24 protein-coding genes and 2 pseudogenes are annotated in these 47,401 nt (G+C 72.5%); 20 read left to right on the forward strand and 6 right to left on the reverse strand.

Annotation, left to right across the window (positions count from 1 at the left end; all coding sequences use genetic code 11):
• Window positions 1-195 (reverse strand): annotated as a pseudogene (locus AOK22_RS17350) (hypothetical protein); the annotation flags it as partial.
• Window positions 196-510: 315 nt separating this feature from the next.
• Here AOK22_RS17350 and AOK22_RS17355 point away from each other — a divergent pair.
• From AOK22_RS17355 to AOK22_RS17370, 4 genes are all read left to right on the forward strand, one after another.
• A complete protein-coding gene (locus tag AOK22_RS17355; RefSeq protein ID WP_055699574.1) occupies window positions 511-1,491 on the forward strand; it encodes an SCO0930 family lipoprotein in 981 nt (326 codons plus the stop codon).
• A gap of 213 nt (window positions 1,492-1,704) precedes the next feature.
• On the forward strand, window positions 1,705-2,517 hold the full coding sequence (locus AOK22_RS17360; RefSeq protein ID WP_055699575.1) for an SAM-dependent methyltransferase: 813 nt from the start codon (window positions 1,705-1,707) through the stop codon (window positions 2,515-2,517).
• Window positions 2,514-4,649 carry a putative bifunctional diguanylate cyclase/phosphodiesterase gene (locus AOK22_RS17365; RefSeq protein WP_055699576.1) on the forward strand — a complete coding sequence of 712 codons (2,136 nt, stop codon included), beginning with the start codon at window positions 2,514-2,516 and terminating at the stop codon, window positions 4,647-4,649. The genes AOK22_RS17360 and AOK22_RS17365 overlap by 4 nt, the downstream gene beginning before the upstream one ends.
• Before the next feature lie 6 nt (window positions 4,650-4,655).
• Window positions 4,656-5,417 (forward strand): VOC family protein, encoded by a 762-nt coding sequence (locus AOK22_RS17370; RefSeq protein WP_055699577.1) that lies wholly within the window; start codon window positions 4,656-4,658, stop codon window positions 5,415-5,417.
• Here AOK22_RS17370 and AOK22_RS17375 read toward each other — a convergent pair.
• On the reverse strand, window positions 5,397-8,222 hold the full coding sequence (locus tag AOK22_RS17375; protein ID WP_055699578.1) for a hypothetical protein: 2,826 nt from the start codon (window positions 8,220-8,222) through the stop codon (window positions 5,397-5,399). The genes AOK22_RS17370 and AOK22_RS17375 overlap by 21 nt on opposite strands.
• A 63-nt stretch (window positions 8,223-8,285) precedes the next feature.
• A complete protein-coding gene (locus AOK22_RS17380) occupies window positions 8,286-9,161 on the reverse strand; it encodes a LysR family transcriptional regulator (protein WP_055699579.1) in 876 nt (291 codons plus the stop codon).
• Between the two features lie 95 nt (window positions 9,162-9,256).
• Between AOK22_RS17380 and AOK22_RS17385 the strand changes: the two genes are divergently transcribed.
• The 4 genes from AOK22_RS17385 (at window position 9,257) to AOK22_RS17400 (ending at window position 14,253) form a co-directional block, all read left to right on the forward strand.
• On the forward strand, window positions 9,257-9,964 hold the full coding sequence (locus AOK22_RS17385; RefSeq protein ID WP_079036634.1) for a succinate dehydrogenase: 708 nt from the start codon (window positions 9,257-9,259) through the stop codon (window positions 9,962-9,964).
• A gap of 3 nt (window positions 9,965-9,967) precedes the next feature.
• Window positions 9,968-11,917, forward strand: coding sequence for a fumarate reductase/succinate dehydrogenase flavoprotein subunit (locus tag AOK22_RS17390; protein WP_055699581.1), 1,950 nt, complete (start codon window positions 9,968-9,970; stop codon window positions 11,915-11,917).
• On the forward strand, window positions 11,914-12,660 hold the full coding sequence (locus AOK22_RS17395) for a succinate dehydrogenase/fumarate reductase iron-sulfur subunit (protein WP_055699582.1): 747 nt from the start codon (window positions 11,914-11,916) through the stop codon (window positions 12,658-12,660). Before AOK22_RS17390 ends, AOK22_RS17395 begins: the two co-directional genes overlap by 4 nt.
• A 78-nt stretch (window positions 12,661-12,738) precedes the next feature.
• Window positions 12,739-14,253, forward strand: coding sequence for an acyl-CoA synthetase (locus tag AOK22_RS17400; protein WP_055699583.1), 1,515 nt, complete (start codon window positions 12,739-12,741; stop codon window positions 14,251-14,253).
• Here AOK22_RS17400 and AOK22_RS17405 read toward each other — a convergent pair whose 3' ends face one another.
• The 3 genes from AOK22_RS17405 to hppD all read right to left on the reverse strand — a co-directional run bounded on the left by AOK22_RS17405 (window position 14,254) and on the right by hppD (window position 19,045).
• A complete protein-coding gene (locus tag AOK22_RS17405) occupies window positions 14,254-16,629 on the reverse strand; it encodes an ATP-binding cassette domain-containing protein (RefSeq protein WP_055699584.1) in 2,376 nt (791 codons plus the stop codon).
• 123 nt (window positions 16,630-16,752) lie between these two features.
• Complete coding sequence (locus tag AOK22_RS17410; protein WP_055699589.1) at window positions 16,753-17,850, reverse strand: alpha-hydroxy acid oxidase; 1,098 nt, start codon at window positions 17,848-17,850, stop codon at window positions 16,753-16,755.
• 94 nt (window positions 17,851-17,944) lie between these two features.
• Window positions 17,945-19,045 (reverse strand): 4-hydroxyphenylpyruvate dioxygenase, encoded by a 1,101-nt coding sequence (gene hppD / locus AOK22_RS17415; RefSeq protein WP_055699585.1) that lies wholly within the window; start codon window positions 19,043-19,045, stop codon window positions 17,945-17,947.
• Between the two features lie 339 nt (window positions 19,046-19,384).
• On the opposite strand from hppD, the gene AOK22_RS17420 reads away from it, so the two are divergent.
• From AOK22_RS17420 to AOK22_RS17470, 12 genes and pseudogenes are all read left to right on the forward strand, one after another.
• Window positions 19,385-20,578, forward strand: a complete 1,194-nt coding sequence (locus tag AOK22_RS17420; RefSeq protein WP_063795284.1) for a prephenate dehydrogenase — start codon at window positions 19,385-19,387, stop codon at window positions 20,576-20,578.
• 199 nt (window positions 20,579-20,777) lie between these two features.
• A pseudogene (locus AOK22_RS43995) lies at window positions 20,778-21,728 on the forward strand (alpha-hydroxy-acid oxidizing protein); the annotation flags it as partial.
• Between the two features lie 6 nt (window positions 21,729-21,734).
• On the forward strand, window positions 21,735-23,132 hold the full coding sequence (locus AOK22_RS44000; RefSeq protein WP_425264040.1) for an aminotransferase-like domain-containing protein: 1,398 nt from the start codon (window positions 21,735-21,737) through the stop codon (window positions 23,130-23,132).
• Between the two features lie 128 nt (window positions 23,133-23,260).
• Window positions 23,261-24,502, forward strand: coding sequence for a 3,5-dihydroxyphenylacetyl-CoA synthase DpgA (dpgA, locus tag AOK22_RS17430; RefSeq protein ID WP_079036636.1), 1,242 nt, complete (start codon window positions 23,261-23,263; stop codon window positions 24,500-24,502).
• Window positions 24,503-24,516: 14 nt separating this feature from the next.
• Complete coding sequence (gene dpgB / locus AOK22_RS17435) at window positions 24,517-25,203, forward strand: enoyl-CoA-hydratase DpgB (protein ID WP_055699586.1); 687 nt, start codon at window positions 24,517-24,519, stop codon at window positions 25,201-25,203.
• Between the two features lie 8 nt (window positions 25,204-25,211).
• Window positions 25,212-26,618: a (3,5-dihydroxyphenyl)acetyl-CoA 1,2-dioxygenase DpgC gene (gene dpgC, locus AOK22_RS17440; RefSeq protein ID WP_079036638.1), complete on the forward strand. Its 1,407-nt coding sequence runs from the start codon at window positions 25,212-25,214 to the stop codon at window positions 26,616-26,618.
• Window positions 26,619-26,630: 12 nt separating this feature from the next.
• Window positions 26,631-27,446: an alpha/beta fold hydrolase gene (locus tag AOK22_RS17445; protein WP_055699587.1), complete on the forward strand. Its 816-nt coding sequence runs from the start codon at window positions 26,631-26,633 to the stop codon at window positions 27,444-27,446.
• A 96-nt stretch (window positions 27,447-27,542) separates the two neighbouring features.
• Complete coding sequence (locus AOK22_RS17450) at window positions 27,543-27,767, forward strand: MbtH family protein (RefSeq protein WP_055699593.1); 225 nt, start codon at window positions 27,543-27,545, stop codon at window positions 27,765-27,767.
• A 75-nt stretch (window positions 27,768-27,842) separates the two neighbouring features.
• Window positions 27,843-30,032: an ABC transporter ATP-binding protein gene (locus tag AOK22_RS17455; RefSeq protein WP_425264041.1), complete on the forward strand. Its 2,190-nt coding sequence runs from the start codon at window positions 27,843-27,845 to the stop codon at window positions 30,030-30,032.
• A 457-nt stretch (window positions 30,033-30,489) separates the two neighbouring features.
• Window positions 30,490-31,812 (forward strand): sensor histidine kinase, encoded by a 1,323-nt coding sequence (locus tag AOK22_RS17460; protein ID WP_079036639.1) that lies wholly within the window; start codon window positions 30,490-30,492, stop codon window positions 31,810-31,812.
• Window positions 31,813-32,073: 261 nt separating this feature from the next.
• Window positions 32,074-46,341 carry a non-ribosomal peptide synthetase gene (locus AOK22_RS17465; protein ID WP_079036637.1) on the forward strand — a complete coding sequence of 4,756 codons (14,268 nt, stop codon included), beginning with the start codon at window positions 32,074-32,076 and terminating at the stop codon, window positions 46,339-46,341.
• The coding region (locus tag AOK22_RS17470; RefSeq protein WP_244164843.1) for a condensation domain-containing protein at window positions 46,338-47,401 on the forward strand (1,064 nt) is incomplete at its 3' end. The genes AOK22_RS17465 and AOK22_RS17470, both read left to right, overlap by 4 nt.

A 47,401-nucleotide genomic window follows, 5' to 3' on the forward strand; every position in this document is an offset into this window, starting at 1 on the left:
CGGCGGAGGCGGTGGCGGCGGCTTCGGGCGCTGCGTGGGCCCGGCGTGGCAGTCGGCGCCGTCCCCCGCGACGGCCACCGTGTCGCCGCCCGCGGAGCCGTCCCCGTTGATCGAGGCGTACGCGCAGCTGTCGGCGAGGGCCGCGCCCGCGCCCGAGGACGAACCGAGCGCCAGAGCCAGTGCCAGGAGTACCAAGACGCGTGTGACAAGGGGCGATATGACCCGTGGAGATCCGTGCACGACCCAGAGCATGGGCGGCCCGCACGCCCCGTACGCCGCGGTCGCCCCCGAATGACCCGAAGGGAGGAGACGGTGGCGCCGGTGGTTTGACGGCGTGCGCCCCCCGGTCGTGGCCGAAACGTGCGGGGCCGGACCGCGCAAAGGATCTTGCGGGGCCACGCAAAGAATCTTGCGGGGCCGTTGAACACGGCGGCTGTCCCCACCCGTACCTAGGGCCATGTGTGACGCAACAAGGCGCCACAACATCACAGCCGACAGCGGGAGTTGGACATGCGGCATGTATCAGGGGGTTCCCCCCGGGCCTGGCGGAGCGCCTCGCTCGTAGCGACGGCTGCGGCCCTTCTCGCCCTGACGGCGGCGTGCGGCCAGGACACGGGCGAGCAGTCCCCGAACGGGCAGAGCGTGGGCAACCAGGCGCCCGCCGCGGCCGACGGGTACGGCGCGGACGACGGCTACGGATCGGATTCCGGCGACGCGGGCAAGGGCGCGGGGGCCAAGGCGAAGTCCGCCGGGCAGCTCGCGGTGTGGGACAGCAAGAAGCTCGGCAAGGTCGTCACCGACAGCGAGGGCTTCACGCTCTACCGCTTCGACAAGGACACCGCACAGCCCCCCAAGTCCACCTGCGACGCCGCCTGTCTGAAGGCCTGGCCCGCCGTGGCCGCCGACGGCGCCAAGGCCGCACCGGGCGTCGACGAGTCCCTGCTCGGCGAGGTCACCAACGCCGACGGCACCAAGCAGCTCACCATCGACGGCTGGCCGATGTACCGGTACGCGCAGGACAGCGAGCCCGGCGACGCCAAGGGGCAGGGCGTGGGCGGCACTTGGTACGCCGCCGCCCCCGACGGCAAGAAGGCCGCGCCCGCGGCCGCCGACACCGCCCCCGTCGACCCGGCGGGCCTGTCCACCCGCAAGGACCCGAAGCTCGGCGAGATCGTCGTCGACAAGAACGGCATGACCGTCTACCGCTTCACGAAGGACTCCGCCTGGCCGATGAAGTCCGCGTGCACCGGTGCCTGCCTCGACAAGTGGCCGGTGGTGGCGCCCGTCGCCAAGAACGACACCCAGGGCATCCTCAAGAAGGGCTTCGTCGTCTTCGACCGCCCCGACGGCAAGAAGCAGCAGACGATCGACTGCTGGCCGCTGTACACCTTCTCCGGCGACAAGAAGCCGGGCGACACCAACGGCCAGGGAGTGGCCGGAACTTGGTATGCCGCGAGTCCGGAAGGAAAGCCGGTGGGCGCCGCCAAGTAGATCGCCCCGTGCGCGGACGGACCGGTCCGTTCCCTCCCATATCACAAGGAGGGGACGGACCGGTCCGGGGTGTGGGCCATGGCACTTGCCCAAGGTGGTGACCGAGAACGGACGACCAATTTCCGTTTTGACTCGCTCCCTTGGCAGACGATCAGTAGCCTCAGCCTCGAACATCGGATCGCCCGTGCCACCCCCCTATGTCTTGGAGTCTTGATGGAGCGTCCCGCCTGGGCACCGCTCGGCATCGACATCGCGATGCCCAGCGTGTCCCGCATCTACGACTACTACCTGGGCGGCTCGCACAACTTCGAGGTGGACCGGGAGGCGGCCCGCAAGGCGATGGAGTTCATGCCGGGACTGCCGAAGGTCATGCAGGCGAACCGGGCCTTCATGCGGCGTGCGGTGCGTCACGCGGTGGACCAGGGCATCACCCAGTTCCTCGACATCGGCTCCGGCATCCCCACGTTCGGCAACGTCCACGAGGTGGCGCAGGAGGCCAGCCCGGAGGCCCGGGTCGTGTACGTCGACCACGACCCGGTGGCCGTCGCGCACGGCCTGGCCGTGCTCGACGGTGACGAGCGGACCGCGGTCGTCTCCGCCGACCTGCGCAAACCTCGGGACATTCTGGGCAGTTCGGAAGTCACCTCGCTCCTCGACCTCGACCGGCCCGTGGCTCTTCTCCTCGTCGCCGTCCTGCATTTCGTCGAGGACGCGTACGATCCTTACGCGGCGGTCGCCGAGCTGCGGGACGCCACCGCGCCCGGCAGTCTGACCGTCATCACCCACGCCTCGTACGAAGGGATCCCGGTTCCCCCCGAGCAGGCCGGCGGGACCGTCGGTGTATACAAGGACATCCGCAGTCCACTGATCATGCGCTCACGCGACGAGATCGCACGGTTCTTCGAGGGATACGACATGGTGGAACCCGGCCTGGTGCCGATGCCGCACTGGCGGCCCGACACCGCGCCCGAGGAGGAGGATCCGTATTCCTTCTCGGGATTCGCGGGCGTGGGACGGAAGCGTTGAGCGGCGAGCAGGACGGACCCGAGGGGAGACTCCGCCGGTTCGCCACCATCTGGAGCCGTGCGATCTTTCCCGTGACGGCCACCTCGCTGACCCGTCCCGAATTCGAGCAGCAACTGGTCCCGCTGGCCCGGCGGTTGAGTGTCGCGCTCCAGGAGCGCGTCTTCGACGCGGCGGAGAGCCAGGCCGTCGGCGCGGCCCTCATCGGCACGCACTGCACCGACCCCGAGGCGCTGAGCCGCACGCTCGACTGCGTCGACGCCTATCTGGTCCTGTACTGCGGCGGCGACGGCCCCCGCGAGGAGCTGCGGGCCCGTTCCGCGCGGATCCAGCACGCGATGGCCGCGGGCTTCGCCCAGGCCCTGCGGGAGCGGACCCTCGCCGAGCAGGAGGCGATCTCCCGGGCCGCCCTGAGCGCCCGCAGCGCCGTCGCCGAGGCCCTGCACGCCAGCGAGGCGCGCTTCCGCGCGGTCTTCCACGGCGCGGCGATCGGCATCGGCATCGCCGACCTCGACGGCACCGTCCTCGAGGTCAACGACGCGCTGATCCGCATGTTCGGCGGCCTCGAACACCAGCTGCGCGGACGCAACGTGGGGGAGTGGACGCACCCCGACGACTCGCCCCACGTCTGGAAGCTCTACGAGGAGCTGGTGCGCGGCGAGCGCGAGCACTACCGCGTGGAGAAGGCCTTCTACCGGCCCGACGGGACGGTCCTGTGGACCAACCTCACGGTCTCGCTGCTGCGTGACGCCGACGGCGCGCCGCAGTACCAGCTGGCGCTGATGGAGGACACCACCGAACGCCGGCTGCTCAACCTGCGCCTGCGGTACGAGGCGACGCACGACGCCCTCACCGGACTGCCCAACCGCACCCTGTTCTTCGAGCGCCTGGAGAAGGTGCTCGCCGCCGGCGAGGACGCCCGGTTCGGGCTCTGCTACCTCGACCTCGACGGCTTCAAGACCGTCAACGACAGCCTGGGCCACGCGGCCGGCGACCGCCTCCTCGTGGAGGTCGCCGACCGGCTGCAGTCCTGCGCGACCGCGCCCGGCGAGATGGTGGCCCGGCTCGGCGGTGACGAGTTCGTGGCGCTCACCACCGGCCCCGACACCCAGCACGAGGTCGACGAGCTGGCCGGGCGCATCATGAACGCGCTCGCCACCCCGATCCGCGTCGACGGCCGCGAACTGACCGTACGCGGCAGCATCGGCATAGTGGAGGGCCCGGCCGGCGAGCGCGGCGCGGCCGAGGTGCTGCGCAGCGCCGATATCACCATGTACCGCGCCAAGTCCGCGGGCGGCAACCGCTACGAGCTCGCCGACCCCGAGGCCGATGCCCGCGCGATCACCCGGCACGGACTGACCACGGCGCTGCCCACGGCCCTGGAGCGCGGCGAGTTCTTCATCGAGTACCAGCCGCTCGTGCACCTCGGCGACGGCAGCGTGCGCGGCGCCGAGGCGCTGGTGCGCTGGCTGCACCCGCAGCACGGCGTCATCGGCCCCGACCGGTTCATCCCGCTCGCCGAGCACACCGGATTGATCGTGCCGCTCGGCCGCTGGGTCCTGGAGGAGTCCGTGCGCCAGGCCCGCCTCTGGGAGTCGCGGCACAGCGACGCGGGGCCGCTGCGCATCAACGTCAACCTGTCGCCCTGCCAGCTGACCCACCCCGGCCTGGTGTCCGACACGGTCGACATCCTGGAGCGCGAGGGCCTCGAACCGGGCGCCCTGTGCCTGGAGGTCACCGAGTCCGCGCTGATAGGAGCCGACGACGACTTGCTCAAGCCGCTCCGCAGACTTGCCGAAATGGGCGTGGACATCGCGCTCGACGACTTCGGCACGGGCTACTCCAACCTCGCCAATCTGCGCCGGCTGCCGGTGAGCGTGCTCAAGCTCGACCGCTCCTTCACCCAGGGCATGCAGCACTTCCCCGCCGACCCGGTCGACCTGAAGATCGTCGAGGGGATCGTCGCGCTCGCGCACAGCCTCGACCTCGCGGTCACCGTCGAGGGCGTCGAGACGGGCGCGCAGGCCGACCAGCTGCGGGAGCTGGGCTGCGACACGGCACAGGGCTGGTACTACGCACGCCCCGGCCCGCCCGACCGGCTCCACGAGCTGGCGCTCGCGGACGCGACGGGCTGACCCGCCGTGATCCGCTGGGCGTACGCCTTCGTCGACCGCCCGCGCGACCGCTTCGCGAGGGCGTGCGCGTTCTGGACGGCGGTCACCGGCACGGAGCTGTCCGAACCGCGCGGCCCGGGCGGCGAGTTCGTCACGCTCGTGCCGCCCGGCCCCGCCGACGCCTGCGTGAAGGCGCAGGCCGTGGACGGGCCCGGCGGGGCGCACCTCGACTTCGCGGTGGACGATTTCGCCGCCGCCGTGGACCTGGCCCGCACCCTCGGTGCCGCGCCGGTCCACGCGGAGGACAACCTCGAAGTGCTGCGTTCACCGGGCGGACAGCTGTTCTGTGTCGTGCCCTGGAACGGCGAGAAGTCCCGCCCGACACCGGTCACCGCACAGGACGGCGCCACGACGCGCCTGGACCAGGCGTGCCTGCACATCCCGCCGGAGTCGTACGAGGCGGACATCGCCTTCTGGACGGCGTTCACCGGCTGGGAGTCCACGGCGACCCGACTCCCGGAGTTCCACCGCCTGAGGCCCCCTTCGCCCCTGCCGGTCCGCATCCTCCTCCAACGCCTGACCACCCCCGGCCAGGCGCCGGGCGCCCACCTCGACCTCGCCTGCTCGGACCTGGACGCGGCACGCGCCTGGCACGAAACACTCGGCGCGCAGCCCGTCGCCCCCGGCGCGACCTGGCACGTGATGCGGGACCCGGCGGGCGGCACGTACTGCCTGACGGCACGCGAACCGGGGACGGGGGATCTGCCGTCACGGGGGAGCGCTGGATGACGCCGAGGACGTCGGGGAGGGGCTCGGCGTGTCGACGGGAGCCGTGACGTCGTTCGCCCAGGCGGTCGCGAGCACGGTGACCGCCGCGGCGATCGCCGCCACGAGGACGGCGCTGACCGGGGCGGCGAGTGAGGACAGCCGCCGGAAGTTGCGAATGTGGCCCCACAACAGGTCGGCTCTGCGCACCAGCCGGATCTCCCAGTACAGGGCGAGGCCGAGGGCCATGACGGTGCTCTGGGCCAGCAGCAGGAACACCGACAGGGTGGTCGCACCGGACGGCACCTGGAGCCGGGGTACGGCGAGCAGAAGCTGCACGGCAGACATGACCGTCCACAGCCAACCCGCCTTCGTCACTGGACTGTTGCCGCGCAGCCACGGATAGAGGTAGCCGTACGTGAAGCCGTGGGCGAGCCACACGCAAGCCGCTCCGCCGCCCACGGTTATCGCCTCCGGGATTCCGCTGTAGCCGTCGGACTGCCAGAGGGTCCAAGCGGTCCAGGGCAGGGTGAGCAGGGCAGTGGCCGCGGCCGCCGCGACGGCGTTGGCCCACGCGGCCCGGCCGGCGGAGCCGCCGAGGGCGGTGGCCCGCAGCCGCTCGGTCTCGCGCGCGGCGTCGGCGGCCGTGGGCCGCTTGAGACCGCGCCACTTCTCGTCCCAGGTCTCGGCGGGCTGCGAGGCGTCGGCGAGGGCCGCGCGTGACGAGGTCAGAAATCGATGGCGGCCCTCTGCGAAGAGAAGGGCACGGGCGAGCGCGGCCATGCGGCGGGAATGGGCGGCGCCGGAGAGCGCGTGCAGAGTCGCCGCTTGGTCGGCGCGCCGCGCGGGCAGGAGCAGGAGGGCACCGGCCCAGGCGGTCAGCAGCGCGGCGCCGGTGGTCCAGTACGGCAGCCAGCTCTCGGGCGATCCGATGACGGTCGCGCTCGCGGCGAGCATCAGCAGGGTCACGCAGTGGCCTCGCGCGGTGGGGCCCCAGGTGCCGGGGTGCGTGCCGGTGTCGTGCAGCCGGAGCAGGAGGAGCGCGGTGCTGATCAGCCAGATCGTCTGGAGGGCCGGTGCCATGACACGAACACCCAGGATCATCTGATCGCCCGGGCTCTGCCCGGTGAGCTGGATCAACAGGTCTGAGGTGGGAGGAAGCCGGGGGGACACCCAGTCATGGAGAGGGTTCCAGTAGGGCAGCAGAGCAGTGATCACCACGGTGCCGAGCAGAAGGCGGCGAGGGCCGGGCAGCCGTGGCCCGGTCAGAACGGCCAGAGCCACAACCCAGGGTGCCAGCAGGACGAGAACGGTGGGCCAACTCGCCAGCAGGGCGAGGCGAGTGTAGGTGAAGGAGGCACCGGCGAACTGCTGAGCCATGTTCCGGGGCAGGGCCTGCAACACGATGGTCGAGGCCACCGCGGCCCAGGTCGCGACGGCGAGTGGCACGGCCCAGGTGCGCACCTCCCGCCTCCCGTGCGGCAGCAGCAGTACGCCGAGGACGGTGCCTGCTGCCAGTGAGGCGCATGCCAGGCAGTAGACCACCGTCCCGGTCCAGTCTCCGCCGCCCATGGCCCAGGCCAGAAGAACGAGCGCAAGGGCCGGTGAGGCGACGGCGAGTACCGGGCCCGCGGCGGCCCCCGACTCCGTGCGCGAGCGGTGGGCGAAGCCGGTGAGGAGTACCGGAAGAGTGAAGAGCGCGAGACCGAGGAACGCGCCCTGGACGTGCGCTTCGACGGGCAGTGGCTCGTTGGCCAGGTCGGCGAACGTGAAGAGGACTCCGCCCCACAACCATCCCAGTACGCTCCAGTTCGGCAGGTACAGGTCCTCCAGGAGCGCCGCGAGAGCCGCGCACAGCAGCACTCCGATGCCCAGGGCGGCGGAGCGGGCGCGCCGCCGCAGCCCGTCCGTGGTCTTCGGTGTGCGCAGTAGCCCGATCAGAGCGCCGCTCATGGCGAGGCACAGGAAGAGGAGTGTGAGCAGTGCCTGATGGCCCGAACCCGTGTAGGGCCGGGCCGCATCGTCCGTCTCCGGTTCGCTCGTGTCGCGGGTGATGAGCATGGGGGTCACGTTCGCGGTACCGCGCTCGTGGGTCAGGCGGAATCGGATCGAGTGCCCCGTCTGCCGGTCGGGTCGGCCCTCGACCTGGAAGCCCCACTCCCTGGGTACGTCCATCGACCAGGTCCAGTGGCCCGGCAGGCGCGGCACCACGCCGTCGTCGCCGTCATCGACCCGCATGGACAGGTCGTAGGTGTTGAGCTGAGCTCCTTGTCCCAGGTCGGCCGTGACGTCGTGCTCGGCCGTGACCGTGACGCGTTCCTTGCCCGTGGGCTGGGTGACGGTGCACCAGTCGGGGAGCCCCGCGAGGTCCCCTCCGTCCTCGTTGGTCCCGGGTTCCAGGTAGGCGACGGGCTGGGCGGACGCATATCCGCCGGGCAGGACGTAGGCGACTTCGGCGAAGTCCTCCGGGGCGGCTCTCAGCGTCGACACCAAGGGGTCCTTCGCGCTCAGACTCAACCGGTAACGGGTAGTGATCCGCCAGCCTTCGCCGGGTCCGGCGCGGCGGATACGGACGGAGATGTCCCCTCGACTGCCGGTGCCGGGCAGGAAGGGGACGAGGTCGTGCGGCCCGGTCGGGAAGTCGGGGGCGTCGGTGACGGGCTCGGGGCTTGCGTGGAGCCGTTCGTACTCCTCGGTGAGTGCCTGCTGCCGCGCGGCCTCCCCCCACCGGTCCGCGCCCCACACCGTGCACCCCACGACCACCGCGCACAGCACCAGCAGGCCGACGGTCCGTGCCACCGCCGTGGCCGCGCCGCGCGCAGTCGGCATGGGCGCCCCCCTCCCACCTGCCGGGAAGGACACTGTAGAGCCGTGTCCGCGCGGCGGGGAGGTTCAGCGCTCAAGCAGCATCCGCTGCAGCTCCCGCGCGGCCCGTGGCGGTGCCACGTCGCTGCGGTGGGCCAGGGCGATCGTGCGGTGCAGGCTCGGTTTCGCCAGGGGGGTCACGCGGAGGTCCGAGCCCGAGCGTTCGGCGACCATGCGGGGGACGACCGCCACGCCGAGGCCGGCGCGGACGAAGCCGAGGACCGCGTCCATCTCGCCGCCCTCCACCGCGAACTCCGGTTCGAAGCCCTCGGCGCGGCAGGCGGCGACGGTGAGTTCGCGCAGGTCGTAGCCGTGCCGGAACATCACGAGGCGTTCGCCCTGGAGGTCGGCGATGCGGACCGCGTCGCCGAGGCGGCGGGAGCGGGGTGCCGACACCACGACCAGGTCCTCGCGCAGCAGCTCCACGGTCGTCAGCGCCGGTGAGGGGGTGGGGAGGGGCAGGACCACGAGCGCCAGGTCGAGGGCGCCGCGGGCCAGCTCGCGTACGAGGTCGTGCGAGCCGCCCTCCTCGATCAGGAGCTGGATGCCGGGGTGGCGGTCGTGGAAGGCGCGCAGGACGTCGGGCAGCAGGCCCGTGCACACGCTCGGGGTCGCGCCCAAGCGGATGCGGCCGCGCCGCAGCTGCGCCAGCTCCTGCACCTCGATGCGCGCGGTGTCCGCGTCGGCGAGGATCCGGCGGGCCAGCGGCAGCAGCGCCTCGCCCGCGTCGGTCAGCGTGATGTTGCCGCGCGCCCGGCTGAAGAGCTCCGCGCCCAGCTCCTTCTCCAGGGCCCGGATCTGCTGCGAGAGCGAGGGCTGCGAGACGTGCACCTCCTCCGCGGCCCGGGTGAAGTGACGGGCCTCGGCGACCGCGACGAAGTAGTGGAGCTGCTGGAACTGCATACCGCGACGATACGTGGGTCGATAGGCGCAGGCTATCGAGATGAGCAAAACCATCTCTTGGACCGATCGGGACTTTCGGCCGTAGCGTCGGTGACATGGCTCTGGCAACGCGGACGGACAAACGGCCGTCCATGACCCGTACGCTCTGGGACTCCACCATCGGCAAGAAGACGGTGATGGCGGTGAGCGGCCTGATCATGCTGCTCTACCTGGTGGCGCACATGATCGGGAACCTGAAGATCTTCTTCGGCCCCGAGGAGATCAACCACTACGCCCACTGGCTGCGCACGCTCGGCGAGCCCTTCATGCACTACGAGTGGTCGCTCTGGCTCGTCCGCGTGGTGCTCGTGCTCGCGGTCGTCGCGCACGCCACCTCCGCGTACCAGCTGAGCCGCCGCGACATCAAGGCGCGCCCCACCAAGTACGTGCACAAGCGGCGCGAGGCGAGCTTCGCGACCCGCACCATGCGCTGGGGCGGCATCATCCTCGCGCTCTTCATCGTCTGGCACATCCTCGACCTGACGACCGGCACCGTGCACCCGGGCGAGTACCAGCACCTCAAGCCGTACCAGAACATCATCGACACCTTCTCGACCTGGTACAGCAACGTCATCTACATCGTCGCCGTGGTCGCCCTCGGCTTCCACGTCCGCCACGGGCTGTGGAGCGCCGCGCAGACCCTGGGCGTGGGCACCGCGACCCGCGACCGCGTCCTCAAGCCCCTGGCCAACGGTCTCGCCCTGGTCCTCGTCGTGGGCTTCGTCTCCGTACCCGTCGCCGTCATGACCGGACTGGTGAGCTGACCGATGAACTCCTTCGCCGAGTACACGACCGGTGAGCCGGTCGTCGACACCAAGGCCCCCACCGGGCCGATCGCCGAGCGCTGGGACACCCGCCGCTTCGAGGCCAAGCTGGTCAACCCGGCCAACCGCCGCAAGCACACCGTGATCGTCGTCGGCACCGGCCTGGCCGGCGGCGCCGCCGGCGCCACGCTCGCCGAACAGGGCTACCACGTCGTGCAGTTCTGCTACCAGGACTCGCCGCGCCGTGCCCACTCCATCGCCGCCCAGGGCGGCATCAACGCCGCGAAGAACTACCGCAACGACGGCGACTCCATCCACCGCCTCTTCTACGACACCGTGAAGGGCGGCGACTTCCGCGCCCGCGAGTCCAACGTGCACCGCCTCGCGCAGATCTCCGTCGAGATCATCGACCAGTGCGTCGCCCAGGGTGTGCCGTTCGCCCGCGAGTACGGCGGACTGCTCGACACCCGGTCCTTCGGCGGCGTGCAGGTGTCCAGGACCTTCTACGCCCGCGGGCAGACGGGGCAGCAGCTGCTCCTCGGTGCCTACCAGGCGCTCAGCCGGCAGATCGCCGCGGGGAACGTGGAGATGCATCCCCGTACGGAGATGCTGGACGTGATCGTCGTCGACGGGCGCGCCCGCGGCATCGTCGCCCGCGACCTCATCACCGGCAGGATCGACACGTACTTCGCCGACGCCGTGGTCCTCGCCTCCGGCGGCTACGGCAACGTCTTCTACCTGTCGACCAACGCCATGAACTCCAACGCCACCGCCGTGTGGCGGGCCCACCGGCGCGGCGCCTACTTCGCCAACCCGTGCTTCACCCAGATCCACCCCACCTGCATCCCGCGCACCGGCGACCACCAGTCCAAGCTCACCCTGATGAGTGAGTCGCTGCGCAACGACGGCCGCATCTGGGTGCCGAAGGCCAAGGGCGACGACCGGCCCGCGAACCAGATCCCCGAGGACGAGCGCGACTACTACCTGGAGCGCATCTACCCGTCCTTCGGCAACCTGGTGCCGCGCGACATCGCCTCCCGCGCCGCCAAGAACGTCTGCGACGAGGGCCGCGGCGTCGGCCCCGGCGGACAGGGCGTCTACCTCGACTTCGCCGACGCCATCCAGCGGATGGGCCGCAAGAAGGTCGAGGAGAAGTACGGCAACCTCTTCGACATGTACGAGCGGATCACCGCGGAGAACCCGTACGAGGTGCCGATGCGGATCTACCCCGCCGTGCACTACACGATGGGCGGCCTCTGGGTCGACTACGACCTCCAGACCACCGTCCCCGGGCTCTTCGCGGTGGGCGAGGCCAACTTCTCCGACCACGGCGCGAACCGGCTCGGCGCGTCCGCTCTCATGCAGGGCCTCGCCGACGGCTACTTCGTCCTGCCGTCCACCATCAACGACTATCTGGCGCGCAACCCCCACCACGACGAGGTGGGCGCCGACCACCCCGTCGTCCAGGAGGTCCTCGCCGAGACCGAGGACCGGCTCAACCTCCTCCTGTCCGTCGACGGCGACCGCACCCCCGACTCCTTCCACCGCGAACTGGGCGAAGTCATGTGGGAGTTCTGCGGCATGGCCCGCACGGAGTCCGGACTGCACAAGGCCCTGGAGCGCATCCCGCAGATCCGCGAGGAGTTCTGGCGCCGCATCAAGGTGCCCGGCACCGGCGAGGAGTTCAACCAGTCGCTGGAGAAGGCCAACCGCATCGTCGACTACCTCGAGCTCGCCGAGCTGATGTGCCTCGACGCCCTGCACCGCGCCGAGTCCTGCGGCGGGCACTTCCGCGAGGAGTCCCAGACCCCGGACGGCGAGGCGGCCCGCGTGGACGAGGAGTTCTCGTACGCCGCCGCCTGGGAGTTCACCGCCACCGGCGACGCCCCCGTCCTGCACAAGGAAGACCTCGTCTTCGAGTACGTCCACCCCACCCAGCGGAGCTACGCATGAAGCTCACCCTGCGCGTCTGGCGCCAGAAGAACGCCGACGCCGACGGTGCGATGTCCACCTACGAGGTGGACGGCATCTCCTCCGACATGTCGTTCCTGGAGATGCTCGACACCCTCAACGAAGAGCTCATCGTCCGGGGCGACGACCCCGTCGCCTTCGACCACGACTGCCGTGAGGGCATCTGCGGCGCCTGCTCGCTGGTGATCAACGGCGACGCCCACGGTCCCGAGCGCACCACCACCTGCCAGCTCCACATGCGGTCCTTCAAGGACGGCGACACCATCGACATCGAGCCCTGGCGCGCCTCGGCCTTCCCGGTGGTCAAGGACCTGGTGGTGGACCGCTCCGCCTTCGACCGGATCATCCAGTCCGGCGGCTACATCAGCGCCCCCACGGGCTCGGCCCCCGAGGCGCACGCCACGCCCGTGCCCAAGCCGGACGCCGACTCGGCCTTCGAGCACGCCGAGTGCATCGGCTGCGGGGCGTGCGTGGCCGCCTGCCCCAACGGCTCGGCGATGCTGTTCACCTCCGCCAAGATCAACCATCTGAACGTCCTCCCTCAGGGTGCGCCCGAGCGGGAGACGCGCGTGCTCGACATGGTGGCGCAGATGGACGAGGAGGGCTTCGGCGGCTGCACGCTCACCGGCGAGTGCGCCACCGCCTGTCCGAAGGGGATTCCCCTGCCCTCCATCGCCGCGATGAACAAGGAGTGGCTGCGGGCCACGAGGAAGGTGAAGCGCTAGAGGTCACGGGGATCCGCGGGTCGGCCGTGGCTCGTCGCGCGGTTCCCCGCGCCCCTTCGGGGCGCGTAGCTTCGCGACATGCATCCCGGAGCGTACGACCCCGCCAGGCCGGCCGTCGTCACCGCCGACGGCACACGGACCCTCAGCTACGGACGACTCGAAGAACGCTCCCTGCGGCTCGCGGATCATCTGCGGGCCGCGGGTCTGCGTCGGGGCGACCACCTCGCCCTGCTCTGCGACAACGACCCGCGCGCCCTGGAGGTCTACTGGGCCGCCCTGCGCTCCGGGCTCTATCTCACCGCCGTCAACCACCACTTGAGCGCGGACGAGGCCGCCTACATCGTGCGCGACTGCGGCGCCGAGGCACTCGTCGTCTCCGGCTCCCTGGCCGACATGGGGGAGCGCGTACGGGAGCTGGCCGGCGGGCCGCCGCACGTGCTCGGGCTCGACGACGGCTCGTACGACAAGGCCCTGGACGCCGCGTCCGCCGTGCCGCCGTACCGCCAGCCCCTCGGCTCCGACATGCTCTACTCCTCCGGCACCACCGGCCGTCCCAAGGGCATCAAACCGGCGCTGCCCGAGGGCGATGTGCGCGAGCAGCCCACGACGTACACCGTCGTCTTCCAGGCCATGTACGGATTCGGCCAGGACACCGTCTACCTCTGTCCCGCCCCCATCTACCATGCGGCGCCCTTGCGCTTCTGCGGCGTGGTCACCGCGCTCGGCGGCACCGTGATCCTGATGGAGTCCTTCGACGCCGAGGAGGCCCTCGCGGCCGTCGAGCGGCACCGGGTGACCCACAGCCAGTGGGTGCCGACCATGTTCGTCCGCATGCTGAAGCTGCCCGCCGAGGTCCGCTCGCGGTACGACACCTCGTCGATGAAGGTCGCCATCCACGCCGCCGCGCCCTGCCCCGTCGAGATCAAGCGGCGGATGATGGAGTGGTGGGGGCCCGTCCTGTACGAGTACTACGCGTCGACGGAGGGCAACGGCATCACCTTCATCTCGCCCGAGGAGTGGCTGCGCAAGCCCGGCTCCGTGGGGCGCGACGGGTTCCTCGGGAACCTGCGGATCTGCGACGAGGAGGGCCGCGTGCTGCCGGCGGGCGAGACCGGCACCGTCTACTTCGAGCGCGACGAACCGCCCTTCCGCTACCACGGCGACGAGGACCGCACCCGCGCGGCGCAGCACCCCGAGCACCCGAACTGGACCACCACGGGCGACATCGGCCACGTCGACGAGGACGGCTATCTGTTCCTCACCGACCGCAGGGCCTTCATGATCATCTCGGGTGGTGTGAACGTCTACCCGCAGGAGGCCGAGGACGTGCTCGTGCTGCACCCGGCCGTCGCCGACGCGGCCGTCGTCGGGGTGCCGGACGCCGAGATGGGCGAGGCGGTGAAGGCCGTCGTCCAGGTCGAGCCGGGCATCACTCCGGGGCCCGAACTGGCGCGGGAGCTCATCGACTTCACGCGCGAGCGCCTCTCCCACTACAAGGCGCCCCGCACCGTCGACTTCACCGAACGCCTGCCGCGCACCCCGACCGGGAAGCTGGCCAAGGCCCGGCTGCGCGAGGCGTACCGGCGGGGGTGATCAGCCCCGCCCGCGCCCCGCCTCCAGCGCCCGCGCCAGATACGGCGCGGTCCTGCTGCCCTCGGCGCCCGCCACCTCGGCCGGGGTGCCCGCCGCCACGACCAGGCCGCCCCGGTCGCCGCCGCCGGGGCCGAGGTCGATGACCCGGTCGGCGCCCGCGACGACCGCCATGTCGTGCTCGACGACGACCACCGAGTTCCCGGCGTCGACCAGTTCGTGCAGGCGGTGGGTGAGGACCTCCACGTCGGCGGGGTGCAGGCCCGTCGTCGGCTCGTCCAGGAGGTAGAGCGTGTGGCCCCGGCGCACGCGCTGCAACTCGCCCGCCAGCTTGATGCGTTGGGCCTCGCCGCCCGACAGCTCCGTGGCCGGCTGGCCGAGCCGCAGATAGCCGAGGCCGACGTCGAGCAGCGTGCGCAGGCTGCGGACGGCGGGCGCGGTGTCGGCGAAGAAGTCCGCCGCGGCCTCCACCGTCAGGTCCAGGACCTGGGCGATGTTCTTCCCGCGGTACGTCACGTCGAGCGTCTCGGGGTTGTAGCGGGCGCCCGCGCAGTCCGGGCAGGGCGCGTACGTGCTGGGCAGGAAGAGCAGCTCGACGCTGATGAACCCCTCGCCCTGGCACGTCTCGCACCGCCCGCCCGCCACGTTGAAGGAGAAGCGGCCCACGCCGTAGCCGCGCTCCTTCGCCGCGTCCGTGGCGGCGAAGACCTTGCGCACGACGTCGAACAGGCCGGTGTACGTGGCGAGATTCGAACGGGGCGTGCGCCCGATCGGCTTCTGGTCGACGCGGACCAGCCGGCCGACGCCCGGCAGCTCCTCGGTGATCTCGCCGACGAGCGTGGACTTGCCCGAGCCCGACACGCCGGTGACGGCCGTGAAGGAGCCGAGCGGGATCTCCGCCGTCACCCCGCGCAGGTTGTGCCGGGTGACCGGACCGAGCTTCAACCAGCCCCGGGGCTCGCGCACGTCACGTACGGGAGCGGGCGCCCGGTCGAAGAGGAAGCGGGCCGTCGCCGACTCGGCGACCTCCGCGAGCTCCGCCACCGGACCGCTGTGCAGCACCCGGCCGCCGTGCTCGCCCGCCTGCGGGCCCACGTCGACGAGCCAGTCCGCGTGGCGCACGACGTCCAGGTGGTGCTCGACGACGAAGACGGAGTTGCCCGCGGCCTTGAGCCGGTCGAGGACCGTCAACAGCGCCTCGGTGTCGGCCGGATGGAGCCCGGCCGACGGCTCGTCCAGGACGTACACCACCCCGAAGAGCCCCGAACGCAGCTGGGTCGCCAGCCGCAGGCGCTGCAGCTCGCCCGCGGACAGCGTCGGCGTGGGGCGGTCCGGGCTGAGGTAGCCGAGGCCGAGTTCGGTGACGGTCGCGATGCGCGCGAGGAGGTCCTCGGTCAGGACGCGGGCCGTCTCCGACGTGCCGTCCGCCTCGGGTGAGTCCGCCGCCGAAGCGAGCACGTCGGCGAGGTCGGAGAGCGGCAGCGCGGCGAGCTCGGCGATCGTGCGGCCCGCGAACGTGACCGCCAGCGCCTCGGGACGCAGCCTGCTCCCGCCGCACGCCGGACACGGCGCGCTCGACAGGAACCGCTCGGCCTTGGCGCGCAGCGTCTGGCTCTTGGAGTCCGCGAACGTCTTCATCACATGGCGCCGGGCGCTCATGTACGTCCCCTGGTACGGGCGGTGGATGCGGCCCGCCTCCCGCACCGGGTGCACGGTCACCACCGGCTGCTCGTCCGTGAACAGGATCCAGTCGCGGTCCTTCTGCGGGAGGTCGCGCCAGGGGCGGTCCACGTCGTGGCCGAGGGCGTCCAGCACGTCGCGGAGGTTCTTGCCCTGCCAGGCGCCGGGCCAGGCGGCGATCGCGCCCTCGCGGATGGACAGCGAGGGGTCGGGCACCAGCAGGTCCTCGGTGGTGCGGTGGACCCGGCCCAGACCGTGGCACTCCGGGCACGCCCCGGCCGCGGTGTTCGGCGAGAACGCGTCCGAGTCGAGCCGCTCGGCGCCCGCCGGATAGCTGCCCGCGCGCGAGAACAGCATCCGCAGCGAGTTCGACAGGGTGGTGACCGTGCCGACGGACGAGCGGGAGGTGGGCGCCGACCGGCGCTGCTGGAGCGAGACCGCCGGCGGCAGCCCGGTGATCTCGCCGACCTTCGGCGCGCCCACCTGGTGGATGAGGCGCCGGGCGTAGGGGGCGACGGACTCGAAGTAGCGCCGCTGGGCCTCCGCGTAGAGCGTCCCGAAGGCGAGCGAGGACTTGCCGGAGCCGGAGACGCCGGTGAACACCGCGAGGACGTCGCGCGGGATGTCCACGTCGACGCCCTGGAGGTTGTGCTCCCGGGCGCCCCGGACGCGTACGAACGGATCGTGGGGGCTGTGCATGGGCGGGGCTCCGTACGCGGCTCGGGGACAAACCCCACGATTCTAGGCCGCGGCGGGTGAGCGGCGCCTCCGCGGGCCCCGTGGCCGCGCGTCCCCGGCGCCGCCGCCTCGCCGTGCCCTCCGCTACGCCCCCGGCAGCGCCTCCCGGTGCACCGTACGCAGCGCCCCCGCGTCCGCCACGTCCGGGCACCCCGCGAGCCCCAGGGCGTCCCGGAACTCCTCGGCGAGCAGCTCCAGCACCCTCCGCACGCCCGTCTCGCCGCCCACGGCGAGACCCCACAGCGCCGGCCGGCCCACCAGCACCCCGCGCGCGCCGAGGGCCAGCGCCCTCAGCATGTCCGTGCCGCTCCGGATGCCGCTGTCGAGCAGCACCTCGCACCGGCCGGACAGGGCCGCGACCACCGCGGGCAGCGCGTCGACGCTCGGGACGGCGCCGTCGAGCTGCCGGCCGCCGTGGTTGGAGACCACGACGGCGTCGACGCCGCACTCGGCGGCGCGCACCGCGTCCTCGGGCGACAGGACGCCCTTGAGCACCAGCGGCAGCCGCGTCCGCTCGCGCAGCGCGGCCACGGACGACCAGGTCAGGGCCGCCGAGAACGTCGCTTCGGTGTGCACGGCCAGCGCGGACGCCGCGTCCCGCGGGGTGTGGTGCGCCGCCGTGGGACCTGCGGTCAGATGCGCCGCGCGCACCTGGTCCGGCAGCGTGAACCGATTGCGTACGTCCCGCAGCCGCCGCCCCATCCACGGGACGTCGACCGTCAGCACGACGGCCGCCGCTCCCGCGTCCTCGGCCCTGCGGACCAGGTCGAGGGCGCGGCCCGGCTCGCGCAGCCAGTACAGCTGGAACCAGACCGTCCCGCCGATCTCCGTGAGCCGCTCGACGGGGACGCTGCTGAGCGTGCTGACGGTGAACGGCACGCCCGCGTCCCGCGCGGCGCGGGCGGCCGCGAGTTCGCCGTCGGGGTGCACCAGGCGCTGGTACGCGACGGGCGCGACCGCCACCGGCATCCGGGCGGGCCGCCCGAGCAGCGTCGTCCCCGTCGCGCACCGCGACACGTCACTGAGCACGCGGGGCACGACGAAGACCCGGTCCAGGGCGGCACGGTTGGCGGCGAGCGTCGTCTCGGCCCCGCTGCCTCCAGCGACGAAGTCCCGTACGGCGACGGGCAGGACGGCGGCGGCCGCGCGCTCCGCGTCGGCCACGCAGCGGATGTCGGCCAGGTCCCGGAGGCCGCCTGCCGCGCATCGCGTGCCGTCCGCCGGAGCCGTGCCGTCCGCCGGCGCCGTGCCACCGCCGGCCGCCACCACCGCCGGGTCAGCGCTGATGGAATCCACGCTGCCTCGTGCGTTCCAGCTCCACGGCCTCGTAGAGCGCCTTGATGTTCGCGCTGCCGAAGGTCGCGGCGCCGTGCCGCTCGATGACCTCGAAGAACAGCGTGCCCCGCGGATGCGCCGAGGCGGTGAAGATCTGGAAGAGCTGGCCGTCGTGGTCCTCGGCGGCCAGCACGTTCGTCGCCCGCAGGTCCTCCAGGCGCTCCGCGCTCAGGTCGACCCGGCGGCCGAGCAGGTCGTAGTACGACGACGGCGTGTGCAGGAAGGTGACGCCGCGCGCGGACAGGGCGCGCACCGACCGGACCGCGTCGCGCGCCGAGAACGCCAGGTGCTGGACGCCCGGACCGTGATGGTCCTTCAGGAACTCGTCGACCTGCCCCGAGGCGGCCGAGGTGTCGGGCTCGATGAGCGTGAGGGTGACGGTGCCCGAGCGGCTCTGCACGGCCGTCGACTCCATCGCCTGGGCGCCGACGACGATGCGCTCCTGGAAGATGTCCCGGAAGCCGAGCGTGCGGCAGTAGTAGTCGACCATCGGCGCGAGATCGCCGCCGTTGAGGCACACCGCGATGTGGTCGAGCTCCAACAGGCCGACGTCGTCCGCCTGTTCCCCGGCCGGGTCCACCGGAGTGAAACCGGCGGGCATGCCGAGGCCCTCGTCGGGGTCGCGCTGGACGAGCGTGTGGACGGTGTCCCCGAAGCCGCGGACCGCGGCGGTGACGGCCGGGCCGCCGTCCGTGTGCCGCTCGGGGTGCCGGTGGGGGAGCGCGCCGCGCGCGAGCGCCGCCTCGAAGGCCGCCGCCGCGTCCGCGGTGCGCAGGGCGATGTCGGCGATGCCGTCGCCGTGGTCGAGGACGTACGCCGACGCGGGATGCTGCTCCGACGTCGCCTGGGTGAGCACGAGAGTGATCTGTCCGTGGCGGAGCGCGGTGCCGCGGTGCTCCGCGGACTCGCTGGTGCCGACGACGGTGAAGGCGTACCTGTCGACCCAGGAGGACGTCGCGGCGGCCAGGTCCGCCACGAACATCTCGACGTAGTCGATCGACAGATCCGCGAGCGGATCCGCTGCTTTTGATAAATCCCGCATGAATGTCTCCAGATCCGGAGAGAAATGAGCGTCTGGACTCTACGAGCCCGATCTCCGGTCTGGCTATCGGGAATATGGACGCCGGTCCGGGGTTCCGTACTTCTCGCCGACCCATTCCCGTGTCCAGTTCTGCTGTCCAGTTCCGGTGTCCACTTCTTCGGTTCGGATCCGGCGTGCAGTTCCGGTGTCCAGGATTTCTGTCCAGTTTCGCTGTCCTGTTCATCTGTCCAGGAAATCCCGACGGAACTCCGGCTCCTGACAGTCGGAAGTCCCGCCGCATAAAATCGGCGGGATTCTCGGTTGTTGGTCGACGGCCTCGTGAACGGGTGATGATCAGTGATGCGCACCATGGCCGTCATCGGCACGGGCCTGATCGGGACCTCGGTCGCGCTCGCCGCGAGCCGGCGCGGGATGACCGTGTTCCTCATGGACCGGGATCCCGCCACGGCCCGCACGGCCGCCGCCCTCGGCGCCGGCCGCGCGACGACGCCCGGCGAACCGGTCGACCTCGCGGTGATCGCCGTCCCGCCGAGCCACGTGGGCGCCGTGCTCGGCGAGTCGCAGACGCGAGGCCTGGCCCGCAGCTACACCGACGTGGCGAGCGTGAAGGCCGAACCGGAGCGTGCCGCGCTGAGCGGCGCCCCCGACCCGGCGCGCTACATCGGCGGACACCCCCTGGCGGGCCGCGAGCGCTCCGGCCCGCTCGCGGCCCGCGCCGAGCTGTTCCAGGGCCGCAACTGGGTGCTCACACCGTCCCGGCTGACCTCGGACGAGGCCTTCAACCGGGCCCTGGAACTGGTCGCCCTGTGCGAGGCCGTGCCGGTCGTGATGCGCAGTCAGGACCACGACGCCGCCCTGGCGGTGACCTCCCACGTGCCGCACCTCATGGCGAGCCTGATGGCGGCCCGGCTGCGCGAGGGCCCTGCCGAGCTGTCCCGCGTCGCCGGACAGGGGCTGCGCGACGCCACCCGCACCGCCGGCGGCGACTCGCGGCTCTGGGGCGACATCGTGCGCTCCAACGCCCCGGCCATCGCGGGCGTGCTCAAGGACCTGCACACGGACCTGTCCCGCCTCGTGCCCGCCCTCGACGCGCTCGCGCGGCCCGGCGGCGTGGACCGCGACCACGGCATGCGGACGCTCGTGGACCTCCTGGACCGCGGGGCCTCGGGGGTGGCGGGGATCCCCGGGCCCCGCCACCGCGCCGCGCCCGGCGACCCGCGCGTACGCGTGGTCGTCCCGGACCGGCCCGGCGAGCTGGCGCGGCTCCTGGCCGACGTCGCGGAACTCGGCGTCGTGGGCGAGGACGCCGTCGTCGACACCGGCGGCGAGGCGGGCCGTACGGGCGGCGGGCTCACCGTGCGGTTCACCGTCTCGCCGACGCTCGCCGACCGGATGACGGCCGAACTCGGCGCCGCGGGCTGGGACGCGGTGCGCGAGCGGGCCGTGCGACCGACGGGGCCCATGGGGACGACGGAATCGACGGGCCCCATGGGGACGACGGGACCGACGGTGCTCCCGGTCGGAACGTCGTGACGAGCGCGCCACGGTGTTTCCGGTGCGCGTGAAAGCGGGGTCGAAAGCCTCCGCTTCCACTGAAGCGCCGGGTACGTTCAGACTTGTCCAAGTGTGCGATTCGGACGGTTGGACGACGTTGTCGCACTGTCGTGATTCATGTGAGTCTGAGCGCCAGAAACCACATTCCCGATAACTTCCGGACGCCTGGGGGAAATCCATGGCGGAACAGATCGCCGACGGGTCCGCGCGGAGTGCGCGCGACGGCCACCTGAACACGGATTCCGTGCCGGGCAATTCATCGTCGGCGGAGGAACGTACGACGGGTGATCGGCGTGCCGCGCCCGACGAGCGGGTGCCGGGCGACGCCCACGCCTCCGCCGCGAACCGCGAGGCATTCGAGCGCACGGGGCTGCGGCAGGGCGGTCCGGGCAACCCCGGACCGCCCGACACCGCCGTGAAGATCCTCGACCGCGGCTGGTCGGCGCCGCTGGTCGTCGGACCGCTCGCCGCACCGGCGCGCCCCGGCGGCGAGTTCGCCGTCGTGCAGGCCGCGGGGTCGGCCGGGCTCCCGGCCGTCGTCAGCGCCTTCGCCGAGCGGTCCTTCACGGAGCTCTCCGCCACCGCCGACGTCCCGCTGTGGCTGCGTACGTACGCCTTCCGGGACCCGGAGACCGGCAGGCGCCTGGCCGCACGGGCCGAGGACGCCGGGTTCGGGGCGCTGCTCCTCGGCCTCGGCGGCCGCGACGACGTCCTGCGGCGCGTCGCCGCGCCCGCCAACCTCGACACGCCCGGCCCGGTCGCCGACGTCCGCTCGCTCCTCGCCGAGCGCACCGACTGGGACGACGTCGCCCGGCTGCGCGACGCCACCGCGCTGCCGCTGCTGGTCGCCGGTGTCGGCACGCCCGCCGAGGCACTGCGTGCCGTCGAGACCGGCGCAGACGGGATCGTGGTCACCGACCTGGACGCCCTCGCCGAGATCGCGGCGTCCGTCGCCGACCGGTGCCCCGTGCTGCTGAGCGGTGGCGTGCGGCGTGGCGCCGACGTCCTGACGGCGCTCGCCACGGGCGCCGACGCGGTCTTCGCGGGCCGCCCGGTCCTGGACGGCCTGCGGGCCGGCGGACGCGCGGGCGTGGCGGAGGCGCTGGACGGCCTCGTGCGCGAACTCGCGGAGGCGATGACGTTCACCGGCGCCGGCACCGTCGCGGACATCGGCCCCGGGCTGATCCGCACCGGACCGCGCCCCGTGGAGCCGGCCCCGGCGCGGACGAGCGCCGCGCGGCCGCTGCGGAAGTCCGAACTGCACGCCAGTGTCCGCGCCCCCGTCCTGGACACGATGACGTTCCTCAACGAGATCACCCACCGCTACCCGGAGGCGATCTCCTTCGCGCCCGGCCGTCCCTACGACGGCTTCTTCGACAACGAGCAGATCTTCGCGCATCTGCGCCGCTACCTCGATCACCTCGCGGAGCAGGGGAGTTCGCCGCAGGACATCCGCACCGCGATGTACCAGTACGGGCCGACGGCAGGTCAGATCCGCGAGCTCATCGCCGACTCACTGCGCGCGGACGAGCGCATCGACGTCCCCGCCGAGTCCATCGTGGTGACCGTCGGTGCGCAGGAGGCCATGCTCCTGGTGCTGCGCGCGCTGATCACCGGCCCCGACGACGTCCTCCTGGTCTCCAGCCCCTGCTACGTCGGCATCACCGGCGCGGCCCGCCTCCTGGACGTCGCGACGACGCCCGTCGAGGAGCGCGAGGACGGCCTGTGCTGCGCCGACCTGGAGGCGGCGATCCGCGCCGAGCACGCGCGCGGGCGCCGGCCCCGCGCCTTCTACGTCGTACCCGACCACTCGAACCCGTCCGGCACGACCATGAGCCGCCGGACCCGGGCCGAACTCCTCGAACTCGCCACCCGGCACGGCATCCTGATCCTGGAGGACAGCCCCTACCGGCTGGTCAGCCCCGGGCCTCCGCTGCCGACGCTGAAGTCCCAGGACCGCGCACACACGGTCGTCCACCTGGGGTCCTTCTCCAAGACGGTCTTCCCGGGCGCCCGGCTCGGCTTCGTCGTCGCCGACCAGCCCGTCGTCGACGACACCGGCCGCACCGGTCTGCTCGCCGACGAACTCGCCAAGATCAAGAGCATGGTGACGGTCAACACCTCGTCGCTGAGCCAGGCCGCGGTGGCGGGCGCGCTGCTCGCGGCGGGCGGACGGATCTCCGAGCTGAACGAGGCGGCGGCAGGCTACTACGGCGACGCCATGCGGGCCACGCTGCGGGAGTTGGACACCCATCTGCCGCGGGACCGCAGGGAGGCCCTCGGGGTGCGCTGGAACGAACCCACCGGCGGGTTCTTCCTGACCGTGCGCGTGCCCTTCCGCGCCGACAACGAAGCGCTGATCCGCTCGGCGCAGGAGTTCGGCGTCATCTGGACACCCATGACCTACTTCTATCCGGGCGGCGGCGGAGCGCACGGCATCCGCCTCTCGACCAGCTATCTGACGCCCGCTCAGATCACGGAGGGCACCGCGCGGCTCGCGCGCTTCATCGAGGCAGAGAGCGCGCGGCGCTAGCCGCGCCGCGGTGCCGAAGGGGCGTTCTGACGACAAGAGCGTTCTCACCAAAGGAGCACGACAGTGAACGGCGACATCAGCGTGCGACGACCGCGCAGCAAGCCGCGTATGTGGGGGTGGACCTTCCGATGACCATCGACATCGCAACGCCCGAGGCCCTGGACGGCCTCGCCGACCCGCGGCCGCGGGAGGCGGCGGTCCTGACCACGGGGGACCTGAGGACGGCCGCGGGCCGCCCCCGCATCCTCGGGGTGGGTACGGCCGTGACACCGACCTCCTACTCCCAGGAGGAGGTGCTCGACGCCTTCGGGATCACCGACCCCAAGGTCCGCTCGGTCTTCCTCAACAGCGCCATCGAGCGCCGCAACCTCGCGCTGCCGCCCGAGGACGCCGACGGCGTGCGGGCCTCGGAGCCGCAAGGGGACCTGCTCGACAAGCACAAGCGCCTCGCCCTCGACATGGGCGCCGAGGCCCTGCGCGCCTGCCTCAAGGCGGCCGGGGCCGAACTCGCCGACCTGCGCCATCTGTGCTGCGTGACCTCCACCGGACTGCTCACCCCCGGCATCAGCGCCCTGCTGATACGGGAGTTGGGCATCGACCGGCACTGCAGCAGGGCCGACATCGTCGGCATGGGCTGCAACGCGGGGCTCAACGCCCTGAGCCTGGAGACCGGTTGGGCCACGGCCCACCCCGGCGAACTCGCCGTCGTGCTCTGCGTGGAGGCCTGCTCCGCCGCGTACGCCGTCGACTCGACGATGCGCACCGCCGTCGTCAACAGCCTCTTCGGGGACGGAGCGGCGGCCGTCGCGCTCCGCGCCGACCCGGTGCGCGACCCGAGCGGGACGCCGGCCGCGGCCGAGGGAACAGCCGCGTACGACGGGACGGCTCGGCGCGAGCAACGCGGGGAGACGGTCTTGGCGGCGGAAGCGGGCCCGACCGTCCTGAAGTTCGCGAGCTGCATCATCCCCGACGCCGTCGACGCCATGCGCTACGACTGGGACCGCGAACAGAGCCGGTTCAGCTTCTTCCTCGACCCGCAGATCCCCTACGTGGTGGGCGCGCACGCCGAGATCGTCGTCGACCGGCTGCTTTCGGGCACCGGCCTGCGCAGGAGCGACATCCGGCACTGGCTGGTGCACTCCGGCGGCAAGAAGGTCATCGACGCCGTCGTCGTCAACCTCGGCCTGACCCGCCACGACGTGCGCCACACCGTCGGTGTGCTGCGCGACCACGGGAACGTGTCCAGCGGCTCGTTCCTGTTCTCGTACGAACGCCTCCTCGAAGAAGGCGTCACCCGGCCCGGCGAGTACGGAGTGCTCATGACCATGGGACCGGGTTCCACGATCGAAACGGCGCTCATCCGATGGTGAGGACACAAGGGCCCATGGAACCGTTGCACACACTGGAACTGGACGGCTCACGGCCGTTGTCCGCGGCGACCGTCAAGAGCGTCGCCGCCCTCTGCGACCGCGCCGAGGACGGGGGCGAGGAGGGCATCGGCGTCGCCGTCGTCCACGTCGGCGGCGCCCCGGACGCCCACTGGACCAGCGGACTCGACGTCATGCTGGTCACCAAGTGGGAGCGCGTCCTGCGCCGCTTCGAGCGGCTGCCCGTGGCGTCGGTCGCGGTGGCCCACGGCGACTGCGGCGGAACGGCGCTCGACGCGTTCCTCGCCGCCGACCTGCGCGTGGCCGCCCCCGACACCCGCTTCCTCGTGCCGCGCGACGCGGGCGCGACCTGGCCCGGCATGGCCGGCTACCGCCTGGTCCAGCTCGCCGGCGCCGCCCGGGTCCGCGCGGCCGTGCTGTTCGGCCGCCCGATCACGGCCACCGAGGCACGGAGCCTCGGCATCGTCGACACCGTCGCCGACGACCCGGCCGCCGCCGTCGCCGACGCGGCGGCGCTGACCGGCGGCCTGTCCGGCAAGGAGCTGGCGATCCGCAGGCAGCTGCTCTTCGACGCCACCACGACCAGCTTCGAGGACGCGCTCGGCGCGCATCTCGCCGCCTGCGACCGCGCCCTGCGACAGCCCGCCGCGACGGCACCCGCGCAGGAGGCCGAGGCCTCGTGACGACGATCGTGCCCGCGCGGCAGGGACAGCCGGGGGAGTCGGGGGAGGCGGGGCGCGACGCGCGCCCGGCCTCCCCCGGGCCCGGGGACGTCCGGGACGCCTGGTCGCGCCTCGCCGCGTCGTCCGGTGCCGTCGCCCGCGTCGACGACCTGCTCGCCGCCCTGCCCGACCCCCTCGCCCGCACCGCGGGGCAGCGGGCCGAACTGGCCGCCGCCCAGGACGCGGCCCGCGCGCTGCGGACCCGCTTCCTCGACGCGCACGCCGACGCCGTGTACGCCCTGCTGACCGAGGACCGCACCGTCGACCTGCGGATCGACGAGCTCCTCGAAGCCGCCGCCGGCGCCCTGCCCGGACTGGTGCCCGACGCCGCCCTGATCGCCGCCGAACGCGGCCGCGTCCAGGCCGACAAGGAGGGCCACGAGATCGACCAGGGCATCTTCCTGCGGGCCGTGCTGCGCTCGCCGTACGCGGGATCGCATCTGCTGGACGCCATGCTCCGGCCGACCCCGCGCGCCCTGGCGCTCCTGCCGGAGTTCACCCGCACCGGACTCGTGGAGACGGAGTCGGTGCGCCTGGAGCGGCGCGACGACGGCGTGGCCCGGCTGACCCTGTGCCGGGACGACTGCCTCAACGCCGAGGACAGCCGCCAGGTCGACGACATGGAGACCGCCGTCGACCTCGCCCTGCTCGACCCGGCCGTCCGCGTCGGACTGCTGCGCGGCGGGGAGATGACCCACCCCCGCTACCGCGGCAGGCGCGTGTTCAGCGCGGGCATCAACCTCAAGAGCCTCAGCTCCGGCGACATCCCGCTGGTCGGCTTCCTGCTCCGCCGCGAACTCGGCTATCTCCACAAGCTCGTCCGCGGTGTTCTCACCGACCATCCCGGCCAGTGGCACTCGCCGCGGGTCGAGAAGCCGTGGGTCGCCGCCGTCGACGGCTTCGCGATCGGCGGCGGCACCCAGGTCCTGCTGGTCTGCGACCACGTGCTGGCCGCGTCGGACGCCTACTTGAGCCTGCCCGCGGCTAAGGAGGGCATCATCCCCGGCGTCGCCAACTTCCGCTTCACGCGGTACGTGGGGCCGCGCCCGGCCCGCCAGGTCATCCTCGGCGGGCGCAGGATCAGGGCGGCCGAGCCCGACGCACGGTTCCTGGTCGACGAGGTCGTCGAACCGGAGGACATGGACGCCGCCGTCGAGCGGAGCCTGGCCCGCCTCGACGGCGCCGCGGTGCTCACCAACCGGCGGATGCTGAACCTCGCCGAGGAACCACCGGACGCGTTCCGCGCCTACATGGCGGAGTTCGCGCTCCAGCAGGCCCTCCGCATCTACGGCCAGGACGTCATCGACAAGGTGGGCCGGTTCGCCGCCGCACGGCCGGCGCCGCCCGACGAAGCCGCCGCGGCCGCCCGCGGCTGAGGGGACACCGCGATGCCGATCGCCCGGGTCAACGGAATCGGGCTCAACTACGACGAGTACGGCACCGGAGACCCGGTCGTCATGGTCACCGGCACCGGCGCCCCCGGCCGGATGTGGCGCACGCACCAGGTGCCCGCCCTGACGGTGGCGGGCTACCGGGTCATCACGCTCGACAACCGGGGCATCCCGCCCAGCGACCCCTGCCCGGACGGCTTCACCCTCGCCGACATGGCGGCGGACGTCGCCGGCCTCATCGAGAGCCTGGGCGTGGGCGCGTGCCGGGTCGTGGGCTACTCCCTCGGCGCGATCGCCGTCCAGGAACTGCTCCTGGCCCGCCCCGACCTCGTACACCAGGCCGTCCTCATGGCCACCAGCGGCCGCACGGACGCGCTCACCGCCGCCATGACCGCCGCCGACATCGAACTCAGCGACGGCGACGGCAAGTTGCCGCCACGCTTCGCCGCGTACGTACAGGCACTCCAGAACCTCTCGCCGCACACGCTGGGCGACGAGGAGCGGCTGCGGGACTGGCTCGCGGTCTTCGAGATGTCGGCCGTCGACCGGTCGGGCGTGCGCGGCCAGCTCGGCCTCCAGCTGATCCCCGACCGGCTGTCCGCCTACCGGCGCATCAGCAGGCCGTGTCTGGTGATCGGCTTCCAGGACGACCTCGTCATCCGCCCGCAGCGGTCCCGCGAGGTCGCCGAGAGCATTCCCGGCAGCACCTACGCGGAGATCCCGGGGTGCGGCCACTACGGATATCTGGAGAATCCCGCGGCCGTGAATTCGGCGATCACGGATTTCTTCACCGGCCAACAGCCGCGCCCTTGACGGCGGTTCTCCTGGACGGCCTTGTCGGCCCAGAAACGTCCCGTTAGCGTGAAACACGTCCTGCCAGTGACACGATAGAAAACGATCGGAGTGGACATGCCGAACCCGTTCGACGACGAAAACGGCACCTTTCTGGTTCTCGTCAACGACGAGAACCAGCATTCGCTCTGGCCGGCCTTCGCCGAAGTGCCCGCCGGGTGGCAGACCGTGTTCGGGGAAGACACGCGCAAGGCCTGCCTGGAGTACATCGAGGAGCACTGGAAGGACATGCGACCCAAGAGCCTCATAGCCGAGATGGAGAAGTTCGAAGCCGCCGGCTAGCCGGCCGCCACCCGGCAATCACAACGAAAACAGGAGGTTTTCGTGGCAATACTCGGCGGACCGGGGCCGGTATTGATGCGCGGTATGGGGCCGGACGACGAGTCCGTGACCAGGCAGCAGATAAAGCCCGGCACGGCACAACGAATCCTCCCCTACGCGAAACCGTACCGACTCAAGATCGTGCTCCTCCTGGCCGTCACCGCGCTGAACGCGGGCAACGTGGTGGCCACGCCCATCCTGTTCAAGGCCCTCATCGACAACGGCATCATGAAGGGCGACACCTCGGTGGTCGTCTGGATCTCCGTCGTGGTCGCCGCGCTCGCGCTGCTCAGCGCGGGCCTCGGCTTCGCGGAGGCCTGGTACTCCGGGCGTGTCAGCGAAGGTCTCATCTACGACCTGCGCACCAAGATCTTCGACCATGTGCAGCGCCAGCCACTGGCGTTCTTCACCCGCGCCCAGACCGGCTCCCTCGTCAGCAGGCTCAACACCGACGTGGTCGGCGCCCAGCAGGCGGTGACCTCGCTCCTGTCGACCGTCGCGTCCGCCGGACTGACCCTGGTCCTCGTCCTCGGCGCGATGTTCTACCTGTCCTGGGTCGTCACCCTGGTCTCCCTGATCGTGATCCCGCTGTTCATCCTGCCGGGCCGCCTCGTCGGCCACCGGCTCCAGCGGATCATGCGCGAACACATGCAGGTCAACGCCGAGGTCGGCTCGTTCATGCACGAGCGCTTCAACGTGACCGGCGCGCTGCTGGCCAAGCTCTACGGCCGCCCCGCCGCCGAGACCGGCATGTTCTCGGGACTGGCCGCCAAGGGACGCGACCTCGGCATCCTCGCGGCCGTGTACAGCAAGCTGCTCTTCCTGTCGATGACGCTCGTGGGCGCCCTGGCCATCGCACTCGTGTACGGCGTGGGCGGCGGGCTCGCCATCGACGGCACGTTCCAGATCGGCACGCTGGTCGCCCTCGCCACGCTGCTCACGCGGCTGATGGGGCCGATCAACCAGCTCGCCGGAGCCCAGGCGAGCGTGCTGACCGCGCTCGTCAGCTTCGACCGGCTCTTCGAGATCCTCGACCTCAAGCCGCTGATCTCCGAGAAGCCCGGCGCGAAGCCGCTGCCCGCCGCGACGGCCACGGTCGACGCACGGACGTCCCCGGACGCCGCCAAGGGCGCTCCCGACGACACCCGTCGGGCCCCGGAGATCCAGTTCGACGGGGTGTCCTTCCGCTACCCGAAGGCCGCCGACGTCTCGCTCGCCTCACTGGAGTCCATCGCCCTGCCGATGCAGGAGCGCACCCAGAACACCTGGACCCTGCGCGACCTGAGCTTCACCGCGCCGGCGGGCAAACTGACCGCCCTGGTCGGCCCGTCCGGGGCCGGCAAGACGACCATCACCCACCTGGTGCCGCGCCTCTACGACCCCGTGGAGGGCGCCATCCGGATCGGCGGACAGGACATCCGCGACGTCACGCTGGAGTCGCTGAACCAGACCGTCGGCATGGTCACCCAGGACGCGCACCTCTTCCACGCGACCATCCGCGACAACCTCACGTACGCACGGCCCGGCGCGACCGAGGAGGAACTGGTCGAGGCGTGCAAGGCGGCCCAGATCTGGGAGCTGATCGCCTCGCTGCCCGACGGCTTCGACACCGTCGTCGGCGACCGCGGCTACCGGTTCTCCGGCGGCGAGAAGCAGCGCGTGGCCATGGCCCGCCTGCTCCTGAAGGCCCCGCCGATCGTCGTGCTCGACGAGGCCACCGCCCACCTGGACTCCGAGTCCGAGGCCGCCCTGCAACGCGCCCTGAAGACCGCGCTGCGCGGACGCACCTCCCTCGTGATCGCCCACCGGCTCTCCACGATCCGCGACGCCGACCAGATCCTGGTCGTCGACAAGGGCCGGGTCCAGGAACGCGGCACGCACGAGGAACTGATGCTGCTCGACGGGCTGTACGCGGAGCTGTACCGCACACAGTTCTCCCGGCAGCCGTCCACGAACGGCGACGCGCCGGTGCCCGAGCCGGTCGGCGGCCCGCCCGGACCCGTCCTGCACGGCGGTGCCATGCAGGCCGGACCGCCCGGCGGCTTCCCGGGCCCCGGTGGCCAACGCCCGGCCCCGGGGGTGTACTTCGCCCCGCCCGGCGCGGGACCCGGCGGACCGGGTGGCGGTCCCGGTGGCCCGGGAGGACCCGGAGGCCCGGGCGGCCCCGGACCTGGACCCGGCTACGGTCCGGGCCCGGGTGGTCCGCCGCCCGCGGACCCGGGGTGACGGTGACGCCTCGGGACGCCTCCACCGGGCACCCGTACAACTCACCATGAACCACCACGGATCACGGCATCCGCGACGCGGCTTCACGCGTCGCGGATGCCGTGCTGCCGGTTCCGGCCCGGCACGGACGGCGCGGCGGTAGCCTGGACGGCGTATGCGTTTCGCGCAGGGCCGCGGCGGACCGTGACCAGTGTGGTGACCCCAGCTCGACCGGCCTGGTCAGCCATGATCCGCTCCCGCCGCCCGCCCCTGCCGGTCGCGACGCACCGAGTACGGGTCGTTCGGGCCGTCGAGGCCCTGGGGATCGTTCGGGGGGTGAGCGGTGAGGGGCCCACGAGTACGCCGACATCGACATCCCGTCACGCATCCGAGCGGTCGCCCCGCGCCCCGGGACCACCGTGCCGGCGCCCGCGACCGACCCCGGGTACCGGATCCGACGATGTGATGTGAGATGCCGATGCGTCTGCCCAGCTCGTCCCGCGCGGCCCGGTTCCGGGCCTGGGCCGTCTCCCGCCTCCTGCCCAAACGGGTCCGCATGCGGCTCACGCTGCTCTACGGATCGCTGTTCGTCCTCTCCGGCGCGGTCCTGCTGACGATCACCTACCTGCTCGTCAGCCGCTCCAACGGCATGTTCGTCTTCAGCCGCGACCGGTCCGGCGGACCCGCCGACGCGGGCGTCCACATGTACGAGGGAAGCAGCTCGTCGGCCGTCCTGAACCGCTTCGCCGAAGCGCAGCGCGAACAGGCCATGCGCCAGCACGACCTGGAGATGAACCGCCTGCTCATCGAGTCGGGCGTCGCCCTGGCCATCATGTCGGTCATCGCGATCGGCCTCGGCTGGTTCGTCGCGGGCCGCGTCCTGCGGCCCCTGCGCACCATGAACACCACCATCCAGCGGATCTCCGCGCACAACGTGCACGAACGCCTCGCCGTCGAGGGCCCGGACGACGAACTGAAGGGTCTGGCCGACACCGTCGACGGACTCCTGGGCCGTCTGGAGGGCGCGCTCGACTCCCACAAACGCTTCGTGGCCAACGCCGCCCACGAACTGCGCACACCCCTGACCGTCGAACACGCGCTCCTGGAGGAGTCGCTGATCGACCGCGACGCCACCGTCGACTCGTTCCGCTCCAACTTCGAGCGGCTCCTGGTCCTCAGCCAGCAACAGGCGCGCCTCCTGGAGTCGCTGCTCACCCTCTCCAGCAGCGAACGCGGACTCGACCGCCGCGAACCGCTGGACCTGGCGGAGCTCGCGGGCAAGGCGGTGCTCGGCTGCCGCGAGAAGGCGGAGCAGGCGGGGCTGCGGCTGGACGCCGCCACCGGACCCGCCGCCACCCGGGGCGACAGCGCCCTCGTCGAGCGCCTGGTCGCCAACCTCCTGGACAACGCCATCGGTTACAACGTGCCCGACGGATGGGTGAGCATCGCGACCCGCGTCGAGGGCGAGCACGGCGTCGTCCGCGTGAGCAACTCCGGCATCGTCGTACCGCCCGACCGGGTGGGCCGCCTGTTCGAGCCCTTCCAGCGGCTCGACCGCACGGCGGGCGACGGCCACCACGGCCTCGGCCTGTCGATCGTGCGCTCCATCGCCGCCGCCCACGGCGCGACCCTGAACGCCCACGCGAGGCCGGGAGGAGGCCTGGTCGTGGAGGTCGGCTTCCCGCTGGAGTCGACGGACCGGCCGTCCGCCGCCCACCACGACGCGTCCGCCGGACAGCTCGGCGGACCGCCCCAACTGCCCCCGGAAACCGTGACGGTCGGCACGGCGGGCCCGCGTTAGTCCTCGTCGGCGACGATTCCCCGAAGGCGCCACCGCGGACGGTCGCGCCATTTTCCCCCCGGGCATAGCATCGAATTCACCGCGTATGTTCCGCGCCCGCCCGCCGCGCGTCCAAGTGCGCAAACCGCGCGGTTGGACACCGGTTGGACGGCTCGGAATCCAGTGCCGGAAATGAGTACGGTCCTGAGGCGTTCCTGATGCGTTTCTGCCCGAGTGGAGTCGAGGAATCAGCCGACGCGGAACGCTCGGCTAGGGGGAAAGATGACCGGCAATGCTGCTCGCGCTCTGCCCTTGTTCGATTCCCAGGAAGGAATCTGGCTGGCACAGCGAGTGGAAGGCTCCCGTCGGCAGTACAGCGTCGGACAGTACGTGGAAATAGCGGGGCCTCTCGACGAGCGGACAATGGAACGCGCGCTCCGGCACGTGGTCGCCGAAACGGAAATACTGCGCGTGAGTTTCGCGGAGACGTACGCGAGCGACGCGGCGGATGCGACGGGTGGCACGGGGGCGGCGCAGATCGTGGCCCCCGAACCCCCGGAAGGGGACCTCCTCCACGTCGTGGACCTCGCAGCCGACGCCGACGTACGAGGCGCGGCCGAGTCATGGCTACGGGTGATGCCGGACCAGGATGCCTCCGCGTACGTCCTCTTCCGCCTGGCCCCCGACCGCCACGTCTGGCTGCAGAGCCACGACCACCTCCTGATGGACGTCTTCGGGTGCTCGCTCGTGGCGCGCCGCGTCGCGCACGTCTATACGGCGATGCGGCGCGGACAGGAGCCCGAGGCGCCGACGCACGCCACGCTCGCCGCGCTCCTGGACCAGGAGGCCGCCTACCGCGACTCGGAGCGGCACGAGGCCGACCGCCGCCACTGGCACGACCGCTTCGCCGACCGCCCGGAGCTGATCGGCATCCCCGGCCACGCCTCGCCGTCGCCTGATCGCGCGTCCGAGGCCCTGCGGGAGTCGGGGCACCTCCCGCCGTCCGCCGTCGCCGCGCTGCGTGCCGCGGCCACGCGGGCCGGGGTGAGCTGGCCCCGGCTCGTCGTCGCCGCCGTCGCGGCCTTCCTGGGCCGGACGGCCGGAACGGCCGAGGCCGTCCTGAGCCTCCCGGTCGCAGGCCGCACCACCGACGAGGCACGACGCACCCCCTGCACCATGGCGAACATGCTGCCCCTGCGGCTGCCCGCGACCGCCGGAGCGAGCCTGCTGGAGCTGGCCCGGGAGGCGGGACGCGAGATCGGCGGTCTCCTCGACCACCAGGGGTTCCGCGGCGAACGGCTGCGCCGCGAACTCAACTGGCCGACGGGCGAGCGCTGGCACTTCGGCCCCTACGTCAACGTCATGCCGATGGCCGGCGAGACCCTGTGGTTCGGCGAGCACAAGGGCATCGTCCGCGACCTGTCGAGCCGGCGCGTCGAGGAGTTCGGCGTGCTGGTGAGCGGCTGGTCCGAGGACGCGGGCGGCGAGGGCATGGAGATCGCCTTCGAGGCGAACCCCGCTCGCTACGGCCGCGACTGGCTCCGGGCGACCCACCGTTCCTTCCTGACGTTCCTGGCAGGGGCCGTGGAGGATCCGTCGGTGCCGGTGGGACGGATCGATGTCCTGGCGGCGGACGAGCGGTCGCGGGTGGTGGAGGAGTGGAACGCGACGGCTGACGGTCCGGTGCCGGTGGGTTCGGTCGTCGAGCGCTTCGAGGAGTGGGCGCGTCGGGCGCCGGGTGCGGTGGCGGTGCGCTGCGGGAACGACGCCGTCTCGTACGTGGAGTTGGAGGCGCGGGCGAATCGGCTCGCCCGCCACCTGAAGTCCCTGGGGATCGGTCGTGAGGCGCGGGTGGGCCTGTGCCTGCCGCGCGGGATCGACGTGGTCGTGGGCGAGCTGGCGGTGTGGAAGGCGGGCGGCGCGTTCGTGCCGCTCGACCCGGAGTACCCGGCGGACCGCCTCGGGTACGTGCTCGCCGACAGCGGCGCGGACGTGGTCCTCGGCACCGGTGGGTCGCTGGACGGGGTGCCGGTGGGTGCGGCGGGTGTGGTGGTGCTGGACGACGCGGAGACGGTGGCGGCGCTGGGGGCCGAGTCCGCCGAACCGCTGGGCACGACCACCCTGCCGGGCCAACTCGCTTACGTGATCTACACCTCTGGGTCGACGGGCCGCCCCAAGGGGGTGGCCGTGGCCCACGGTGGTGTGGCGAACCTGGCGGAGGTGATGAGGCCCGCCCTCGGGGTCGCCGAGGGGGTGACCGTGTTGCAGTTCGCGTCGTTCAGCTTCGACGCGGCGGTGCTGGACGTGGCGGCCACCTTGTCCGCCGGCGGGACGCTGGCGATCGCGTCGAGCGAGGAGCGGTCCGAGCCCGCCGCGCTGGCGAGGATGATCGAGACGGCAGATGTGAGTACGGCGAGTGTGGTGCCGTCCTTGCTGGGTGTGCTGGATCCGGCGGCTGTGCCGGGTGTGGAGAACTGGGTTCTGGGTGCGGAGTTGTTGACCGCTGACCTGGCGAGTCGCTGGACCGCGCGGGCGCGGGTGTGGAACACGTATGGGCCGACGGAGGCGACGGTGATGGCGACCGTCGGCCCGGTGGACGCCGGGATCGACTCGCTGGACCAGCCGCCGCCGATCGGGCGCCCGCTCGGGAACGTGCAGGTGTACGTCCTGGACGCGTCCCTGCGACCCGTGCCGGCGGGAGCGACGGGTGAGGTGTACGTCGCGGGTCCTGGTGTGGCGCGGGGGTATGTGGGGCGGCCGGATCTGACGGCCGAGCGGTTCGTGGCGTGCCCGTTCGGCGACGGTGGCCGCATGTACCGGACGGGTGACCTGGGGTGCTGGACGAACGACGGGCAGTTGCTGTTCGCGGGGCGGGCCGACGACCAGGTGAAGATACGCGGATTCCGGGTCGAACTCGGTGAGGTCGAGGCGGCGTTGGCCGCGTGTGCCGGGGTGCGGCAGGCGGCGGTCGTGGTGCGGGAGGACCGGCCGGGGGACCGGCGCCTGGTCGGCTACGTCGTCCCCGACGGCGAGCAGCACCCGGACCCTCAGCGGATACGTGACCAAGTCTCCGCCCGCTTACCGGAGTTCATGGTACCGGCGGCCGTCGTGACGCTCGACGCGCTGCCGTTGACGGTGAACGGCAAGGTGGACCGGTCCGCCCTGCCCGCGCCCGACCTCGCGGGAGCGGGGCCCGGACGGGGACCCGCGACTCCGCTGGAGGAGGTGCTCTGCGGCCTCTTCGCGGAGGTCCTGGGCCTGGGGCGGATCAGCACGGATCTGTCCTTCTTCGCCCTGGGCGGGGACTCGCTGCTGGGCATGCGGCTGATCGCGCGGGTGCGGGCGGTGCTGGACGTGGAGGTCGGCATCGCCGAGCTGTTCGGTGCGCCCACGGTGGCCGGACTGGCGCGGCTGATCGATGAGGCGTCGGGGAGCGGCGCGGAGGGCCGGGCGACGCTGGCGGTGCGGGAGCGGCCGGACGTGGTGCCGTTGTCGTTCGCGCAGCAGCGGATGTGGTTCCTGAACCGGATGGAGGAATCGGTACCGGGTGCCGCGGCGGCGTACAACCTGCCGCTGGCGCTGCGTATCTCGGGTGCGCTGGACGTGTCCGCCTTGGAAGCGGCACTCGGTGACGTGGCGGATCGGCACGAGAGCCTGCGCACGGTCTTCCCGGACGTGGGCGGTGTGCCGTGCCAGCAGGTGCTGAGCGGAGACGCCGGGCGCCCGCGTCTTCGGACCGAGGGGTGCGACGAACGGCGCGTCGACGCGGTGCTGGCGGAGCATGCCGCTGCCGGATTCGACCTGCGTACCGAAGTGCCGTGGCGTGCGTGCCTGTTGACGGTGGGGCCGCAGGAGTACGTGCTGTCCGTCGTGGCGCATCACGTCGCGGTCGACGGGTGGTCGATGGGTGTGCTGGCGCGTGACCTGGGGGTGGCGTACGCGGCCCGCTGCGAGGGCCGTGAGCCCGAGTGGCCGCCGCTGCCGGTCCAGTACGCGGACTACGCGCTGTGGCAGCGGCAGGTGCTCGGCGAACTGGACGACCCGGCCAGCGTGATCAGCGGCCAACTGGCTTACTGGCGGGACGCCTTGGAGGGCCTCCCGCAGGAGCTGAACCTGCCCGTGGACCGGGCGCGGCCGGTGGTCCCCTCCTTCGAGGGCCGTCGCGCGCGGATCGAGACCGGCGCGGACACCCATGCCCGGCTTGTCGAGATCGCGGGGCGGGGTCGGGCGACGATGTTCATGGTCGTGCACGCCGCCGTGGGAGTGCTGCTCGCGCGGATGGGTGCGGGCGAGGACATCCCGCTCGGCACACCCGTCGCGGGGCGTGGCGACGCGGCCCAGGAGGACCTGGCGGGCTTCTTCGTGAACACGTTGGTCCTGCGGACCGATCTGAGCGGCGACCCCAGCTTCGCGGAGCTGCTGGAGCGCGTCCGGGCCACGGACCTGGATGCGTACGCCCATCAGGACGTCCCCTTCGAGCGCCTGGTCGACGAGGTCAATCCGTCACGGTCGGTGTCCCGGAACCCCTTGTTCCAGGTGATGTTGGCCCTGGAGAACGTGCCCGACCCCGAGTGGAAGCTGCGGGGAACGCGGGTGCGTTCGGCGTCCATGGTCGCGCCGGCCGCCCGCTTCGACCTCGCGGTGACGCTCACCGAGCGGCGTGACGAGCGCGGCGCCCCGGCCGGGCTCGCGGGCGACGTCCTGTTCGCGACGGACCTGTTCGACGAGGACACGGGCCGGGCGCTGGCCGAGCGGCTGGTACGGCTGCTTGAGCAGGTCGCCGCGGAGCCGGGGATCCGGCTGAGCGACATCGACGTCCTCGCGGCGGACGAGCGGTCGCGGGTGGTGGAGAGGTGGAACGCGACGGCCGATGGTCCGGTGCCGGTGGGTTCGGTCGTCGACCGCTTCGAGGAGTGGGCGCGTCGGGCGCCGGGTGCGGTGGCGCTGCGGTGCGGTGATGTCGACGTGTCGTACGGGGAGTTGGAGGAGCGGGCGAACCGTCTTGCCCGGCACCTGCGCAGCCTGGGGGTCGGTCGTGAGGCGCGGGTGGGCCTGTGCCTGCCGCGCGGGATCGACATGGTCATCGGTGAGCTGGCGGTGTGGAAGGCGGGCGGCGCGTTCGTGCCGCTGGATCCGGAGTACCCCGCGGACCGCCTCGGATATGTGATCGCGGACAGCGGCGCGGACGTGGTGCTCGGCTCGGGTGGTATGCCCGCGGAGGTGGCCACGGCGGCGCGGACCGTCCCGCTCGACGCGGTGGGGACGGTGGCGGCGCTGGCGTCGCAGTCCCCCGAGCCGCTGGGCGTGCGTCTCCTGCCGGATCAACTGGCTTACGTGATCTACACGTCCGGCTCGACGGGCCGCCCCAAGGGTGTGGCCGTGGCGCACAGGGGCGTGGTGAACCTGGCCGAGGCGATGCGGCCCGCCCTGGGTCTCGGCACGGGCGTGGTGATGCTGCAGTTCGCGTCGTTCAGCTTCGACGCGGCGGTGCTGGACGTGGCGGCCACCTTGTCCGCCGGCGGGACGCTGGCGATCGCGTCGAGCGAGGAGCGGTCCGAGCCCGCCGCGCTGGCGAGGATGATCGAGACGGCAGATGTGAGTACGGCGAGTGTGGTGCCGTCCTTGCTGGGTGTGCTGGATCCGGCGGCTGTGCCCGGTGTGGAGAACTGGGTTCTGGGCGCGGAGTTGTTGACCGCTGACCTGGCGAGTCGCTGGACCGCGCGGGCGCGGGTGTGGAACACGTATGGGCCGACGGAGGCGACGGTGATGGCGACCGTCGGCCCGGTGGACGCCGGGATCGACTCGCTGGACCAGCCGCCGCCGATCGGCAGCCCGCTGAGCAACGTATGCACCTACGTCCTGGACGCGTTCCTGCGTCCGGTGGCGCCGGGTGTGGCCGGTGAGGTCTACATTGCCGGGCCTGGTGTGGCGCGGGGGTATGTGGGGCGGCCGGATCTGACGGCGGAGCGGTTCGTGGCGTGCCCGTTCGGTGTGGGCGGGCGCATGTACCGGACGGGCGACCTGGCGCGCTGGTCGAAGGACGGGCAGTTGCTGTTCGCCGGGCGGGTCGACGACCAGGTGAAGATACGCGGATTCCGGGTCGAACTGGGCGAGGTCGAGGCGGCGTTGGCCGCGTGTGCCGGGGTGCGGCAGGCGGCGGTCGTGGTGCGGGAGGACCGGCCTGGGGACCGGCGCCTGGTCGGGTATGTCGTGCTGGAGGTAGCGGCCGGGAGCGTGGACGTATCGACGATCCGCGTGCAGCTGGCCCGGGTGCTGCCGGAGTTCATGGTCCCGGCGGCCGTCGTGACGCTCGACGCGCTGCCGTTGACGGTGAACGGCAAGGTGGACCGGGGAGCGCTGCCCGCGCCGGAGTTCGCCTTCGAGGCATCCGGGCGGGAGCCGCGTACGCAGGTAGAGGAGATGCTGTGCGGGCTGTTCGCCGAGGTGCTCGGGCTTGAGTGGGTCGGGGCGGAGGACGGGTTCTTCGACCTGGGCGGCGACTCGCTGCTGGCGATGCGGCTCATCTCCCGTGTGCGGGCGGTGCTGGACGTGGAGGTCGGCATCGCCGAGCTGTTCGGCGCGCCGACCGTGGCCGGGCTGGCACAGCTGATCGACGAGGCGGGGAGCGGTACCGAGGACCGGGTCGCGTTGCGGGTGTGGCAGCGGCCGGACGTGGTGCCGCTGTCGTTCGCGCAGCAGCGGATGTGGTTCCTGAACCGGATGGAGGAATCGGTACCGGGTGCCGCGGCGGCGTACAACCTGCCGCTGGCACTGCGTATCTCGGGTGAGCTGGACGCGTCCGCCTTGGAAGCGGCACTCGGTGACGTGGCGGACCGGCACGAGAGCCTGCGCACGGTCTTCCCGGACGTGGGCGGTGTGCCGTGCCAGCAGGTGCTGGACGGAGAGGCGGGGCGCCCACGCCTGCGGACCGTCGAGGCGGCTGAGCGGCAGCTGGACGGACTGCTGGCGGAACACGAAGGCCTCGGTTTCGACCTCCGGGCGGATGTGCCCTGGCGGGCCTGGCTGCTGGTCATCGACCCAGGCGAGTACGTGCTCTCGATGGTGGCGCATCACGTCGCGGTCGACGGCTGGTCGATGGGTGTGCTGGCGCGTGACCTGGAGGTGGCGTACGCGGCCCGCTGCGACGGCCGTGAGCCCGAGTGGTCCCCGCTGCCGGTCCAGTACGCGGACTACGCGCTGTGGCAGCGGCAGGTGCTCGGCGAACTGGGCGACCCGGCCAGCGTGATCAGCGGCCAACTGGCCTACTGGCGGGACGCCTTGGAGGGCCTCCCGCAGGAGCTGGCCCTGCCCGTGGACCGTACGCGGCCCGCGGTGCCGTCGTTCAAGGGGCGTCTGGTGCCGGTGGCGGCGGACGCGGACACGCATGCGCGTCTCGTCGAGATCGCGGGGCGTGGCCGGGCGACGATGTTCATGGTCGTGCACGCGGCGGTCGGTGTGCTGTTGGCGCGGATGGGTGCGGGTGAGGACATCCCGCTGGGCACACCCGTCGCGGGGCGTGGTGACGCGGCCCTGGAGGACCTGGCAGGGTTCTTCGTCAACACGCTGGTCCTGCGGACCGATCTGAGCGGCGACCCCACCTTCGCGGAGCTGCTGGAGCGCGTCCGGGCCACGGACCTGGACGCGTACGCGCACCAGGACGTCCCCTTCGAGCGCCTGGTCGACGAGCTGAACCCGGCCCGATCCGTGTCCCGTACGCCCCTGTTCCAGGTGATGCTGGCCCTCCAGAACGTCCCCGACCCGGAGTGGAACCTGGCGGGCACGCAGGTGCGCTCGCTGCCGATGGTCGCTCCGGCGGCACGTTTCGACCTGGCGGTGACGCTGACCGAGCGGCGTGACGGGCGCGGGGCCCCGGCGGGAGTGGACGGCGACGTCCTCTTCGCCGCGGACCTGTTCGACGAGGGCACCGCCCAGATGCTGGCACGGCGCCTGGTGCGTGTCCTGGAGCAGATCGCCGCCGATCCGCAGATACGGCTCAGTGACGTCGACGTCCTGACGGCCGACGAGCGCGCGCAGGTGGTGGAGCGCTGGAACGATACGGCGGTCGCTGGTCCGGACGCGCTGGTGCCGGAGCTCGTCGAGGAGCGGGCGCGTCGGGCGCCGGGTGCGGTGGCGCTGCGGTGCGGTGATGTCGACGTGTCGTACGGGGAGTTGGAGGAGCGGGCGAACCGTCTTGCCCGGCACCTGCGCAGCCTGGGGGTCGGTCGTGAGGCGCGCGTGGGCCTGTGCCTGCCGCGCGGGATCGACATGGTCATCGGTGAGCTGGCGGTGTGGAAGGCCGGCGGCGCGTTCGTCCCTCTCGACCCCGAGTACCCGGCCGACCGGCTCGCGTACATGGTGGCCGACAGCGGCGCGCAGGTGGTCCTGGGCGCCTCCGTCACCCTGGCCCAGGTGTCGGTCGGCGCGCGGACCGTGCTGCTGGACGCGGTGGGGACGGTGGCGGCGCTGGCGTCGCAGTCGGCCGTGTCACCGCGTACCCGCACGCTGCCGGACCAACTGGCGTACGTGATCTACACGTCCGGTTCGACGGGCCGTCCCAAGGGGGTGGCCGTGGCCCACGGCGGCGTGGCGAACCTGGCGGAGGTCATGCGGCCCGCCCTTGGGGTCGCCGAGGGGGTGACCGTACTGCAGTTCGCGTCGTTCAGCTTCGACGCGGCCGTCCTGGACGTGGCCGTCACCCTCGCCGCCGGCGGCACCCTGGCCATCGCGTCCGGTCAGGAGCGCGCCGAACCCGCCGCGCTGGCGCGGATGATCGACGCGGCCGGGGTGAGCACGGCGAGCGTGGTGCCCTCGCTGCTGGGTGTGCTGGACCCGGCGGCCGTGCCGGGCGTGCACAACTGGGTGCTCGGCGCGGAACTCCTCACCGCCGACCTCGCCGCCCGCTGGACCCCGCGGGCGCGGGTGTGGAACACGTACGGCCCGACCGAGGCGACCGTCATGGCCACCGTCGGGCCGATCGACCCCGGCATCGGGTCGGGCGACGAGCCGCCGCCGATCGGGCGCCCGCTCGGGAACGTGAGGATGTACGTCCTGGACGCGTTCCTGCGTCCGGTGGCGCCGGGTGTGGCCGGTGAGGTCTATATCGCCGGGCCTGGTGTGGCGCGGGGGTATGTGGGGCGGCCGGATCTGACGGCGGAGCGGTTCGTGGCATGCCCGTTCGGCGACGGTGGCCGCATGTACAGGACCGGGGACCTGGCCCGGTGGACGGGTGACGGGCAGGTGCTGTTCGCGGGGCGGGCCGACGACCAGGTGAAGATCCGTGGGTTCCGGGTCGAACTGGGCGAGGTCGAGGCGGCGTTGGCCGCGTGTGCCGGGGTGCGGCAGGCGGCGGTCGTGGTGCGGGAGGACCGGCCTGGGGACCGGCGCCTGGTCGGGTATGCCGTGATGGAGGCAGAGGCCGAGGGTGCGGACGCATCGACGATCCGCGCGCAGCTGGCCCGGGTGCTGCCGGAGTTCATGGTCCCGGCGGCCGTGCTCGTCCTCGACGACCTGCCCCTCACCGTGAACGGAAAACTGGACCGGGCGGCCCTGCCCGCACCTGACTTCACCCTCAGGACATCCGGGCGGGAGCCGCGTACGCAGGTCGAGGAGATGCTGTGCGGGCTGTTCGCCGAGGTGCTCGGGCTTGAGTGGGTCGGGGCCGAGGACGGGTTCTTCGACCTGGGCGGCGACTCGCTGCTGGCGATGCGCCTGCTCTCGCGCGTCCGGGCGGTGCTGGACGTGGAGGTCGGCATCGCCGAGCTGTTCGGCGCGCCGACCGTGGCCGGGCTGGCACAGCTGATCGACGAGGCGGGCATCGGCACCGAGAACCGGGTCGCGTTGCGGGTGTGGGAGCGGCCCGATGTGGTGCCGCTGTCGTTCGCGCAGCAGCGCATGTGGTTCCTGAACCGCATGGACGAGTCCGTCCCGGGCGCGGCCGCCGCGTACAACATGCCGCTGGCCCTCCGTATCTCCGGGGTGCTGGACGTGGCCGCCCTGGAGGCGGCACTCGGTGACGTGGCGGACCGGCACGAGAGCCTGCGCACGGTCTTCCCCGACATCGACGGCGTCCCGCATCAGCTGGTGCTGCACGGCAGGGCGGGCCGCCCGCCCCTGACCATCGTGCAGACGGACGAGGCGCAGGTGGCGGAGGCCCTCCTCGAGGGGCTGAGCGGCGGCTTCGACCTGCGGGTGGACGTGCCCTGGCGCGTCTGGCTGCTGGTGACCGCTCCCGGGGAGTTCGTGCTGTCCGTCGTGGCGCACCACGTGGCCGTCGACGGGTGGTCGATGGGGGTGCTGGCACGGGATCTGGAGGTGGCGTACGCGGCCCGTTGCGAGGGCCGGTCGCCCGGCTGGGGTCCGCTGCCGGTCCAGTACGCGGACTACGCGCTGTGGCAGCGCACGGTGCTCGGCGAACTGGACGACCCCGCCAGCCTCGTCAGCGGGCAACTCGCCTACTGGCGCGACGCGTTGCACGGCATTCCGCAGGAACTCGCCCTGCCCGTGGACCGGGCGCGGCCCGTCGTCCCCACCTTCGAGGGGCGTCTGGTGCCGGTGGCGACGGACGCGGAGACGCATGCGCGTCTCGTCGAGCTCGCGGGGCGTGGCCGGGCGACGATGTTCATGGTCGTGCACGCCGCCGTGGGAGTGCTGCTCGCGCGGCTGGGCGCGGGCGAGGACATCCCGCTGGGCACACCCGTCGCCGGGCGCGGTGACGCCGCCCTCGAAGAGCTGGCCGGCTTCTTCGTCAACACGCTTGTCCTGCGGACCGACCTGAGCGGCGACCCCACCTTCGCCGAGCTGCTGGAGCGCGTCCGTACGACGGACCTCGCCGCCTACGCACACCAGGACGTCCCCTTCGAGCGCCTCGTCGAGGAGCTGAACCCCTCGCGGTCGCTCTCCCGCACCCCCTTGTTCCAGGTGATGCTGGCCCTCCAGAACGTGCCCGAGGCCGCTTGGGACCTGCCCGGCGTGCGGGTCAGCCCCGCGCCGCTGCCGTCCCGGCTCGCGGCCCGGTTCGACCTGGCCGTGTCCATGGTCGAGCGGCGCGACGCGCTCGGCGCCCCGGCCGGTCTCGACGGCGAGATCCTCTACGCCGCGGACCTGTTCGACGAGGACACCGCCCACATGCTCGGGCGGCGGCTGGCGCGCGTCCTGGAGCAGATCGCCGCGGATCCGCGGATCCGGCTGAGCGACGTCGACGTCCTGACGGCCGACGAGCGCGCGCAGGTGGTCGAGCGGTGGAACGACTCCGCGGTCCCGGTCGAGCCCTCCTCCGTCGTCGACCTCTTCGAACGGCAGGCTGCCCGCACCCCGCACGCCGTGGCGGTCGAGGCCGGAGCGCACGGGGAACACGCCCTCACATACGGCGAGCTGGAGCAGGAGGCCTCACGGCTCGCGCGGTATCTGATCGACGCGGGCGTGGGGCCGGAGTGCCGGGTCGCGGTCGTCGTGGAGCGGTCCGTGGCGCTGGTCGTGGCGCTCGTCGCCGTCGCCATGGCCGGCGGTGTGTTCGTGCCGGTGGACCCGGAGTACCCGGCGGACCGGGTGGCCCATCTGCTGGAGGACTCCGATCCGGCGGTGGTGCTCCGCACCGCGGGGACCGTCCCCACGGACTCCGCGCGACAGACGGCGGGTGGCGCGCGCCGGACCGTCGTGCTGGACGACCCGGCGACGGCCCGCGACGTGGCGACGTACGCGTCCGGCCCCCTCGGCCCCACGGAGCGCACGGCGCCCCTCGCGCCGGGCAACGCCGCGTACGTGATCTACACCTCCGGCTCGACCGGCACCCCGAAGGGCGTCGCCGTGCCCCACCACGGGCTGCGCAACGTCGTCGAGGACAACCTCCGGCGGTACGGACTCGACGAGGACAGCCGCGTCCTGCAACTCGTCTCGCCGAGCTTCGACGTCTCCATGGCGGACATGTGGCCCACCCTGTGCGCGGGCGCGCGGCTCGTCCTCGCGCCCGCGAAACTCGACGCGTCCGGCGACGAGCTGAGCCGGCTGATGCGGGCGCGGCGCGTCACCCACCTGGCGACGACCCCGACCCATCTGCTGCAGATGGACGCCGACGACGTACCCGACCTGCGCCTGCTGATCATCGGCGGCGAGCCCATGCCGCCCGAGGCGCGCCGCCGCTGGCAGCGGGGCCGGGCCATGTTCAACCAGTACGGCGTCACCGAGGCGTCGATCATCTCCACCGTCAGCGCGATCCGGCGCGAGAGCGACGGCGCGACACCGATCGGCGGCCCGATCGCCAATACCCGTGTGTACGCGCTGGACACGGCCCTGCGGCCGGTGCCCGTCGGGGTCCCGGGCGAGCTGTACGTCGCCGGGGCCGGGCTCGCGCGCGGCTATCTGGGCCGGGCGGCGCTCTCGGCGGAGCGGTTCGTCGCCAGCCCGTTCGGCGCGGGCGAGCGGATGTACCGGACCGGCGACGTCGTGCGGTGGACCAGCGAGGGCGAACTGGTCTTCGCGGGCCGCGCCGACCACCAGATGAAGGTCCGCGGCCACCGGATCGAGCCCGGCGAGGTCGAGAGCGCCCTCGCGGGCTGCCCCGGCGTGCGCGAGGCCGTCGTGCTGGTGCGCGAGGACCGGCCGGGCGAGCACCGCCTGATCGGCTACGTGGCCGCCGACCCGGAGACACTGGACGGGCGGACGGTGCGCGCGCACGCCGCCGGAGTGCTGCCCGAGCACATGGTGCCGACGGCGGTCCTGGTCCTGGCCGCGCTGCCGCTGACCGCCAACGGCAAACTCGACCGGGCCGCCCTGCCCGCCCCCGACTACGCCGAGCGGGTCTCGGGCCGGGCGCCGCGCACGGAGACCGAACGCATCCTGTGCGACCTGTTCGCCGAGATGCTCGGCCTGGAACGGGTCGGCGCCGACGACGGCTTCTTCGAGCTGGGCGGCGACTCGATCAGCTCCATGCAGCTGGTCTCACGGGCGCGCCGCGCGGGACTGGTCATGACGCCGCGGCACGTGTTCGAGGAGAAGACGCCCGAGCGCCTCGCGACCGTCGTCGAGGCCGCGGGGGCGGCGGAACACGCCGCCGTCACGGACGTCGGCGTGGGCCGGGTGCCCTGGACGCCGGTGATGCGGGCGTTCGGCGAGCGGGCCACGGGCGCGCGCTTCGCCCAGTGGATGACCGTCGGCGCCCCCGCCGGACTCGGCCTCGACGTCCTCGCGGCCGGACTCGGCGCGCTGCTCGACACCCACGACATGCTGCGGGCGCGGACCGTCCCGGGGGAGCCGGAACTCGTCGTCGGCGAGCGGGGATCGCAGGACGCCGGGTCCCAGGTCGTCCGCGTGGACGCACACGCCGTGGCCGCCGACGCCGCCGCGCTCGACGAGATCGCGGGACGCGCGGCGGACGAGGCGGCGCGGCGGCTCGACCCGGCGTCCGGCGTCATGACCCGGGCGGTCTGGGTGGACGCGGGCCCCGGACACACCGGCCGGATCGTCCTGGTGGTGCACCACTTGGTGGTCGACGGGGTGTCCTGGCGCGTACTGCTCCCGGACCTCCAGGCGGCGTGCGAGGCGGCGGCGGCCGGCCGCGAGCCGGTGCTCGACCCGGTCGGCACGTCGTTCCGGCGCTGGGCGCACCTGCTCGCCGGACAGGCCCGCGACGAGAGCCGGATCGCCGAACTCGACGACTGGACGGAGCTCCTCGGTCGGCAGCATTCACCGCTGGGCAAGCGGGCGTTGGACCCCGCCGTGGACACGGCCGATACACTGCTCCGCCGCTCGTGGACACTGCCCCCCGAGCAGGCGGCCACCCTCGTGAGCCGCACCCCGGGAGCCTTCCACTGCGGCGTGCGCGAGGTGCTGCTCGCCACCCTGGCGGGCGCCGTCGCGAGCTGGCGGCCGCACACCGCCGACGGGCTCCTCGTCGAGGTCGAGGGCCACGGCCGCGAACCGCTGGAGGGCGTGGACCTGTCCCGCACCGTCGGATGGTTCACCGCCGTGCACCCGGTCCGGCTCGCGGTGACCGGCGCCGACCTGGACGACGCTATGGCGGGCGGCCCGGCGGCGGGTACGTTGGTGAAGGCCGTCAAGGAGCAGGTCCGGGCCGTGCCCGGCGACGGCCTCGGCCATGAACTGCTGCGCCGGCTGAACGCCGAGACCGGCCCGGTCCTCGCGGCCGCACCGGCCGCGCAGATCGGCTTCAACTACCTCGGCCGGTTCGCCGCCGGCACGGCCGCGGGCACCGTCGAGGACTGGCAGCTCGCGGGCGCGGCGGCGGTCGGCGGCTCCACCGAACCGGACCTGCCGGCGATGCACGTGGTGGAAGGGCTCGCGGTGGTCCGGGACACCCCGGACGGCCCCGAGCTGACCGTCACCCTGAGCTGGCCGCGACACCTCCTGGACGAGGCGGACGTGGTGCGCCTCGGCCGGGCCTGGGTGCGGATGCTCGACGGCCTCGCCGCGCACACCGACGAACCCGCCGCAGGCGGCCACACCCCGTCCGACTTCCATCTCCTCGACCTCGAACAGGACGAGGTCGACCAGTTCGAAGCGCTGGCAGCCAAGCTAGAGGAGGGCCTGTCCCGGTGAAGTCAACAACCTCCGCCCACGACGCGACCCGACCGGCCGCGGGCCGCGGCCCGGCCCGGGGATCGGCCCTGGCCGGAGTGTGGCCGCTGTCGCCGCTCCAGGAAGGCCTGCTGTTCCACGCCGACTTCGACGACCACGGACCCGACGTCTACGCCGTCCAGTTCACCCTGGACATCGAAGGGCCCGTGGACGCCGGCCGGCTGCGGACGTCATGGGATGCGCTGCTCGACCGGCACGCCGCGCTGCGCGCCAGCTTCCACCGCAGGAAGTCCGGCGAGGCCGTCCAGCTCATCACCCGGAACGTCACCGTGCCCTGGCGCGAGGCCGACCTCCGCGGACACACCGAACCCGAACGCACCGCTCAGGCGGCCGAGTTGGCCGAGCGCGAGCGGGCGGAACGACTCGACCTCGCGGTCCCGCCGCTGCTGCGCCTCCTCCTGATCCGCCTCGGCGCACGCCGGTACCGCCTCGTCGTCACCTCGCACCACCTCCTGATGGACGGCTGGTCGATGCCGGTCCTCCTCAACGAACTCTCCGAGGTGTACGCGGCGGGCGGCGACTCCTCCGTCCTCAAGAGGTCCGCCTCGTACGGGGACTACCTGCTGTGGCTCGGCCGTCAGGACAAGGACGCGGCGCGCGCGGCATGGCGGGCCGAGCTGGCCGGAGCCGACGAACCGACGCTGATGGCGCCGACGGCGTCGTCCGGCACCCCGGTGCTCCCGGACGAGACCGTGGTGCGGCTCCCCGAGCGGACCACCAGGGACCTGGTGACACTGGCCCGTGCCCATGGACTGACGGTGAACACCGTCGTGCAGGGTGCCTGGGCGCTGGTCCTCGCGCGGCTCGCCGGACGGACCGACGTGGTGTTCGGCGCGACCGTCGCGGGCCGGCCCGCCGAACTGCCCGGCGTGGAGGCGATGGTGGGGCTCCTCATCAACACCCTGCCGGTACGGGTGCGCCTGGACGGCGGACAGCCGGTCGTCGACATGCTCGCGCGGCTCCAGGAACGCCAGTCCGCGCTGATCGCCCATCAGCACCTCGGCCTCTCCGAGATCCAGCG

The organism is Streptomyces silaceus, from assembly GCF_001419745.1.
Taxonomy (GTDB): Bacteria; Actinomycetota; Actinomycetes; order Streptomycetales; family Streptomycetaceae; genus Streptomyces; species Streptomyces silaceus.

What these genes read in the sequence shown, in the direction of transcription:
- AOK22_RS17355 (WP_055699574.1), top strand. Translation starts at nt 511, where the DNA reads ATGCGGCATGTATCAGGGGGTTCCCCCCGGGCCTGGCGGAGCGCCTCG.
- AOK22_RS17360 (WP_055699575.1), top strand. Translation starts at nt 1,705, where the DNA reads ATGGAGCGTCCCGCCTGGGCACCGCTCGGCATCGACATCGCGATGCCC.
- AOK22_RS17375 (WP_055699578.1), bottom strand. Translation starts at nt 8,222, where the DNA reads ATGCCGACTGCGCGCGGCGCGGCCACGGCGGTGGCACGGACCGTCGGC.
- AOK22_RS17380 (WP_055699579.1), bottom strand. Translation starts at nt 9,161, where the DNA reads ATGCAGTTCCAGCAGCTCCACTACTTCGTCGCGGTCGCCGAGGCCCGT.
- AOK22_RS17385 (WP_079036634.1), top strand. Translation starts at nt 9,257, where the DNA reads ATGGCTCTGGCAACGCGGACGGACAAACGGCCGTCCATGACCCGTACG.
- AOK22_RS17390 (WP_055699581.1), top strand. Translation starts at nt 9,968, where the DNA reads ATGAACTCCTTCGCCGAGTACACGACCGGTGAGCCGGTCGTCGACACC.
- AOK22_RS17395 (WP_055699582.1), top strand. Translation starts at nt 11,914, where the DNA reads ATGAAGCTCACCCTGCGCGTCTGGCGCCAGAAGAACGCCGACGCCGAC.
- AOK22_RS17400 (WP_055699583.1), top strand. Translation starts at nt 12,739, where the DNA reads ATGCATCCCGGAGCGTACGACCCCGCCAGGCCGGCCGTCGTCACCGCC.
- AOK22_RS17405 (WP_055699584.1), bottom strand. Translation starts at nt 16,629, where the DNA reads ATGCACAGCCCCCACGATCCGTTCGTACGCGTCCGGGGCGCCCGGGAG.
- hppD (WP_055699585.1), bottom strand. Translation starts at nt 19,045, where the DNA reads ATGCGGGATTTATCAAAAGCAGCGGATCCGCTCGCGGATCTGTCGATC.
- AOK22_RS17420 (WP_063795284.1), top strand. Translation starts at nt 19,385, where the DNA reads ATGCGCACCATGGCCGTCATCGGCACGGGCCTGATCGGGACCTCGGTC.
- AOK22_RS44000 (WP_425264040.1), top strand. Translation starts at nt 21,735, where the DNA reads ATGACGTTCACCGGCGCCGGCACCGTCGCGGACATCGGCCCCGGGCTG.
- dpgA (WP_079036636.1), top strand. Translation starts at nt 23,261, where the DNA reads ATGACCATCGACATCGCAACGCCCGAGGCCCTGGACGGCCTCGCCGAC.
- dpgB (WP_055699586.1), top strand. Translation starts at nt 24,517, where the DNA reads ATGGAACCGTTGCACACACTGGAACTGGACGGCTCACGGCCGTTGTCC.
- AOK22_RS17445 (WP_055699587.1), top strand. Translation starts at nt 26,631, where the DNA reads ATGCCGATCGCCCGGGTCAACGGAATCGGGCTCAACTACGACGAGTAC.
- AOK22_RS17450 (WP_055699593.1), top strand. Translation starts at nt 27,543, where the DNA reads ATGCCGAACCCGTTCGACGACGAAAACGGCACCTTTCTGGTTCTCGTC.
- AOK22_RS17455 (WP_425264041.1), top strand. Translation starts at nt 27,843, where the DNA reads ATGCGCGGTATGGGGCCGGACGACGAGTCCGTGACCAGGCAGCAGATA.
- AOK22_RS17460 (WP_079036639.1), top strand. Translation starts at nt 30,490, where the DNA reads ATGCGTCTGCCCAGCTCGTCCCGCGCGGCCCGGTTCCGGGCCTGGGCC.
- AOK22_RS17465 (WP_079036637.1), top strand. Translation starts at nt 32,074, where the DNA reads ATGACCGGCAATGCTGCTCGCGCTCTGCCCTTGTTCGATTCCCAGGAA.